Annotated in this window: 41 protein-coding genes (1 of these 41 running past the window's edge); 33 read left to right on the forward strand and 8 right to left on the reverse strand. The window is 50.1% G+C overall.

The genetic code is table 11. The features are described 5' to 3' along the window. The first annotated feature begins 440 nt into the window (after positions 1–440). The 7 genes from KJS57_RS16475 (at position 441) to ptsP (ending at position 9,284) form a co-directional block, all read left to right on the forward strand. Complete coding sequence (locus KJS57_RS16475; protein ID WP_213655634.1) at positions 441–1,604, forward strand: iron-containing alcohol dehydrogenase; 1,164 nt, start codon at positions 441–443, stop codon at positions 1,602–1,604. Positions 1,605–1,775: 171 nt separating this feature from the next. Then, positions 1,776–2,318: an NfeD family membrane protein gene (locus KJS57_RS16480; RefSeq protein WP_213655635.1), complete on the forward strand. Its 543-nt coding sequence runs from the start codon at positions 1,776–1,778 to the stop codon at positions 2,316–2,318. Further along, positions 2,319–3,860, forward strand: a complete 1,542-nt coding sequence (gene floT, locus KJS57_RS16485) for a flotillin lipid rafts scaffold protein FloT (protein WP_211020081.1) — start codon at positions 2,319–2,321, stop codon at positions 3,858–3,860. It begins immediately after the preceding gene. Positions 3,861–4,053: 193 nt separating this feature from the next. Continuing rightward, on the forward strand, positions 4,054–4,899 hold the full coding sequence (glcT, locus tag KJS57_RS16490; RefSeq protein WP_280520389.1) for a glucose PTS transporter transcription antiterminator GlcT: 846 nt from the start codon (positions 4,054–4,056) through the stop codon (positions 4,897–4,899). A gap of 228 nt (positions 4,900–5,127) precedes the next feature. Continuing rightward, the gene (gene ptsG / locus KJS57_RS16495) at positions 5,128–7,209 is read left to right on the forward strand and encodes a glucose-specific PTS transporter subunit IIBC (RefSeq protein WP_211020080.1); all 2,082 of its coding nucleotides are present in this window, start codon (positions 5,128–5,130) and stop codon (positions 7,207–7,209) included. A gap of 94 nt (positions 7,210–7,303) precedes the next feature. Beyond that, positions 7,304–7,579 (forward strand): HPr family phosphocarrier protein, encoded by a 276-nt coding sequence (locus KJS57_RS16500; protein WP_211020079.1) that lies wholly within the window; start codon positions 7,304–7,306, stop codon positions 7,577–7,579. Then, positions 7,572–9,284: a phosphoenolpyruvate--protein phosphotransferase gene (gene ptsP / locus KJS57_RS16505; RefSeq protein ID WP_213655636.1), complete on the forward strand. Its 1,713-nt coding sequence runs from the start codon at positions 7,572–7,574 to the stop codon at positions 9,282–9,284. Before KJS57_RS16500 ends, ptsP begins: the two co-directional genes overlap by 8 nt. Before the next feature lie 559 nt (positions 9,285–9,843). Here the strand turns inward: ptsP and KJS57_RS16510 are convergent. Next, positions 9,844–9,987, reverse strand: coding sequence for a hypothetical protein (locus tag KJS57_RS16510; protein WP_213655637.1), 144 nt, complete (start codon positions 9,985–9,987; stop codon positions 9,844–9,846). A 661-nt stretch (positions 9,988–10,648) separates the two neighbouring features. On the opposite strand from KJS57_RS16510, the gene KJS57_RS16515 reads away from it, so the two are divergent. The 5 genes from KJS57_RS16515 (at position 10,649) to KJS57_RS16535 (ending at position 14,089) form a co-directional block, all read left to right on the forward strand. Continuing rightward, entirely contained in the window at positions 10,649–11,305 is a 657-nt protein-coding gene (locus KJS57_RS16515) for a 50S ribosomal protein L25 (RefSeq protein ID WP_373316830.1), read from the forward strand. A 190-nt stretch (positions 11,306–11,495) separates the two neighbouring features. Then, on the forward strand, positions 11,496–12,215 hold the full coding sequence (locus tag KJS57_RS16520) for a DsbA family protein (protein ID WP_211020076.1): 720 nt from the start codon (positions 11,496–11,498) through the stop codon (positions 12,213–12,215). A gap of 20 nt (positions 12,216–12,235) precedes the next feature. Beyond that, on the forward strand, positions 12,236–12,688 hold the full coding sequence (locus KJS57_RS16525; RefSeq protein WP_211020075.1) for a disulfide oxidoreductase: 453 nt from the start codon (positions 12,236–12,238) through the stop codon (positions 12,686–12,688). Positions 12,689–12,860: 172 nt separating this feature from the next. After that, positions 12,861–13,361 (forward strand): LytA/YqiH family protein, encoded by a 501-nt coding sequence (locus KJS57_RS16530; RefSeq protein ID WP_211020272.1) that lies wholly within the window; start codon positions 12,861–12,863, stop codon positions 13,359–13,361. 146 nt (positions 13,362–13,507) lie between these two features. Continuing rightward, positions 13,508–14,089 (forward strand): spore coat protein, encoded by a 582-nt coding sequence (locus tag KJS57_RS16535; RefSeq protein ID WP_213655638.1) that lies wholly within the window; start codon positions 13,508–13,510, stop codon positions 14,087–14,089. A gap of 88 nt (positions 14,090–14,177) precedes the next feature. Here the strand turns inward: KJS57_RS16535 and KJS57_RS16540 are convergent, their stop codons facing one another. Then, the gene (locus tag KJS57_RS16540; protein WP_211020258.1) at positions 14,178–15,053 is read right to left on the reverse strand and encodes a helix-turn-helix domain-containing protein; all 876 of its coding nucleotides are present in this window, start codon (positions 15,051–15,053) and stop codon (positions 14,178–14,180) included. 133 nt (positions 15,054–15,186) lie between these two features. On the opposite strand from KJS57_RS16540, the gene KJS57_RS16545 reads away from it, so the two are divergent. From KJS57_RS16545 to KJS57_RS16570, 6 genes are all read left to right on the forward strand, one after another. Beyond that, positions 15,187–17,169, forward strand: a complete 1,983-nt coding sequence (locus KJS57_RS16545; protein ID WP_213655639.1) for a glycoside hydrolase family 127 protein — start codon at positions 15,187–15,189, stop codon at positions 17,167–17,169. Between the two features lie 201 nt (positions 17,170–17,370). Beyond that, positions 17,371–23,091, forward strand: a complete 5,721-nt coding sequence (locus tag KJS57_RS16550; RefSeq protein ID WP_213655640.1) for a WIAG-tail domain — start codon at positions 17,371–17,373, stop codon at positions 23,089–23,091. Between the two features lie 357 nt (positions 23,092–23,448). Continuing rightward, positions 23,449–25,656, forward strand: a complete 2,208-nt coding sequence (locus KJS57_RS16555; protein ID WP_244861595.1) for an FMN-binding protein — start codon at positions 23,449–23,451, stop codon at positions 25,654–25,656. Between the two features lie 147 nt (positions 25,657–25,803). After that, positions 25,804–28,302, forward strand: coding sequence for a transglutaminase domain-containing protein (locus KJS57_RS16560; RefSeq protein ID WP_213655642.1), 2,499 nt, complete (start codon positions 25,804–25,806; stop codon positions 28,300–28,302). 80 nt (positions 28,303–28,382) lie between these two features. Further along, positions 28,383–29,339 (forward strand): 3'-5' exoribonuclease YhaM family protein, encoded by a 957-nt coding sequence (locus KJS57_RS16565; protein WP_213655643.1) that lies wholly within the window; start codon positions 28,383–28,385, stop codon positions 29,337–29,339. A 156-nt stretch (positions 29,340–29,495) separates the two neighbouring features. Then, on the forward strand, positions 29,496–29,798 hold the full coding sequence (locus KJS57_RS16570) for a catalase-related domain-containing protein (protein ID WP_244861596.1): 303 nt from the start codon (positions 29,496–29,498) through the stop codon (positions 29,796–29,798). A gap of 102 nt (positions 29,799–29,900) precedes the next feature. Here KJS57_RS16570 and KJS57_RS16575 read toward each other — a convergent pair whose 3' ends face one another. Then, on the reverse strand, positions 29,901–30,242 hold the full coding sequence (locus tag KJS57_RS16575) for a cupin domain-containing protein (protein WP_211020068.1): 342 nt from the start codon (positions 30,240–30,242) through the stop codon (positions 29,901–29,903). 175 nt (positions 30,243–30,417) lie between these two features. Here KJS57_RS16575 and KJS57_RS16580 point away from each other — a divergent pair, with 175 nt between their 5' ends. Beyond that, positions 30,418–31,368, forward strand: coding sequence for a radical SAM protein (locus KJS57_RS16580; RefSeq protein ID WP_213655644.1), 951 nt, complete (start codon positions 30,418–30,420; stop codon positions 31,366–31,368). 6 nt (positions 31,369–31,374) lie between these two features. Here KJS57_RS16580 and KJS57_RS16585 read toward each other — a convergent pair whose 3' ends face one another. Beyond that, positions 31,375–32,160 (reverse strand): M15 family metallopeptidase, encoded by a 786-nt coding sequence (locus tag KJS57_RS16585; RefSeq protein WP_213655645.1) that lies wholly within the window; start codon positions 32,158–32,160, stop codon positions 31,375–31,377. A 301-nt stretch (positions 32,161–32,461) separates the two neighbouring features. On the opposite strand from KJS57_RS16585, the gene KJS57_RS16590 reads away from it, so the two are divergent. Together KJS57_RS16590 and KJS57_RS16595 are read left to right on the forward strand one after the other, a co-directional pair. Continuing rightward, positions 32,462–32,893, forward strand: a complete 432-nt coding sequence (locus KJS57_RS16590) for a MarR family winged helix-turn-helix transcriptional regulator (RefSeq protein WP_211020065.1) — start codon at positions 32,462–32,464, stop codon at positions 32,891–32,893. A 24-nt stretch (positions 32,894–32,917) separates the two neighbouring features. Continuing rightward, positions 32,918–34,534 (forward strand): DHA2 family efflux MFS transporter permease subunit, encoded by a 1,617-nt coding sequence (locus KJS57_RS16595; protein WP_211020064.1) that lies wholly within the window; start codon positions 32,918–32,920, stop codon positions 34,532–34,534. A 117-nt stretch (positions 34,535–34,651) separates the two neighbouring features. On the opposite strand, the gene KJS57_RS16600 is transcribed toward KJS57_RS16595, so the two are convergent. Next, complete coding sequence (locus KJS57_RS16600) at positions 34,652–35,275, reverse strand: acetate uptake transporter (RefSeq protein ID WP_213655646.1); 624 nt, start codon at positions 35,273–35,275, stop codon at positions 34,652–34,654. A 343-nt stretch (positions 35,276–35,618) separates the two neighbouring features. Between KJS57_RS16600 and KJS57_RS16605 the strand changes: the two genes are divergently transcribed. The 5 genes from KJS57_RS16605 to KJS57_RS16625 all read left to right on the forward strand — a co-directional run bounded on the left by KJS57_RS16605 (position 35,619) and on the right by KJS57_RS16625 (position 41,818). Continuing rightward, positions 35,619–36,608 (forward strand): formylglycine-generating enzyme family protein, encoded by a 990-nt coding sequence (locus tag KJS57_RS16605; RefSeq protein ID WP_213655647.1) that lies wholly within the window; start codon positions 35,619–35,621, stop codon positions 36,606–36,608. A gap of 70 nt (positions 36,609–36,678) precedes the next feature. Continuing rightward, positions 36,679–38,169 (forward strand): arylsulfatase, encoded by a 1,491-nt coding sequence (locus KJS57_RS16610; protein WP_213655648.1) that lies wholly within the window; start codon positions 36,679–36,681, stop codon positions 38,167–38,169. A 19-nt stretch (positions 38,170–38,188) separates the two neighbouring features. Beyond that, entirely contained in the window at positions 38,189–39,436 is a 1,248-nt protein-coding gene (locus tag KJS57_RS16615; RefSeq protein WP_213655649.1) for an anaerobic sulfatase maturase, read from the forward strand. 11 nt (positions 39,437–39,447) lie between these two features. Next, positions 39,448–40,281 (forward strand): helix-turn-helix domain-containing protein, encoded by an 834-nt coding sequence (locus KJS57_RS16620; RefSeq protein ID WP_213655650.1) that lies wholly within the window; start codon positions 39,448–39,450, stop codon positions 40,279–40,281. A gap of 136 nt (positions 40,282–40,417) precedes the next feature. Then, complete coding sequence (locus KJS57_RS16625) at positions 40,418–41,818, forward strand: sulfatase family protein (protein ID WP_213655651.1); 1,401 nt, start codon at positions 40,418–40,420, stop codon at positions 41,816–41,818. Positions 41,819–41,909: 91 nt separating this feature from the next. On the opposite strand, the gene KJS57_RS16630 is transcribed toward KJS57_RS16625, so the two are convergent. Further along, complete coding sequence (locus tag KJS57_RS16630; RefSeq protein ID WP_213655652.1) at positions 41,910–43,688, reverse strand: sensor histidine kinase; 1,779 nt, start codon at positions 43,686–43,688, stop codon at positions 41,910–41,912. Beyond that, positions 43,685–45,121: a helix-turn-helix domain-containing protein gene (locus KJS57_RS16635; protein ID WP_213655653.1), complete on the reverse strand. Its 1,437-nt coding sequence runs from the start codon at positions 45,119–45,121 to the stop codon at positions 43,685–43,687. Before KJS57_RS16635 ends, KJS57_RS16630 begins: the two co-directional genes overlap by 4 nt. Before the next feature lie 248 nt (positions 45,122–45,369). On the opposite strand from KJS57_RS16635, the gene KJS57_RS16640 reads away from it, so the two are divergent. The 7 genes from KJS57_RS16640 to KJS57_RS16670 all read left to right on the forward strand — a co-directional run bounded on the left by KJS57_RS16640 (position 45,370) and on the right by KJS57_RS16670 (position 56,724). Beyond that, complete coding sequence (locus KJS57_RS16640; RefSeq protein WP_244861597.1) at positions 45,370–46,311, forward strand: ABC transporter permease; 942 nt, start codon at positions 45,370–45,372, stop codon at positions 46,309–46,311. Positions 46,312–46,335: 24 nt separating this feature from the next. After that, on the forward strand, positions 46,336–47,235 hold the full coding sequence (locus KJS57_RS16645) for a carbohydrate ABC transporter permease (protein WP_213655654.1): 900 nt from the start codon (positions 46,336–46,338) through the stop codon (positions 47,233–47,235). A 52-nt stretch (positions 47,236–47,287) separates the two neighbouring features. After that, positions 47,288–48,922, forward strand: coding sequence for an extracellular solute-binding protein (locus tag KJS57_RS16650; protein ID WP_211020050.1), 1,635 nt, complete (start codon positions 47,288–47,290; stop codon positions 48,920–48,922). A 74-nt stretch (positions 48,923–48,996) separates the two neighbouring features. Then, complete coding sequence (locus tag KJS57_RS16655; protein ID WP_213655655.1) at positions 48,997–50,898, forward strand: beta-N-acetylhexosaminidase; 1,902 nt, start codon at positions 48,997–48,999, stop codon at positions 50,896–50,898. Between the two features lie 20 nt (positions 50,899–50,918). Next, positions 50,919–52,667: a glycoside hydrolase family 35 protein gene (locus KJS57_RS16660; protein WP_213655656.1), complete on the forward strand. Its 1,749-nt coding sequence runs from the start codon at positions 50,919–50,921 to the stop codon at positions 52,665–52,667. A gap of 205 nt (positions 52,668–52,872) precedes the next feature. Then, complete coding sequence (locus KJS57_RS16665; protein ID WP_213655657.1) at positions 52,873–54,393, forward strand: glycoside hydrolase family 43 protein; 1,521 nt, start codon at positions 52,873–52,875, stop codon at positions 54,391–54,393. 24 nt (positions 54,394–54,417) lie between these two features. Continuing rightward, positions 54,418–56,724, forward strand: coding sequence for a glycoside hydrolase family 95 protein (locus KJS57_RS16670; RefSeq protein WP_213655658.1), 2,307 nt, complete (start codon positions 54,418–54,420; stop codon positions 56,722–56,724). 153 nt (positions 56,725–56,877) lie between these two features. Here the strand turns inward: KJS57_RS16670 and KJS57_RS16675 are convergent, their stop codons facing one another. Next, positions 56,878–57,671: the 3' portion of a family 43 glycosylhydrolase gene (locus tag KJS57_RS16675; RefSeq protein WP_213655659.1), read on the reverse strand. 625 nt of this gene lie beyond the right edge of the window; the window shows 794 of its 1,419 coding nt (coding positions 626–1,419); the start codon falls outside the window, past its right edge; it ends in the stop codon at positions 56,878–56,880.

Here is a 57,671-nt window from a genome sequence, read left to right on the forward strand (position 1 = left end):
CGGCTACTCCCCTGCTCAATTTATAGAAAAGTTAGAGAAAAACGAAGTAACTGCATTTAAAATTGCCGTATAACTGCGTGTAACCAGGGTTTGATCCTAAAGTGTCCAATATTCGGGGGCCCGGCCGTTTCGTTGGAAAAAATCCAATGAGGGTGCAGTGACACAATAAGCTATATCGCCTAAACCGCCTAAACCGCCTAAACCGCTAATTTCATCTAAATCTCATTAATGCCAAACCCACCAAACCTACCTTAATCATCTAACTCATCTAATTCGCAATAAACGCCTAATTGGCTTAAACGCCTAAATCTCACTAAACACATTAGATTTCCCACTTAAGCCTTAATAGTTCCGGCGTGGCGTTTGTTTTCACGTCTTGAATGGCAGTATAATCAAAGATGGTATGTTCATCTTATTTCATGATCAGGAGGGAACGAAACATGGATCGTTTTCAATTTCATAATCCGACTAAGCTGATTTTTGGCAAAGATCAATTGCAGGCATTAAAACAAGAGGTTCCCCGCTATGGAAGCAAGGTATTGTTGGTCTATGGAGGCGGCAGCATTAAGCGCAGCGGGCTGTACGACAAAGTGACAGCAATCCTGAAAGAAATCGGAGCGGAAGTAACCGAGCTGTCCGGTGTGGAACCGAATCCGCGATTGTCTACCGTGCATCGTGGCGTGGAGCTGTGCAAAACAAAGGGCATCGAGCTGGTACTTGCCGTCGGGGGCGGAAGCGTGCTTGACTGTTCGAAGGCTATTGCTGTCGGGGCCAAGTATGACGGCGATATGTGGGATTTCGCTGAACGGAAAGCTGCGCCGAAAGACGCGCTTCCATTGGGTACGGTGCTGACCATGGCGGCAACCGGTTCGGAAATGAACGGTAACTCGGTTATTTCTAACGAAGTGACAAAGGAAAAGCTGGGCTGGGGCAGTAAATTCGCTTACCCTGCGTTTTCGATCCTTGAGCCGGAAAATACGGTTTCCTTGCCGAAAGATCAAACAGTGTACGGTATGGTCGATATCATGTCGCATGTGTTTGAGCATTATTTTCATAAGGACACCAACACTCTTGTCCAGGACGGGTTCTGTGAAGCCGTACTTCGTACGGTGATTGAAACGGCACCTAAACTGATTGAAGACTTGGAAAACACGGAATATCGCGAAACGATTCTCTATTGCGGAACGATGGCCTTGAACGGCGTTCTGAATATGGGACTGTCGGGAGACTGGGCAACCCACAATATCGAGCATGCGGTGTCGGCGGTATACGATATTCCGCATGGCGGCGGGCTCGCCATCCTGTTCCCGAACTGGATGAAGCATGTCATGCATCATGACATAGCCCGGTTCAAACGCTTGGCTATCAACGTGTTTAACGTGAATCCGGAAGGCAAGAGCGATCAGGCTATTGCCGAGGAGGGGATTGGAGCCCTTCGCGCGTTCTGGAATTCCATTGGTGCGCCGAGCCGTTTGGCTGATTATGAGATCGACGCCAGCAACTTGGAGATCATGGCCGACAAGGCGGTTCGTTTCGGATCCTTCGGCAATTTCGCACTGCTTAATAAGCAGGACGTAATGGAAATTTACCAAAGCTCGTTATAAGAGGTTGTTCCATCGAACCTTTTTGTATAAGCTTTATTCGTCATAAAACCTCTCTTTTGGTGAAAAGAGAGGTTTTTTTCTGTCCAAAGCAGGGAAATTATTGAAACAATGCAGAAGTAGTAACGTAACAATTATAAAGAGTTAAGGTTTGAGCAGAAAGGGGGGGACGGTTTGGAGATTTTGTTTTGGAGCTGTTTTGCAGGCGGCGCACTCTTTGCGTTAATCAGCGCCATATTAGGAGATGTTGTCGGAAGCTGGTTGGACGGGGTGTTTGACGCATTCTCGGTGGACTTCCTGAAGCCGGTCGTGACGGCATCCGCGATTACCACATTTGGAGGTGCGGGTATTTTGCTAACCCGCTATACCAGACTCGGTAATTTCGGTGTTGTTACTCTGGCGGTTTTGATCGCGCTTAGTTTTTCAGTGCTGATCTATTTTGCTTATGTGAAGCCGATGGAGAACAGCGAGAATTCAATCGGGTATTCCAGTACCGAACTTCCCGGTAAGCTCGGTGAAGTGACCGTACCGATTCCCTCAAAAGGTTTTGGGGAGGTTATGGTCAAATTCGTTGCTGGCAATACGTTACACACGGCCGCCAGTTGGGATCGGCGGAATATTCCCGCCGGAGCGCTGGTTGTGATCGTGGATTCCAAGGATGGCGTCGTTCATGTATCCGAGCTGTACGAAACCGAACAAAAAAAGGAGCTGGTGTAATTGTTTGAAGCAGTACCTGATTTCTTGCTTATCCCTATTGTTGTCATTGCCGTCATTATTGTGCTGGGTCTGGCGTTTTGGACGCGCTATAAAACCGTAAGTCCGGACGAAGCAATGATCGTAACGGGGTCCTTCCTGGGAAGCCGTAACATTTCCGATGATGAGTCAGGCCGGAAGATTAAGATCGTCCGTGGGGGCGGCGCCTTTATTTGGCCGATATTCCAGAAGGCCGAATTCATGTCCTTGCTGTCCCACAAACTGGACGTCATGACGCCAGAGGTATATACCGAGCAGGGTGTTCCGGTTTCTGCGGATGGCGTTGCGATCATAAAAGTAGGTAGCTCGGTGGAAGACGTGGCGACTGCGGCCGAACAATTCATGGGCAAGCCGATAGAATCTCTGAAAGGCGAAGCACAGGAAGTGTTGGAAGGCCACCTGCGTTCCATTCTCGGTTCGATGACGGTAGAGGAAGTGTACCGGAACCGTGACAAGTTTGCCCAAGAGGTTCAGGGCGTTGCGGCACGGGATCTTAAGAAGATGGGGCTGCAAATCGTCTCCTTCACGATTAAGGATGTGCGCGACAAGCATGGCTATCTGGAAGCGCTCGGGAAACCGCGAATTGCGGCGGTCAAGCGGGACGCTGAAATTGCCGAAGCGGAAGCTCTGAGGGATTCGCGGATTCAGAAAGCGCTGGCCGAGGAATCTGGACAGAAGGCGGAACTTTTGCGGGATACGAATATCGCGGAAGCCTCCAAGGAGAAGGAACTGAAGGTAGCCTCCTTTAAGAAGGAACAGGACACCGCCAAAGCGGAAGCCGATCAGGCTTACCATATTCAGGAGGCGCGGGCTAAGCAAACGATGGTCGAGGAACAGATGAAGGTCGAACTGGTCCGCAAAGAGCGCGAAATCGATTTGCAGGATAAAGAAATTATGGTTCGGCAGAAGCAATACGATGCGGAAGTGAAGAAGAAAGCCGATGCCGACCGGTATGCGGTGGAGCAGGCGGCTGAAGCGGATAAAGCGCGGAAAATGCGGGAAGCCGACGCCGTGCAATACTCTATCGAAACTCAGGCCAAAGCTTCCGCCGAACAAAAACGGCTCGAGGGTCTCGCGATTGCGGATGCCGAGCGGGCCAAAGGTACGGCGGATGCGGAAATCATCCGGCTTCGGGGTCTTGCGGAGGCGGAAGCGAAGGAAAAGTTGGCCGAAGCCTTCCAGAAATTCGGCGAGGCGGCTATCCTCGATATCGTCGTGAAAATGCTGCCTGAACTGGCCGGCAAAATCGCGACTCCGATCTCATCGATCGACAAGTTGACGGTAGTCGATACCGGAAAAGGAGAAGGGGCCGCCCGGGTCAGCAATTATGTGACAGAGCTGATGGCGACCGCTCCGGAAATGCTCAAGAACGTTTCGGGCATCGAACTGGATCAGCTTATCAAGGGTTTAACGAAAGGTAAAATTTCGCCCCCTGCAGCGGAGCCCGCTCCGGCAGCCAAAGCTTCCGTGCTGCTTGAAAGCGCCGCTTCGCAAGAAACCCCGTAAAGCTCGGCACTTTGTAAGAGAATAAATAATATACAAATGAAGCATCCCTTCGATCCGGAGGGATGCTTTTCTATAATCCTGGGGATGCTTTTGTATTATTTGAAGTAATGTCTGGCAAGGAGAAGGGACGTGGATTATAATAGGCATAAGCGTTCCGGAGAACAGAATAATGCAGTTAAAATGAGGTGCAATTGTGAACAGCCTTCAAGTGGCCAAAGTGTTGAATAACAACGTCATCATTGCCCATCATCCCGAGCACGGCGAAGTTGTCGTGATCGGTAAAGGCATTGGTTTTAACCGGAAAACAGGCGATTCCATTCCTCTCGAATCGGTAGAAAAGATGTTCATTCTGACCAACCAGCACGAACAGGAGCAGTACAAACAGCTCGTTCCGCAGGTAGATGAGCAATTGATCGAGATCATCGGCGAGATCATTATGTATATTTCACGCAAGACACAAACTGAACTGAATGAACATATACATATCGCGCTCACGGATCACCTCGCTTTTGCCATCAAGAGAGCTGAACAGGATATCGCTTTCCACAATCCGTTTTTGTATGAAACCAAGGAGATCTATCCTGTCGAATATGAATTGGCGGAGTATGCAATCAAGCTGATTCATAGAAAATTGGGGGTTGACCTGGGGGAAGATGAAATCGGATTCGTAGCCCTTCATATCAACAGTGCGATGACGAATCGGCATATCAGCGAAGTACGTGGGCATGCCCAACTGATTGCGGACCTTGTCGCCGCCATTGAGGAAGAGCTCAAGTTTACGATTTTGCGAAACTCGCTGGACTATTCCCGCCTTCTTACGCATTTGCGGTTTGCGATTGAACGCATCCGTCGAGGTGAGCAGGTCGGCGAAGTGGAGAAACTGGATACCCTGTTAAAGCAGGAATATCCCTTGCTGTATTCCCTTGCTGGGAAGCTAACGATGATCATGGAAAAGCGCTTGAACAAGCCCGTTTACCCGGCCGAGGTCAGTTATTTGACGATGCATTTGCACCGGGTAGCTCCTCCTCATATCCAATGACATAACTTGCGCTTGCTTGGCAGGTTTGTTATAATCTTTGCGATAAACAACAATATATATCACAATGTGTGACTGATTCGATCAGGCATGAGTTGATAAAAGCTTTTTGATTGTATCGCTGGTTTGCGGGGTATTATAACCGTAAATAAGGCGTACAGTTGGAAACTTTATTGGCTTATGCTTTTTTTGTTGTTTAGTACATCAAAGATTGCACGTAGGAGGATGTTTATGTTCAAGAGGTTATTCGGCGTCTTGCAAAGAGTCGGTAAAGCGCTAATGCTACCTGTAGCACTGCTGCCTGCTGCCGGTCTGCTTCTTGGGATCGGGAATATGCTGGTCAGCCCCGAGTTCCTTGATCTCGTACCCGTTCTGGATAATCATACTGTACACGCCATTGCCACTGTAATGATGAATGCAGGGCAAATCGTCTTTACGAACCTGGCTCTGTTATTCGCAGTCGGCGTAGCTGTCGGCTTGGCCGGAGGCGAGGGCGTGGCAGGACTCGCTGCGATTATCGGCTATCTCGTCATGAACGTGACGATGGGCTCGGTGATCGGCGTCGTACCGTCCATGATAGGTACCGACCCTGCGTATGCCAATGTACTGGGGATTCCGACGCTGGCTACCGGTGTTTTCGGCGGGATTATCGTCGGGATATTAGCGGCAAGTATGTACAACCGGTTCTTCAAAATCGAGTTGCCTTCCTATTTGGGCTTCTTTGCCGGTAAACGGTTCGTTCCAATTATGACCGCGGCAACCTCGGTTATTCTCGGCTTGATCATGGTGGTGATCTGGCCGCCGATTCAGACCGGACTTAATTCCGCTTCCCACTTTATGCTTGAGCAGAATCGGACCTTGTCCGCATTCATTTTCGGAGTCGTCGAGAGAGCGCTGATTCCGTTCGGTCTCCATCATATTTTCTATTCACCGTTCTGGTTCGAGTTCGGAGAATATGTGAACAGTGCGGGACAGCTGGTACGCGGCGATCAGCAAATTTTTATGGCCCAATTGCGCGACGGCGTTCCGTTTACCGCAGGTACGTTTATGACCGGGAAATTCCCGTTCATGATGTTCGGCCTGCCGGCTGCGGCACTCGCCATTTATCATGAGGCCAAACCCGAGCATAAAAAGTATGTGGCGGGCATTATGGGTTCCGCGGCACTGACTTCGTTTTTGACGGGGATCACGGAGCCGCTAGAGTTCTCGTTCTTGTTCGTAGCTCCGATACTTTTTGCGGTACACTGCGTCTTTGCGGGTTTGTCTTTTATGACCATGCACATTCTTGGAGTCAAAATCGGGATGACATTTTCCGGCGGATTGATCGATTATCTGATCTTTGGGGTTATACCGGGACGCACCCCTTGGTGGTATGTGATTATCGTCGGCTTGATTCTCGCCGTAATTTACTATTTTGGCTTCCGGTTCGTTATCCGAAAGTTCAATTTGAAAACGCCGGGGCGTGAAGATGCAGAGGCCGGCGACGAGGATAACTCGAAACAAGGCAAAAGCGTTACTCAAGACGAGCTTCCGCATAATATATTGACCGCGCTTGGGGGAGATGCGAACATCGCGCATCTGGATGCCTGCATTACCCGTTTGCGAGTCGAAGTGAAGGACAAAGGAAACGTCGATAAAGACCGCCTCAAGAAACTGGGCGCCTCCGGAGTTCTGGAAGTGGGTAACAATATTCAGGCTATATTCGGTACACGCTCGGATACGATCAAATCACAGATCGCTGATATTATGAGCGGAAAGACGCCTAGAATTGAGACACGGGCAGATGCCACGGTTGATGCTGCAGAGCAAAAGCCAGCCGTCGTGGAGCAGGAGGCTGCCAAAGACGGGGATGCGATCATCCAGGAGGATATCGTGATGCCGGTGAATGGCGAGCTTATGGATATCACCCAAGTACCGGATCCCGTATTTTCCGAAAAAATGACCGGCGACGGTTTTGCGGTTCTGCCGCATGACGGTACGATTTGCTCTCCGGTTTACGGTAAAGTATTTAATGTATTCCCGAGTAAGCACGCTGTTGGCATCATGTCCGATGGCGGCAAAGAAGTGCTCGTGCATATTGGAGTCAATACGGTGAAACTGAAGGGTCAAGGCTTTAATGTCCTGGTTAATGAAGGAGACCTGGTCTCTGCGGGGCAGCCGATCATGGAAGTGGACCTGGAATATGTGAAAGAGCATGCACCTTCCATCATTTCGCCAATCATTTTCTCCAATCTTCCGGAAGGCTCAGCGGTGACGTTGAAGAAATCCGGCACATTGAAAAAAGGCGAAGAGGATATTATATCGATCCGCTAAAGCATCATGGGTGAAGGCAGATATTGGATTTGGTTATTACAATCCCTTAAAATAAAAGGGAGAATTCTTAATAAGAAAGCGAGATGCATTTAAAATGGAAAAAAATTTCAGAATTACAGATGAAGACGGTATCCATGCACGCCCGGCAACAGCTTTGGTCAATACCGCTAATAAATTTAAAGATTCAGAAGCTTTTGCAGAGGCAAACGGTAAAAAAGTGACGCTTAAATCGATTTTGGGCGTTCTTTCCCTCGGTTTGGAAAAAGGGGACTCGATCAAGCTGATCGTGGAAGGCGATAGTGCGGCCGAGGCTCTTCAAGCGCTCACGGATGTGATGATTAACGAAGGGTTAGGCGAAGTGAATGCTTAAGATCGACGGCATTGCCGCATCGGCCGGGGTAGCGATTGCCCCCGCTTTTAAACTGGAGCATCCCGATTATACGGTGAAGAATAAAAATGCTGCCGACCCGGCTGCCGAGTTGGCCCGTTTGGATGAAGCTCTGGCAACCTCCCAGCAGGAGCTTGAAGCGATCAAAGAGCGCACGCTTCAGGAGCTGGGGGAGAAAAAAGCGGAGATCTTCGAATCTCATCTGTTGATTTTGAACGATCCGGAGCTTTTGACGCCGGTTCGCGATAAAATCTCGAGTGAAAATGCAACAGCTGAATATGCACTGGATGAAACATCCAAGCAATTCATCAGCATGTTCGAGAATATGAAGAGCGCGTACCTTCGGGAACGCGCGGCCGACATGCGTGACGTGACCAAACGGGTGCTGACGCACCTGCTTGGTCTCAACTATGTGAATCCCGCTGATATCAGTGAGGAAGTCATCGTCATTGCCGAAGATTTGACCCCTTCGGATACGGCTCAGTTAAACCGTAAATACGTTAAGGGCTTTACGACAAATATCGGGGGAAGAACATCCCATTCAGCCATTATGGCCCGTTCTTTGGAGATTCCTGCTGTAGTGGGAACGAAAGACGTATTATCCCAAGTAAATTCCGGTGACATGATCATTGTCGACGGACTTGACGGATCCGTTATAATCAATCCTTCGGCAGAGGTGATCGATGAGTACAAGAGCAAACGGGACAATCACCTTCGTCAGATCGAAGAGTGGAAGAAGCTTCGGGAAGTTCCGACCGTCTCGAAAGACGGTGTTCATGTCGAACTGGCGGCTAATATAGGTACGCCGAACGATGTGACCGGCGTTCTGGAGAACGGCGGCGAAGGCGTAGGCTTGTACCGTACTGAATTCCTTTATATGGGGCGGACGGAACTGCCTTCGGAAGAAGTCCAGTTTAACGCTTATAAGACGGTTCTGGAAAAGATGGAGGGCAAGCCCGTCGTCGTCAGAACGCTTGATATCGGCGGAGACAAGGAGCTTCCGTATCTCGATTTGCCGAAGGAGATGAATCCGTTCCTCGGATTCCGCGCGGTACGGCTTTGCCTGGACCGGAAGGATATTTTCCGGACCCAACTTCGTGCGCTGCTTCGGGCGAGTACCTATGGGAATCTGCGAATCATGTTCCCTATGATCGCTACCCTTGATGAGTTCCGGGAAGCCAAGGCGCTTCTGCTAGAAGAGCAGGAGAAGCTGGCCGCCGAGGGGATCGCGGTATCCGACTCCATTCAGCTCGGCATTATGGTCGAAATCCCTTCGACCGCCGTCCTTGCGGACCAGTTCGCCAAGGAAGTCGATTTCTTCAGCATCGGAACCAACGATCTCATTCAATATACGATGGCCGCCGACCGGATGAACGAACGAGTCTCCTATTTGTATCAGCCGTATAACCCTGCGATTCTTCGCTTGGTGAAGATGGTAATCGATGCAGCCCATAAAGAAGGCCGTTGGGCCGGAATGTGCGGGGAGATGGCAGGGGACGCTACGGCGATTCCGCTCCTGCTAGGCTTGGGTCTGGATGAATTCAGCATGAGCGCGACATCCATCCTTCCGGCCCGTTCGCAAATTTCCAAGCTCTCCAAAGCGGAGATGAAGGCTTTGGCGGAACAGGCACTGGAGCAGCAAACGGCTGAACAAGTCGTGAAGCTGGTTCGGGGGATCGGGCAATAAGCTGGTTTGGCTCTTTTCCAACATTTTGGGTTTTATTCTGGGTTTTTCCTATTCCGGTGCCATTGGGCACCGGTTTTTTAGTTGTTGGTGGTTTAAGCTGACTGAGCTGTCTAAGCAGACTGAGCTGTCTAAGCAGACTGAGCTGCCTAGGCGATTTGGGCAGATTGAGCTGCCTGAGTAACCGACCAGCCTGAGCTGCCTGAGCTGTCTAAGCAGACTGAGCTGTCTGCTTGACTACTTTGGCTCTGCGACTGAGCTGTCCCGCTGCCGACCTCGCCACGCTTTCGGGGCTTTCTGGTGCAAAATAGTCGCAGTTGCGTAATCTAACGGACATGAGAGACGTTAAACCTCCCGAAAACGAGGATTTACTTTTCTAACGGACACCAGAGCTCTTATTCGTGCCGAACATCAAAGAAGATGGACATATTCAGACGATTAAGGTCTCCTGTGTCCGTTAGATTGCTTAGGAGGCTAAAAACAGCTAGTTAAGGTCTTCTATGTCCGTTAGGGATACTCGCACCTTAGTGTACCCATTGCTACAATACTGGCGCTGCCTAAGCTACCTGCCTGAGTAACCGACCAGCCTGAGCTGCCTGAGCTGCCTGACCAGCCTGACCAGCCTGAGCTGCCTGAGCAACCGACCCAGCCACGTTTCGGGGCTTTCTGATGCAAAATAGTCGCAGTTGCGTAATCTAACGGACATGAGAGCCGTTAAACCTCCTGAAAACGAGGATTTACTTTTCTAACGGACACCAGAGCTCTTATTCGTGCGACACATCGAAGAAAATGAACAAATTCAGGCGAATAAGGTCTCCTGTGTCCGTTAGATTACTCAGGAGGCTAAAAACAGCTAGTTAAGGCCTCCTATGTCCGTTAGAGATACTGCGCACCTCAGTGTCCCCGTTACGCATCACTCAACATCGCCTCATTTCGCCCCTATTGCTCATCACCTAACACCAACTTCCACACTACTCATCACCCATCACCTCATCATTCTCATTACGCATCACCCAACATAACAACACCCACTCTGCTCTTCACTCATCACACTTCACACCCACTTCCCTCATTAACTCACCACTAATATCTCATCACGTCGCCGAAGCCCTCTCTCAAGCCAATCGATCACCTTGTCCACCATTCACCTAGAGCAATTATCGACCGGCCATCTAACTAACCTCATGCATGTAAATGTTCATTAATTGATAAGTCCCATCACAGCTCAAGCAGGTGTCTGTCGACCCCCATTCATTCTTTTTCTCATCAAAAAAGCGATGAAGCGCCGACATCTTTTTATGTCGGCGTCGTTAAAGAAGGCCTCGAATTGGGTAAGATAGTCATATGGCACAAATTCCAGGAGGTAGATGCATATGGCAACGAACCAAAGTTTGAGTGCTTCGCGAAGAGAAGAATTTACCCGGGCGTCGCTGCGGCAATTGAGAGAAGGCGGACGGATTCCGGCAGTTATATATGGAGCGCAAACGGAGAGTCTGCCGATTCACGTTGACGCTAAGGATTTGGCAAAAGTGTCGCGGACCGGCCGGTCGGAGTTTTTTGATCTTAAGGTAGAGGGCGGGGAAACTTACCCGGCACTGATCAAGGAGATCCAGCAGCGCAGAGGCGTTGTTGCGCATGTCGATTTCCAGAAGGTGTCCAAGAACAAACCGATCCGCGTAAAAGTACCGTTGCACTTAACCGGTACTGCCGAAGGCACAAAGGCGGGTGGAGTTTTGCAGGTTCAAGCTACAGAGCTGGAAGTCGAGGGATTGCCGGATGATCTGCCGGCAAATATCGAAGTCGATATTAGCTCGCTTGGAACCGGCGATAAGTTGACTGCGGCAGATGTAAGTTTGCCAAGCGGGATTACTCTCATCGGTGCTGAGGAAGAACTGCTGGCTTCCATCGTGCTGCCACGCGTGGTCGAGGAAGAAGTGGATACCGGAACAGGTGCCGAATCGGCGGAAACGGCTGGCGAGGAGACAGAAGGGGATATCGGTACAGCGGACGGAAACGACGCGTAGTTCCTCTTGGACCGTTAATAGCATATTAGGAATATGAAGAAAATGGCGGCATAAGGACTGGATCCTGACACCGCCATTTTTTTTGGATTTCCTCTCTTTTCCTCTTAACTTGACGAAAATTGATTTTGTAACTAGAATGGTTGCAGGATCTAGCAAAGTTACTATTTTATAAGAGGAAAGAAGGGGTTGCATGCCACCGAAAAAACAAGGAAACGCCTTGGCTCAGCGAAAATCGAATGCGGAAAAATTGTTGCAACAGCAGCGGAAAAGACGGTTGATTTGGTTCTCCACCGTGGGCGTTCTGCTCATTCTCATTGTTGTCGTCCTATCTTTGGATCCGAAGCCGGTCGTAAAAGCCGCCTCGTTTGATTACGACAATTTGCCAGTGCTTGGGCAAAGCGATGCTCCGGTCAAGATCGTGGAATTTGGGGATTTCAAATGTCCGGCTTGTAAAATAGCCAACGACACCATCAAACCGCAGCTGGTTAATGACTATATAGAGCAGGGGAAAGTGGCGTTCTATTTCATGAATCTTCCGTTTATCGGACCCGATTCAACGACGGCGGCGCTTGCCGTGCAGTCGGTGTATCATCAGAACAAGGACGCTTTTTGGACTTATTTTGACGCTATTTATGGCAACCAAGGCGAGGAGAAGGTCCAGTGGGCTACGGCTGAATATTTGGTCGGGCTCGCGAAGGAGATCAATCTTCCTGTCGACTATGATTTGCTTCAGAAAGATATCGAGGATAAAACGTATATAAACGAAGTTACCGAGCATTACAACAAAGCTGACAAGCTCAAAATTGACAGCACCCCTACATTCTTTATTAACGGCGTAGAGTTTACCGGCAATCTTGGAAACTATGATGAGTTCAAGCAAGCCATAGATAACGCGTCAAATAATAAATAATGTGGGGAGAGGATCGGCGGATGCGCTCTTTTTTCAGAAATTACGGTGTTTATCTAGCCTGGCTGGTCTCGTTAGTAGCTACCTTGGGCAGCCTTTATTTAAGCGAAGTGTTGCATTATGAACCCTGCAGATTGTGCTGGTTTCAGCGGATTTTCATGTACCCTCAAGTAGTTGTGCTTGGGATCGCAGCTTACCGTAATGACCGTTCGGCAGCCATCTATGCCATTCCTCTCAGTGTGATCGGCGGTTGCATCTCCATATACCATTATGCCGAGCAAAAGATTCCGGCGATGTCCAAGCTGCTTCCTTGCAAGGTAGGCATCCCGTGTAATTTCGACTACTTGAACTGGTGGGGATTTATCACCATTCCGTTTATGGCGCTGATCGCATTTGTGCTGATCATTTTGTTTATGTCCGCAGCGCGTAAGGGAGTGCAGGAAGATACTGCAGAGGAAACCTCGAACGAAGTATAGAATTAGAAGAAAACCGCCTGGTTAGGCGGTTTTTGTTTTAGGCTCAGCTTCATCGGTTAATCCATATTAACACTGAATGCCCTGATCTTTATAGCGGATTATGCAGGCTACATTAACGGAACCTGTAACTTTTCAGAGCAATCATTCGTTCGTTACTATGGAGGTGTTACTTATGACTAGACACAAAAAAATACTGACCTTTGCAGCGGTAGCAGTTCTAACACTTGCACTTACAGCTTGCGGGGGGAACGCCGGTAATGCCGAAAACAACGGTAACGCCGGTAACACCGGAAACTCCGGGAACGTGGAAAACTCCGGAAACGCAGGAAACGCCGGGAATTCCGGAAACAATGTAGATCCATCATCGCCAACTGATGAGAATGGTACGAATGCGGGCAACGCAGGTAACTCAAGCGCGGAGCAGCCTGATTCGGAGCAAACTTCCGATACGAAGCAAGGAAAAGGAACCTGGGTAGGACTCGAGGACAGCCACTCCGCCGAAATTATGATGAACGGGGTGCCGGAATCTTTTCAATTGAGTGAAAGTGTTCAGGGGACAGCGGACGGGTTGAACTCCGACGATGCCGTGGAATTTGAATATGTAGAGAAAGCTATAGAGGGCGAAGCATCTCTCAAGCAGAAGACGATTACCAAGCTCGGTAAAACAGGATAAGAATGGAATGAGAGTGAAAATGGGAATTCCGCGGATACGGGGTTCCTTTTTTTGCTTATGAAGGTTACCCGGGATAATAACTGCGGAGAGAGAGAAAATAAGTGGGAATGAAAATTAACCTAATATACCGAAAGGAAGAATGCACTTTGCTATTAGGCGCCCACGAAGCTCATGAATTGAACGAACTGCTGCTCAGTTGCACCAACTCTATTCAAAGTATGGCCTTGTTTTTGAATCAGGCACAGGATCCTGAACTGCGGGATATGATCTCCCGCCACTATGCCGTGCATATCCAAGATTACAACATGAAGGTAGAGTTTGCGTCAAAAATGCAAGGCTCCCGGGACCAGTTAAACGTGCCTCAGCTGAGCATGAATCCGGCTACGGCTCCTTCGCCAGCTCCGTCTCCGACGGCTTACACGCCGATTCAGCCGCAAGTTAAGCTGACCCAACTGGACGACCGCGGCATCGCGACTTCCTATTTGCTTACGCTGAAACGGGCTGGCCGAGAATATGCGTGGTCCACGTTCGAGTGCTCGACGGTTCAATTGCGGGTATTTTTGGAGGATGCGTTCCGTATGTGCTCTCACCAGGCGTTTGAAGTATGGAGCTACATAGCCCGTAAAGGATGGTATGCGGTCGCGACGGCTCCGGAACAGACAATGCAAACGCTGGGGCAAATGTATCGTGAGGTTCCGTTCCACCAGCCTATGAGCGTATACCGCTAGGCGGTCATATTGTCGTAAAGTTAAAAGCTGTTCCGATCCCGGAGTAACGAGCGGGGGGAACAGCTTTTTTGTGTAAAATGAATTGCTCCTACCTGGAATATTGTTTTCGGAATTGCTGAGGGGAACAGCCGTTTTTTAAGGTGAACCTGTTAGAGAAATAAGGGGCGTTCCTGAAGCCGACCTCCTTGGCAATTTCCGCCACCGGCCATTCCGTTTTGAGCAGCAGCAGCTTTGCCTGTTCCAGCCGGTAATGCAGCAAATAGTCATTCGGCGTCATGCCGTAGATCTGCTTCATGCACCGCGTAATATAGTTATAGTGAAAATGCAGTGCCTCCGAAAAGCTTTGGCTCGTCAACTCGGACCGATAGTTGTTTCTAATATAAGCCTCCGTTTGCTCGGCTAAGGTAACTACCGGTGAGGTGGTCTGCTCCAATTGACGCAGGTCCATCATGCGCAGCAGTTCCTCGAAGGATTGCTGCTGGGACCAATACGCGCTGGATTGGCGTTCTGCCGAGTATTGACGCAGCCGGTCCATCAACTGATAGGTCTGGGCAGGGTAAGGAAGAGTCCACATTTTAGGAAGCTGGATGGTGTAAGGCGACGTTTTGAAAGTCCGGGAGTGCTCTTCGGGCTGGAACGCGGCCGGGATTTCGGACGGGGTTTCCTGCCAGGAGCAAATTGTGTGAAAATGAAGCCAGTAAAAGGTACACCGGTCTTCGCAAGGCTTTACGGCGTAATGGTACCGGTCCGGCAGAAGCAGTAACGATTTCCCCGGTCCCAGCTCCCATTGACGGTCTTCCTCGCCGATATACATAGTGCCGCTCTCGATAAACAGCAAATCAAAAACGCCGATATTACTGCGGTTGGGATGCTGATCACCGGCATTATAAACGGCATATCCGCACTCCAGGAAATAAGGAGCCGGGGGAGCCGGGATATGGACGATTTCAGCAGCTTTGATCACGTTTGTCTTCACCATCACTTTGTGTGAAAAATTATAAATAATAGGTTGCTCTCATTTGTATTATTTATTAAATATATACGATAGAATGAATCTTGTCAGTATGATATTTCAAAAGAAGGAGGGCCTCTGAGTTATGTGCGGAACGGGAGCTGAACAAAGTATTCACTCTGCAAGAGTGCCTTTAAACCAAGTGAAGATTCAAGATGAATTCTGGGATTATTACATTAAACTGGTGCGCGAGGTGGTTGTCCCTTATCAATGGGATGCGCTGAACGACCGGGTGAGCGGTGCGGAACCAAGCGGAGCCGTACGCAACTTTAAAATAGCGGCGGGTCTGGAGCAAGGCGATTTTTACGGTATGGTGTTCCAGGACAGCGATATCGCCAAATGGCTTGAAGCGGTAGCTTACTTGCTAGAATCGCAGCCGGATCCGGCATTGGAGGAAATCGCGGACGGGTTGATCGACATTATCGAACAGGCCCAGCATGAGGACGGCTACCTAAACACGTATTTCACGCTCAAAGAACCCGGTCAAAGATGGACCAATTTGGCGGAATGTCATGAGTTGTATTGTGCGGGACATATGATCGAGGCGGCGGTGGCTTATTACCGGGCTACAGGAAAAAGAAAGCTGCTGGACGTTGTAAGCCGGTTCGCCGATCACATTGATTCCGTGTTCGGAACCGAGCCTGGGAAACTGGCAGGGTATGACGGACACCAGGAAATTGAGCTGGCGTTGGTCAAGCTGTATCAGGTGACCGGAAATGAACGATATTTGCGGCTCAGTCGTTATTTTCTGGATCAACGGGGGCAAAAGCCGAGTTTTTATCAAATTCAGTTGGATGAACGCGGCGGGAAAACCCATTGGCCGTCAGGCAATGAGGCGATCGATCTGGAATACAATCAGTCGCATCTGCCGGTGAGGGAGCAGGAGACGGCGATCGGCCATGCGGTCCGCCTGCTTTATATGCTGACGGGGATGGCGGACGTGGCGGCCGAAACGGGAGATGAATCCTTGCTGGCGGCCTGCCGCAAGCTGTGGGACAACATCGTTTCCCGGCAAATGTACATTACGGGCGGCGTAGGCTCCATGCCGCAGGGAGAAGCCTTCTCCTTCGATTACGATCTGCCGAACGACACGGTGTATGCGGAGACTTGCGCTTCGATCGGTTTGATCTTCTTTGCCCAACGGATGTTGAAGCTCGCTCCCGAGTCGCAATTTGCCGACGTGATGGAAAGAGCTCTGTACAACACGGTAGTCGGCGGCATGTCCAGAGACGGCAAGCATTTCTTCTACGTTAATCCACTGGAGGTCGATCCGAAGGCTTGCGGCGGAGCAAACCACAAATACGACCATGTCAAGCCGGTGCGCCAGGAATGGTTCGGCTGCGCATGCTGTCCGCCTAACGTGGCACGGCTACTGGCTTCTTTGGGAGAGTATATCTATACGGTACAAGGGGACACCATTTATACGCATCTCTATATTGGCGGAGAAGCGGCGCTTGAGCTTGGAGAGAGCAAGGTTACGTTGAAACAGGCTTCGAATTATCCGTGGGATGGCGAGATTAAGCTGGAAGTGTTCCCGGAACAGGCCGGTGAAAAGTTTACTTTGGCCGTACGGATTCCGGGCTGGTGCAAACAGGCATCGCTTCTGCTGAACGGCTCGGCGTATCCGCTAGGCGATAACACGGTAGTGAACGGTTATGCACGAATCGAGCGGGAGTGGCAGTCCGGTGATGTGCTGGAGCTTCGTCTGGAAATGCCGGTACTCCGCATGCACAGCCATCCTTCGGTCCGCGCCAATGCAGGGAAGGTTGCGCTGCAAAGAGGACCGCTCGTCTATTGCCTGGAACAGGCGGATAACGGGCCGGACTTGCACGAGGTCGTGCTGCCGCGGGATGCGGAGCTGAAGGCGGCGAAGGAAGAGGAGCTTCTTGGCGGCGTCGTAGCAATAAGCGCCGAGGGCCTGCGGCTGCGGGATGAAGAATGGAGCGGCGGTTTGTATAGTCCGGAGCCGGCGCTTGGGATGAAGCAGGCAACCGTCAAGTTTATTCCTTATTATGCCTGGGCCAATCGCGGTGAAGGCGAAATGACGGTGTGGGTAAGAGAGCAATAATACAGAAATGCAGGGATCGGTCCGTAGGCTGCGAGAGCAGCGGAGGGCCGGTCTTTTTTTTGAAATAATCAGAATTTCTCCCAGCGAATTTGTGGAATAAGGACAGTATCGCGAAGAAACCCCGTTGCTTTTTTGCGGTGCCTTAGAGAAGCTGTGACAAGGGCCCATTCCGCCGCATATGATGCCAAAGATGATTATCTTGTGGCAAAGGAGAGGACGGCTCTGAAAAAGCGAAACAGAACCACGAAACCGAGCAGACCCAAAAAGACGCTCTATTACGTGGATAATCCGGAAATAAACGAGTTGACCTTGCTGGAAAAAGGAAAGTCCGGGTTTACATCTGACCTGGAAAAGGAGTTAAAGCTCCATCACTCCCTTCCCGTTTTGGAAGTAATCGAGGATGAGTTCCTTGTAGGGGAATTCACGGACAAAACTTTGAAGGAAATTGTGAATGAAGCTGAAGACGAAGTTGAAATTGAAATTGATGTTACAAACGATGTTACAAGCGATCTTACAAACGATCTTACAAACGATGTTGAAATCGATGCTTTTGATGAACAATTGAGTAAAACCCCCGGGGAGCTTAATCCGTCGCAGCAGAAGCATTTGCAGGAACTGGAATCCATTCTTGAAGAGAAACAGTCTCCTGAATCCAACGGCGGCATAATTTATACGGCCGATCTGACGGACGCTGCCGTTACCGGGGATAAGATCGCACCTTATACGATCGATTCCGGCAAAATAAAGTTGGGGGCCATCGGATCGGCCTGGATCGCCGACCATGCGGTGCTCGGCAGCAAAATCGCAGACGGAGCTATCGTAGCCTCCAAAATAGCTCCCTTGTCCGTTCGGGGCGACCATCTGGTCGACGGAGCCGTGGAGGGTAGGAATGTCCGGGACCGCTCGATCGGCGGGAACAAACTGGAGGATGGCAGCATCACCAGCCATAAGCTGGCGGACGGAATTATTGACGGAAGCAAGCTCGCGGACGGAGCGATCCAGAGTCGTCATTTAAGCGAGTGGATCGTTACTACGGATCTGCTCCAGGATCAAGCCGTAACTTCAGACAAAATCCGGAGCTCGGCGATCCGGTCGATTCACCTGGAAAACGGAGCGGTGGACACGTCGAAATTAGGGGAGTTCTCCGTTACGTCAACTAAAGTCCGGGACGGAGCGATTACAGCGGCCAAACTGCAGGAAGGAGCAGTGGAGAGCAGGCATCTGGCTGAGAATGCCATCACCGTCCGCCACCTGGCTCCGGGGATGATCAGCAATGAACACCTGGCTATGTTAAGTGTTAGTGGCGAACAACTCCGCGATGGAATTATAAATTCCCATCATCTGGAGGACCAGATCATTCAGGCCCGTCACCTCGCCCCCGGCTCGGTGGAATCATTCCATATGAAGCCCGGGAGCATCGGTGAGGAACAGATTGGCAGCGGTGAAATTCATGGAAAGCATCTGGCGAATAAAAGCATCCTGTCCACAAAGCTGTCCGATCAATCCGTGGGCACCTCTAAGGTAGTGGATCAAGCTATTACTTCGTCCAAAATCGCCGATCAGAGTATTTTGCCGAACAAAATCGCCGATGAAGGGGTGCAGACCCGCCATCTTGCCAAATCTGCCGTTCAAGGGCCCCAGCTGGCACTAGAATCCGTAACCTCCTATCATTTGGTCCCAGGCTCGGTGGGGGGAGAACAAATTGCCGCAGAAGCGATTCAAGATCGGCATTTGGCAAGGGGATCCGTATCCAGGGAGAAAATTGCAGGGTCGTCAATTCTGGAGAGCCACATAGCGCCAGGAGCGGTCAGCGAAAGGCAGCTGCAAAACAGCAGTGTAACGAATACCAAAATCGCCGACGGCTCGATCACGGAAAGTAAGCTTGCTCCCGGCTCGGTGACCGGAACTGTCGTAGGTTCGGAGCAAATTTCCTCCAGGCATATCCTGCCGGGATCCGTCTCCCGTGTGCATTTGGCTGAGAACAGCATAGACAGCAGCCTCCTTCAGACAGGTTTGATCCGGGAGGAGCATCTCAGTAACGGCTCTATCTTTTCGTGGCATTTGCAAGACCATGCCGTTACTTCTCTGAAGCTGTCGCCGGAGAGCGTCACTACCGACAAATTAAATGATCTGGCGGTAACCGCGCCCAAGCTGGCCGAAGGGAGCATCAGCGGGCCCAAAATTGCGGAGGGTTCCCTGGAATCCCGGCATTTTTCGGTCGGCGCGGTCCAGTCCGAAAGTGTAGCCGACAACGCTGTGGAGAACCGGCATCTTGCTCCAGACTCGGTCGGAGCGGAACAAGTGAGGTTCGGCGCGATCCAGGAGCCGCACCTTGCTACCGAAGCTGTCTCGGAACGCTCGCTTCAGAATGAGGCGGTGTCCTCTGATAAATTGGCGGCAGGCTCGGTTCAATCCCGTCATTTGGGTGGGAACAGCGTGGAAGGGGTGCATCTTTCGACCGGGGCGGTGGATTCCCGTCATATATTGGCGGAAACGATAAATAGAGAGCACCTGTCTGACGCCTTGAAAAAGGAAGGATTATTGCCGTTAGATGGAATTGGCGGCGCAGATCTTCAACCGGCTTCGATCCAGCGTGCCCATTTACAGAAGGGAATCGTAGATGCCGATGTTCTGAAGGAAAAATCAATTGGCTCCGCTCATATTCAGCCGCAAGCCGTACAGAGCCAACATGTAGCCGATTCCGCGATTCGGGGTCAGCATCTGGCAGAAGCGACGTTGGATGCCCGCCATATAGCAGCGGGCAGTGTGAGTGGAAGCCTTATCGGCGATCAGGTCATTGAAAGCCGCCATATTGGGCTGAATGCTGTAACGCTTGAACATTTGTCACCGGAGCTCCAGAAGGACGGGTTGCTGCCGGAAGCAGGAATCGGGGGAGCGGATCTCCAACCCGGCTCAATTCGCCGCCAGCATTTTCAAAAGGGTGTAGTGGACGGCGAAGTGCTGCAAAGCGAATCGGTAGGCGCATTGCATCTTAAACTGCAGTCGGTGCAATGTTATCATCTTACGGATGAAGCGGTTCAAAGCCAGCATTTGGCGGCAGGCAATGTTCAGTCCCGGCATCTGGCCAGCGGCAGCGTTCAAGGAAGCCATATCGCAGAAGATGCGGTACAATCCGGCCATATCGGACAGAACGCGGTAACGTCCCGGCATCTGTCCGCCGACTTACGCCGGAACGGACTGCTGCCGGAAGAGGGAATCGGCGGAGCGGATCTGCAAGCGGAAGCTATCGGCCGCCAGCATTTACAAGCGAAAGCCGTAGATGCCGAGGTACTTGGCGATCAATCCGTGGGCGCCGAACATTTGCAGGCAAATGCGGTATCCAGCCGGCATTTGGCGCCAGGTGCAGTGCTCAGACAGCATATCGGTAAGGGGGAAATTCAGCCGCAACATCTGTCCGCAGGGTCCGTGGAAGGCTCGCATCTCACGGAAGCCGCAGTGCAGTCTCTTCATATCGCTCCGGGTGTCGTAACGACCCAGCACCTATCTTTCGAATTACAGCAAGAAGGACTGCTGCCGAAAGAGGGGATCAGCGGAGCTGATTTGCAAACGGAAGCTATTGGCCGTCAGCATTTACAAGCGGGAGCCGTAGATGCCGAAAAACTGAGTAATCAATCAGTTAGCGCCGAACATTTGCAGGCGAATGCGGTATCCAGCCGGCATTTAACGCCAGGCACCGTACTCGCACATCATATTGGCAAAGGAGCCATCCAGCCGCAACATCTGTCCGCAGAGGCCGTGGAAGGGTCGCATCTTGCGGAAGCCGCGGTGCAGTCTCTTCATATCGCGCCGAGCGCTGTAACGACCCAGCATCTGTCTTTCAAATTGCAGCGCGAAGGATTGTTGCCGGAAGAGGGGATCAGCGGAGCAGATATGCAAGCGCAAGCCATCGGCCGCCAGCATTTACAAGCGGGAGCCGTGGATGCTGTGGTACTGAGCGACGACTCCGTAAGCGCCGGACATTTGCAGGCAAATGCGGTATCCAGCCGGCATTTGGCGGCAGGAGCGGTGCTCGAACAACACATCGGCAAGGGAGCAATTCGGCCGGAACATCTGTCCGCAGAGGCCGTGGAAGCATCACATCTCACGGAAGCCGCAGTGCAGTCTCTTCATATCGCGCCGAGTTCTGTAACGACCCAGCATTTATCTTTCAAGTTGCAGCGCGAAGGATTGCTGCCGGAAGATGGGATCTGCGGAGCGGATTTGCAAGCGGAAGCCATCGGCCGTCAGCATTTACAAGCGGGTGCCGTAGATGCCGAGGTACTGAGCGAAGGCTCGGTGGGAGCCGAACATTTACAGGGAAATGTGGTATCCAGCCAGCATTTAGCGCTAGGAGCGGTGCTCGGGCAGCATATCGATAAAGGAGCAATTCAGCCGGAACATTTGTCCGCAGGGTCTGTGGAAGGCTCGCATCTTGCGGAAGCCGCGGTGCAGTCTCTTCATATCGCGCCGAGTACAGTAGCGACCGAGCATCTGTCTTTTGAATTGCAGCGTACAGGGTTGCTGCCGGAAGAAGGGATCAGCGGAGCGGATCTGCAAGCGCAAGCCATCGGCCGTCAGCATTTACAAGCGGGTGCCGTAGATGCCGAGGTACTGAGCGAAGGCTCGGTGGGGGCCGAACATTTGCAGGGAAATGCGGTATCAAGCCAGCATTTAGCGCTAGGCGCGGTGCTCGGGCAGCATATCGATAAAGGAGCAATTCAGCCGGAACATCTGTCCGCAGAGACCGTGCAAGGGTCGCATCTCGCGGAAGCCGCGGTGCAGTCTCTTCATATTGCTCCGGGTGTCGTAACGACCGAGCATCTATCTGCCGACTTGCAGCGGGAAGGACTGCTACCGGAAGAAGGGATCGGCGGAGCGAATCTGCAGCCAGGCTCCATCGGCCGGAAACATTTGCAGGCATCTTCCGTGGATGCCAAAGTTTTGGGCAATCAGTCCGTAGGACCGGATCATCTGCAATTGAACGCCGTATATGGTCAGCATTTAACGAAAGGTGCGGTGCTGGAGCATCATATAAGCAACGGAGCGGTTCAGCCTCAGCATTTGGCAAACAGCGTGATCGAGGCAAGGCATCTCGCGGAAGGCGCCGTGGGATCCGGTCAAATCGGATTGGATTCGGTGACTTCGGAGCATTTATCGGCGGATCTGCGGCAAGGCGGATTGCTGCCGGAGGGTGGGATCAGCGGATCCGACCTACAGCCGGAATCGATCGGCACGGGGCATCTGCAGCCGGGAGCCGTGAATTCCGAGGTGTTGAGCCATCGGTCCGTAGGACCGGATCATATACAAATGAATGCCATATCCGGCCAGCACATGGCGAGCGGAGCGGTGCTTGCCTCGCATTTGGGCAGCGGCGTGATTGGGTCGCAGCATTTAAGCGAGGGAGTCGTCGAGGGAGAACATCTTGCCGAGGCCGCCGTACAATCGCTCCATATTGAACCGGGCGCGGTGACAGCGTGGCACTTGTCATCCGACTTACAGCGTGACGGATTGCTGCCGGAAGAAGGGATTAGCGGGGATAGCCTGCAGCCGGGCTCCATCGGTGCCGAGCACTTGCAGCCGGGAGCCGTGAATGCTGTAGCGCTGGGTCATCAATCCGTTAAACCGGAACATCTGGCTATTACACCCGTACAAACTTTGGCCGATCAGCCGGCGATGCAGCAGTTCGGAATGTGCGCGTTCATGGTGATCAAGAATGAAATGTCCGTGGAAGTTACGGTGATGTTCGAACAGCCATTTTCAAACTCGCAATATGTGCTTGTCGCCATGACCAATCAACCGGCGTATTACGTTACTTTGAAGGAACAGACACCGGAAATGGCGGTGCTCGAAGTAACGAAGATTAAGGAAAGTCATATCAATTATGGCTTTATTACTTGGATAGCGATTGGAAATCTGGAGTAAACGGATTAAAAGATCTGAGAATGATCGGGCGGGCAAGGCAGCTTCCTTAGAGATAAGGGGCTGCCTTTTGCCTGTGTGAAAGCTTTTAAATTACATGTTTTAACAAGAAAAGTGATTTATGTTGCGCACCTTGTGATTTTAGGTACAGCTATGGACGAGGGATATTCAGTATCATAAATCGAAACCGCTTGGAGGAGCATATTACGATGCTTATGAATGTGAAATAATTCACTCGATTTTAAGTAAGGTGCTCGACAGACGGAGGAAGGCTTGAAAAGGAAGGGGCGAGCCAGTTCGGATTAATTGGCAACACAGAACGGTACATAATTTGAATTATTTAAAAGGAGAGGATTGCGTTTGAAGAAGATAGTTGCTTTAACAGTTTGCGCAACGATGGTGTTGTCTTCGCTGGTCATGACCGTTGACTTGTCTCCGATCAAGATCTCGAACATCGACGTTGTATCCGCCGCCTCGGAAGCCGAGACGACGCCGGCCAAGGAATCAACCCCTGCCAAGACGACAAAACCGGAAACCAAACCGACAACGAAGAAGGAAACCAAAACTACAACTAAGCCGACCACAACGAAGACGACCACAACCAAGCCGGCTGCCAGCAAAACGACTACTCCGGCGGTAAAGGATGCAGCCAAGACAGAGGCTAAAACCCCCGCGGCTGTAGAAACAGTTAAAAATCCATATCAAGACGGCGTTTATGTAACCTATGGGGATGCCTATTCGAAAGGAACGGAAGGTGCGAAGGTTACGATCAAGGACGGAAAGGTCGCCGATGTAGAGCTTCTGAGAACAAGTCCGAAGCTGATCGACCGGGATGTTCGGATCAATTACAGCGGGCTTTGGCAGGCTTATGAGCCGATGGAGACCAGCTTCCGAGGCAAGACACGGGAACAAGCGGCTGAGGTTGACGTCGTTTCCGGCGCAACGCGTTCCAGCAACGGTTGGAAGCTGGCGGTCGATCGCGCGTTTGCAAGAGCACAGGCAGAGAAGCCTGCGGGCGAGGTTTATTTTGCAGGAGAGCATATGGGTGTTGACCCTGCAGGTAAATATATGGTATTTGCCAAATACGATAAAACAAAACTGCTTGGCGTGAAAGTATTTCCTTTAAATGAGAAAGGGGAAGCGGTGGAAGAAGCCGCGATGACTCCCGAACAGGCAAAAACAGTGTACCTTATCGCAAGCGAACTGCTTTACCGGGGAACTAACGCCGTAGCCGCCAAAGGTCTGGAAGCAGACTTTAAAGCAGCGATCCAAGCTTTCTGGGACGCAGACCAAAACGCGAAGATTAACAACGTTTCAAAATATGTAGACGGATTTTATTCCGCTTACGGAGCCGCCCGGGACAAAGGGGTGGAGAGAGCGGACGTGTACATCCGCAACGGCAAGCTGGTTGACGTGAAGCTGTACAGATTGGGCTCCAATCTGATCGACCGCGGAGAAACCGCTTATGCCGAAGTGGTTAAGGCGAATGCGCCTATGGTTGCTAAGCTGCTTGCCAACGGTTCTTACATTGAGAATTACAGCGATACCGACGCCATTTCCGGTGCGACGGAAAGCAGCCACAGCTGGAACGAAGCCGTGGAAAGAGCCTTTGAAAAGGCACTTAAAACCCCTGACGGCCACAAGTATTTTGAAGGCACGTTTGCCGGCGTGGATAACCGGTCCCAAGCATTGGTGCTGGCCGATTTCCAAGGCGACAAAGTAACCAAAGTAACGATTCACCTGTTCGATAAAGATGGCAAGCTGATCAAAGAAGAGAACTTGACGGAAGAGCAAAAGACGACGATCGCCACTTTAAGCGAAGGCCTGATCAAGAAGGGAAATAATCTTGCTTTGATCCCAGGCCAAGAGGTAGTGTCCGCCGCAGCCAAAGCGGCATTTGCGGATGCGTTGCAAAATGCTTCCAAGGTTCAGGGCAATTATAAAGATGGCAAGTTCACCGCATATGGCGATGCGTATGATAAGGGAACTAACCGTGCGGACGTTACGCTCCGGAACGGAAACATTGTCGGTATCGACTTGTTCCGTGTGGGCGTCGATCTCCAGGATCGGGGCGCATCGGCGTACGCGGATGTAGTAAGAGCGATTCCGATCCTCGAGAGCAACTATCTCCTCGCCGTTACCCGGGAAAACGCAGCCGAAGTGGATGCCGTATCCGGCGCAACCAGCAGCAGCAAGGCATTCAGTGCAGCGGTGGATCGGGCGTACAAAAAGGCTGAGATTGCCGAATCCTATAAAACGGCTTACGCCAACGGAATCTTTGCCGGTACAAATGCCGACAAATCGGTGTATGTCATGGTTACGGTAGAGAAGAACGTACCGTTTAAAATGGAAGTATTCTATCTGGATGCGAACGGCAAAATCAAAGCTGCCGACAAATTGTCGGCGGATGAGTTGTTCGTGAAGCAGGAATTTGAAACGCCGACGACCGGGGTTATGCATAAATACGCATACCGTCCGGCCGCATTCGGAGATACCGATGCGGTTAAAGCGTTGTCGGGCAAAGTGGTCGATGCCGTCAAAGTGGCATTGGAAGCTGCAGGCAGATAAATCTGTTGTAAAGCAAAACCCCCGGGTGATTAGACCCGGGGGTTTTAGCATGAACCGTGCAGTATAGATGTTCTAATTATATACAGTATTTCCCTTCCTATGTATAATAACTCTGACAGCGCTAATGATCGGAGGAAGCGGAGCAAAATGATCAATTTAAGAAAAGTGATGCTTATCTTGGCCGTCTGTTTTTCTCTGACCGGTTGTCAGTGGGCCGACCGGATGGCCGAGGATATCGTCACCGATGCTGTCGGGGTGCTCAAGCCTTTTTTTGAAACGGAATATGAACTTGCGCCGGAAGATGGTACAGGAGGACAGGAGCAGCAGAGCGAACAGGAGCAGCAGAGCGAACAGGAGCAGCAGAGCGAACAGGAGCAGCAGCGCGAAGAGCGGGCGGAGCAGGCCGTTTCCCCGATTACGGGAAATTTAACGGTAGCGGATTTAAAGTCTCGATACAACGCTTCAATAACAGAGATCCAAGGTCCCGGGGCACTTAGCAAGGTATCGGCGGATGAAGTCTTTCGTATCCGGTTCGAATCCAAGTTCAGTAAAAATATCCCGCTTGGAGACATCATATCTGTCCATACCGATCCGGCCGCCCAGCCGCAAAGCAAAATAGATTCTCCGGTTAAGCTTGAAGATTATACCTATGGTCCGACTACCATTACCGTTTCTCCACCGTTATTCGGAGTCCTGAGTTCCTCATACACTTACGAGGCAGGAGAAAAGCAATGGGGAAACGCTTCAGCCTATTATATCCGGATCAATTATGACCTGGAATCATCTTCGCCTTTGAAGCTGGATAAGCCGCTAATTATTCCTTTTGAGGTGGATACCGGGGTGCCGGTACCTGAGCTTTCTTATAAAATCGGCAAAGATGGCCGGTTAAAATTAATGTGGAAACCGGTTCCCGGAGCCGAGAGTTACCACATATATAATGTTTTTGGAAACGAGAAGGATGGAAAGGAAAATCTGCCGAATGCCGGACCTGAACAAGGATATGAGGGCAACTACCCCATCCTTATAGGTATGGAATCGAAAACTGAGTTTGATGATTTTGGACAAAACGGGAACGGCGGATTTTTTGCATCGGACAATGAAGAGATTTATTCCCAAAACGGGATCGTGAATGGCGATTATTATGTGACTGCAATTATTGGGGATAAGGAATCCAGCTTCAGCAACCCCGTAAACACGCATGCTCTGTCCGCACAACTGCCCAAGAAGATACAGGATGATGATCTTGAGCGTTTGCTCAGCTTGGAACATGCGGAAGATCTGCCTGCGGCCATTCAGGTCGAGTATATTGACGGTGCTTTGACCAAGCGGGATATCTTGTACGATACATCAAGACTGAGAGCTCCGAGGGAGAAAGATTACGGGACTCGGGTTTATTACAGGATTTCGGGAACAGCTCTTAGAGGCATCTTGTACATCACGGACATTACCGAAAAGAAAATCGGAGAACTGAAAGACAGGCAGGCCAATCTGCCACCGGAGGAATTGGAAGCCTTCCGGAGTTCACCGGTAATCGGGAATTCCCGTGTCCCTGATATCAAGAGCTGGGAGGAACGACATGCCGATGATAAAAGGAAAGAAGCGGACAAAACAAACGACAAATGGGACCGGCAACGGGTTCCGGATTCGGACATTCTTAACGAAATGGAACTAAACGCGGATTCTGCGCTGGAAGAATACCTTGCCAGGTTCATGATTGACGGGCAGCGTAAAGTTCCGCTTAGAGCTTTCCCTGAGACCGAGGATACGGAATTACTTTACGATACGGTGAATAAAGTGTATTTTCAAAACCCGATGATCATGGGGGTTAAAAACTACAGGTACAGCCCTATTAGTGAAACTCTTCATATTACTTATCATGACTCTCAGAAAACAATGAAAAACAAGCAATTCAAAACGCTGAAGGCAGCCCGGCAAATTATTGCTTCGACTCTTAAAGCAGGAATGACCGAGGAAGAGAAGCGGCTGGCCCTATACAATTATCTGGACGAAAACGCGGTGTATGATGACGATGCATATGAAAATTCCGAATTGCACGACTTTGAATATGTGGATGATGAATTTATCGATGCATATACTGCCTATGGAGTCATGGTGGAGAAGCAAGGGGTCTGTATGAGCTATGCCTATGCATACAAAATGCTTGGAGACCTTGCAGATATCGACAATATCATCGTCACCGGGACGCTGGACGACGTTCCCCATGCCTGGAACAAGGTTAAGATCGGGGAAGAGTGGCTGAACGTCGACGCCACGAATGGAGCGACGAATGCCGGAGTGCCTTATTATCTCTACAATGCAAATGACGCGGAGGCCGCCAAGCTGAATTTTCATTTCGATAAGGATTATATGCTGGACAGCGAGCTCTCAAATTTCAAGGGAAAAAGTAACGCGAATGATTATTATGTCGTCCATGGGCTGGAGGTTAAGTCGCTTCAGGAGTTTAAGGCGAAGCTTGTAGAAGGACTTCAGGCAGGAGATGAATGGATATCGCTTCGTCTGGCTACGGATCTCGATGAAGACGAAGTGCTGGACGCCATTTCCGAAGTGTTCTATCAATATGCCCCCGAGCTGGCGGAGGACGCGGAATATTATGAGGTTGGCAATTATGTGGTGGTTTATCCGTAAGCCTTGTTCTCGCTAAATGACATGCCATCCTTCTTTCCCCGTAGTATAATGAAACTATCATTTTAGTGGGGGAATCTAGCGTGACTTTGATTAGACAACTGGTGAATCAAGATGAATTTGTTGGTTTTTATCTGCTTAAGGAGGTAGAGGTCAAACAGACCAATGCCACGCCGCCGAAGGATTATCTCGATATCGTGTTGGCCGACGGAACCGGAGAACTGCCGGCGAAGCTGTGGGATGCCTCCTCGGTCGATAAAGAAGCCTTTTTCCCGATGGGACTTGTGAAGGTGAAGGGGCTTGTTCAAACCTATCGTGACCGATTGCAGGTTAAGATCATGCAAATCCGCCCGGCGAAGCCGGAGGACGGGGTTAAACTGACGGATTTTATCCGCTCCGCTCCGATTTCATCTACGGAACTCATTCATACGATAAAGCAAGTTATTGCCGATATTTCAGATCAGGAAATCAAGGATATTGTTACATTTTGCGTCGGAAAAGTGGAGGAGAAGCTCGAACACGCTCCTGCGGCGAAGAGCCATCATCACGCGTACTTCGGCGGACTTGCCTACCATATGGTAAGGATGCTGGAGCTCGGCGAGTTCATATGCAAGCAACGGCCGTTCCTGAACGAAGACTTATTGAAGGCGGGCATTATTTTGCACGATATCGCCAAACCGGAGGAGATGGTGGCACAGCTCGGCATCGTGTCCGAGTATAGCGTCCAAGGCAAGCTGGTCGGACACATTTCGATGGCGTCCAACTGGATCACCGAAGCCGCCGTACGGCTGGGCATCGGAACGGAGTCGCCGAAGGTGTTGGGACTGCAGCATCTGGTGCTGTCGCATCACAATCTTGGCGAATGGGGCAGCCCGGTTCAGCCGCAGATGGCGGAAGCGGTGGCGCTTCATTTTATCGATGCGATGGACGCCAAGCTGCAAATGGTAGAGGATGCCTTGAATACGACGCCGGATACGGAGGACTGGACTCCTTTCATTCGAGGGTTGGAGAACAAGGCGATTTACCGGTTGAAATTTTAAGTAGCATACGTGCATAGGTTCATTTGCATGAACTTGCGGCAATTCATAGTAAACCCGCTTCCCCGCATGGGGAGGCGGGTTTTTCTCATGGAATGTTATGACGAATAAGGGCCAACCGTAAGCGGAGATCACGAACCGCATTATGATACAAGACTGGTGAGAGAGAAAATTGACCGTACTAACGACTTTGGACAAGCGGGGCAAACCTATCGGTCTTTCGATGATGTAGAACGGGATGAGTTGATTTCCAATCTGGTGAACAACCTGAAAATTTGCAAGCCCGAGATCCAGGAAACCTGGATCAGCCATTTCACGCAGGCGGACCCGGACTACGGCAAGCGGGTAAAAGACGGTTTGGAACGAATCAAGCGGGAAGGAAATTCTCATGTCAGCACGGCGGCCGCGGATGAGGCGTTGAAGAAGTCGGAGGATATGGGCCACGAATCGGATCGTTATTAGGACCGGCGTGCGTAACAGCGGGTAAGGAAACGGCAATGAAGCCATAAATAACGGCGGTATGGGGAAGCTCCCTATACCGCCGTTGTTCGTTCATATTAGCACTTAAATATTTTCGGCATAGCGTGGCTCCGGAATTTTGGTAAGTATGACATATAAGGAAGCGGGAGCCTCGCCATGATTAGCATACGAGAACGCTTCGTCGCCATGGAGATGGATGATGTCCCCTTTAAGAAGTTCGGACGGGACTTCATCCACCGTTACCGTCCCGTTCCCTTCGAGTGCAAGAATGTATACATCCGTTCCGGGATGTTTATGGGTCGGGAGCTCTTGTCCCGGCATGAAGTTTAAAACGAAAACGACGCTCTCCCCTTTTTTAAAAGCGATCCGTTTCGTGAATTTATCCTGTTGAAAATCTTGAAGTGTGCCAAGCGATTGTTTATCCACTGTAATCCCTCCTTGGTTTTATAGTACCCGTGAAAGACGTTCCGAACCTTGATCTAAATCAAGTTTTGCGCAAAAAGAGGATTATCTCATATTTTTATTTTACGGCCGCCATTATAATCGCAATTGTTGACACGCCCCCTCTTTGGGGCGGTAAATAGCCGGAGGGAGTGGAATAATGACATATAAGGCTTTGGAATTGGAGAAGCCGGATACGTATGAGTTGGAAGGACTGGAAGTTGGCGTAACCTCGAACTGCAATTTTCGGTGCGAGTATTGCTGTGCTTATAACCGTAACGACGGAAACAGCATCGATGCGAAACAAATCATTAATCTGCTTGAGGAATTGCCGGGTTTAAAAAGAGTGCGCTTATCCGGCGGAGAGGTAACCCTGAAATACGAAGACTGCGTGGAAGTAGTCGATTATTGCTCGTCGCGGGGAATTCATACGCAATTGAACACCAACGCAAGTCTTTTGAATGAGGGGCGAATTCGGAGATTGGCCGATTCGGGACTAACGAACATTCATATTTCTTTTAATTTCGTAACGGCGGAGCAATTTAGCGATTATTATCGTATTAAACCAAGCGTCTATCATAAAATAGTCAACAATATTAAGCTTTGCACGGCAGCCGGGCTGGATACCGTGCTTGAAACGCTGCTATTCAAAGAAACCGAGGGCCATATGGACGAGATCAGCGACCGTGTATATCAACTCGGAGTACGTACGCACGAGATCCAGAACAGCATCGTTATGGATCATACCGGCTGGAGATCGATCGCCGCGAGGGAAGCCTTAAAGAAAGCGGTAAATGATCTGATTGCCCGGAAGAAAGAGGATATGACGCTTTATTTTACTTGCATGGACCGTTTCATGGACGAGCTTGGATTTGCGGAGCAACCGGGCGTTTATTTTCCCCATTGCATTGAAGGCAAAAAACAGCTCCACCTGCACGGCAACGGAGACATCCTGATTTCGGAATTGTGTCATCCCGTCATTATCGGGAACATTTACAAAGGGAACTCGCTCAAACACTTATATCAGGAAATGCCCGACCCTTTAAGGGAGTTCCTTGACGAACAGCCTTGTCCCGCTTATGATGCGCTGTTTTCGCCGCAAAGAAGCTAAAGGTAATTATTCTACATTAAAGTTGAAGTAAGTGGAAGGGTACGGCTCATTTTTCAGCGTATAATGCCACCATTCCTTAGTGTAAGGCTTGAAGCCCTGATTCACCATGGCGGTTTTGAGAATGTACCGGTTCTTGCGCTGTTCTTTGGTAATCAGCTTGGTGCCATGACTGGAAATTTCACCGAGAAAATCAACCCGGCTCCCCATATCGACTTCTTCACCGGTTCTTTTGTAAACGAGCGTCAAATCGACCGTACTGCCCCGGGAATGTCCCGATTTGCTGGATAGATAGCCGAGCTTGAACAGGTTCTTCTTGTCCACATCGGGGTAGAAGGCATCCTTCATCAAGGTGTCGTCGCGATCCTTGGACCAGGAGATGAAGTGGTTTACGGCTTTTTGCGGACGGTAGGCGTCGATGATTTTGAAGCGGTAACCCTGCTTGTCCAGTTCATCGTTCGCTTTCTTTAATGCTTTGGCCGCTTTGGACGACAGGATGGCAAGCGGCGCTTCATAACCTTTGACCGGCCCCCCGATAAAGTTATTATCGCTAAAATACCGGATATCATACTGGGCGTCCGGAATGATCTCATCCAGATAGACAAAGCCCTTAGGCAGCTTGTTTTGTTTGGTTACGGACTCTTCGATTCCATAGGGATGAACCAATGCTTCGGAAGCGGCCGCGTTAGTGTTTTGGGCGATACCCCCGGCCGTCACAAGCGTCAGTATGGAAACGCTGAGGATGGTAAAATGCCGAAGTCGTGAGACGAAACGGTTTGGCGATTCAGGTGTCATGAGCTCACTCCTTTGATATGAAGTTAATCTTCCAGGTAATCTTCTATTCTATGATTATATAACACGGACTCTAATTTAATGAAAAGGCTTTCCCGAATTTATCTCATTCGGGAAAGCCTTTTCATTTGAAAATGCAATAAATACCTTACAGCTTGGCTCTTGACTAGTGCTTCCGATCCTTGTATATTAGTAAATGCTTTAATAATTTAGTTATAATTATTTCAGTAGTTTAACTAAAATTTTAACATAAATTCAGCAAGCGAGGTGCAATCGAAAAAAAGGAGTTATGGAGGGAAACAAGTTGGTACAAAGAGAAATGCTGCTTGAAGTAACCACGATGTTCGGAGCCTTGCTCAAAGGATTTTCGCAGAAGTGGAACAAGCTTGGCGCGGAATACAATCTAAGCTTTCCTCAATTTAAAATGCTGCATTTTCTGAACCGGACCGGACCTCAGAAGGTTTCACAATTGGCGGATACGTTAGGATTAACCTCAGCTGCTATCACAGGTATTACCGATCGCCTGCTGGCTGAAGGGTATGTCGAGAGAGAACGGGCAGTCAAGGACCGCAGGGTCGTTTTTATTACGATTACCGAAAAAGGAACGAATCTCCTCCAAGAGATTACCGAAAATCATGAGGAGGCGACCCAAACCATTTTTAATACGCTTGGGGATGAAGATATTAAGCATTTGAAGCGCATTTTTACGGCTATGCTTGACAACTTAGAAAAATAAAAACACAGAGGTGGAGATAGAAAAATGGAGCATTTGTCATTAAAACGCAAAGTGTCGATCATGATCGCCGTTATGGCAGCCATGTTCTTTGCGGCAATCAACCAGACGATTGTCAGTACCGCGATGCCGCGGATCATTGCTATCCTTGATGGCATGGATTATTATACCTGGACAATCAATATTTATTTGCTGACTTCGACGATCGCAACCGTACTTGTCGGTAAATTGTCCGATATGTTTGGACGTAAGCCTTTTATATTGCTAGGGATCCTGTTGTTTATGATAGGGGCGTTCCTTACAGGTACTTCTTCTGATGTATTCCAATTCATTACTTACCGCGGGATCCAAGGGATTGGCGCCGGTATTATTCAATCGACGGCTTTTACTGCCGTAGGCGACCTGTTTGCTCCGCGTGAACGCGGCAAATGGATGGGTCTTATGACCGCAATCTTCGGTTTCTCCAGTGTTCTGGGTCCAACGCTTGGCGGATATCTGGTCGACAATATGGATTGGCACTGGTTGTTCTGGATCTTCTTGCCGCTCGGTATCGTCGCTTTCATCATGATTCTGACGTTGTTCCCGAAAATGGAACGCAAGCCCGGCGAAAGTATCGATTATCTCGGTTCCCTGTTCATGACCACGACGATCGTTCCGCTGCTGCTGGCGTTTTCGTGGGCAGGTACGCAGTACGATTGGGGTTCCGTCCAAATTCTCGGACTTCTCGCTGCAACTGTAATATCCGCAATTATTTTTGTATTCGTAGAATTGAAAGCAAAAAATCCGATTTTGCCTATGCATCTGTTTAAGAACGGCGTAGTTACCGTTTCTAACTTAATCGGTTTTATTATGAACTTCGGCTTGATGGGCGCGATGATCTACATTTCGTTCTTCGTTCAAGGCGTAATGGGTATTTCGCCGACTTATGCCGGTTATGTAACGATGCCAATGAGTATTTTCATGGTCGTTACAAGTGCAATAACAGGTCAACTCATTGCAAAACAAGGCAAGTACAAACGTTTTGCCCTGATCGGTGTGCCAATCATGATTCTGGGTATGGCGGTAATGGTATTTATGAACAGCGTCTGGATGGCCGTCGTGGCTATGATCATCTTCGGGATCGGCCTTGGATTGGGTATGCCGGTATTTTCGCTGGCAACACAAAATGCGGTTCCGCATAAAGAGCTCGGGGTTGTAACAGCTTCCACGCAATTGTTCCGTAACCTCGGGGGTACGATCGGTATTGCCGTCATGGGTACGGTTATGTCCAACAGCCTGACCAGTAACCTGAAGAGCGCAATGACCTCGTCCAGCGCTCCGGACATGAGCAAAATAGATCCGGAAATGGCGAAGCAACTGACGGCATTTGCGAACCCGCAAACGCTGATGAATAAGCCGTTGATCGAACAAACGCAGGCTAGTCTTCCAGCCGATATCAAGCCTTTGTTCACGCAAATGATCGCGGGAATCCGCGATGCGCTCGGCGATACGCTGTCCCATGTATTCTTGACAGGTACGCTTGTCTTGGTCGTAGCTTTCATATTGGTCTTCTTCCTGAAGGAGCTCCCGCTTCGCACTACGAACCAAGCGGCGCCAGCTGAAGCTGCGCCTGAGAATGCCAAAGAAGGCATCCCGGCACATTAAGTTTCAGGAGCTAAGATGCTAAGGAATAAGCTCCGATTTATTTAAATGAAATAATAACAAAGCCGCCTAATTGCGCGTATCGGAGCGCTTAGGCGGCTTTGTTTATTGTATTGAGACTTAAGCCCGTGCTTTGAAAATGCCGAAGGGTCGGCCTACAGGCAAAAATACCCGGCCAAAGTGAACGTTCAGCACAGCTGCGCCGGCGCCGTAGAGCGAGAGCAGGCCGATGCCCATTTCCGCATAAGCCGCCAGACCATGAAACAGTTCAGGGGCGATCCCGAATGCATCAAAGGAAAGGCCAAGGAACAAAAGGTCGATTAAGACGAAAATGAAGAACAGGACTTTATGCGTCTCCATAGCACCGATGGTCATAAATAACGTAAATATGAGATATCCGGCAAACGCAAAGCCGAGCTGCTTGCCGTCCACGCCTGCCGCCAGCTCAGGGCCCAATACGCCAAGCTTGATTAGCCAGCTTGTACCCATAGCGAACCAGAAGAAAGCGTACGCGCCAAATGCGGTCATACCGAATGTGTTGTTATGTTTGGCATCTTGAATGCTGGCGAACAGCTGGGCGAACGCTCCGAGGAAAATCGCCCAAGGAATGGCGTAGCTCAAACCGTCCGTGATCCCTAGCTTTTGGGAAGAGGCGACCAACGTTACGATTGCCAGTCCAAACAGGCCGATTCCGCTAGGATCGGCCGTCATGATTTTTACGTGTGTAGATGATGCGTTTTGCATAGTTCAGTCAAAGCCTCCAGAAGATCATTTGCTTCTCATTCCGCCGATACCGGAATGAATACTGATGTATTGTAATGGATTTGGGAGGGTTCGTACAGTGTATAAAATTACAATTGCGCTTAAAGGCACTTATTCTCGTTGAATCAGAAACGAAAGGATGAGAGGGAATATTCCTGGAAAAGGGATTATTTAAAGCCGATTTATATGTAATTGAATCATTCCATAAAAACTTAATTTCATTTTGAGGAAAAGTGTTATAATGAAGTTGAAAATGAACTTCTGGAATTCATGGCGCGCCTTTTTTAACTTAGAGCAGGGATCATCACAGATTGGAGATTTGAATATGGCAGATAACTTTAAAGCTTGCTGCTCAGCCAGTCGTCATCAAGTCAAGGTCAATGGTTCCCTCGATGGATCGTCCCAAGTGAAGAAATCGGAGAAATCGATCCAAGCATCGACCGGGAAGAAAGACTTATCGGGTATGATTCTTATCGAGGGAGGTCCATTTCTGATGGGGACGGATGATAAGGAAGGCTTCCCGTCGGATGGAGAGGGACCGGTTCGGGAAGTGACAGTCTCTTCCTTCTATATAGAAGCGACAGCGGTTACAAATGAGCAGTTCGCGCTCTTTGTAGAAGATACCAACTACGTTTCGGAAGCGGAGCGTTTCGGCTGGTCTTACGTCTTCCATTCTTTCGTTTCCGAAGAAACAGGCAAGAAGGTTACCCAAGTGGCAACTCAAACCCCTTGGTGGTGGGTCGTAGAAGGAGCGGACTGGCGTCACCCGGAAGGCCCCGATTCTCATGTGAAGGAGCGGCTGGATCATCCGGTTGTTCATATGTCCTGGAATGATGCCGAAGCTTATTGCCGCTGGGCCGGCAAGCGTCTTCCGACAGAAGCGGAGTGGGAGTATGCTGCCCGGGGAGGACTTGTCCAGAAACGATATCCTTGGGGGGACGAATTAAAGCAAGGCGGAGAACACCAATGCAATATTTGGCAAGGGAAATTCCCCGACAAGAATCATGCCAGCGACGGTTATGCAGGCACGGCTCCTGTAAAATCCTACCGGCCTAACGGTTATGGCCTTTACAATATGTCGGGAAATGTATGGGAATGGTGCGAGGATTGGTTCGCGCCTGACTATCACCGGTCTTCCGATTCCGTAAATCCGCGAGGCCCGGCAAGCGGTGTGGCAAGGTCGATGCGCGGCGGATCCTATTTATGCCATAAATCTTATTGTAACCGCTATCGTATCGCGGCCCGAAGCAAGAATACGCCGGACAGCTCTTCAGGGAATATCGGGTTTCGGTGCGCGGCGGATGTTATAAAGTAAATCCGTTGAGGAAACTCACTGAAGCTATAACTTGTATCGTCTAGTATTTCATCAAGAGGAGGCTTTTGAAATGGAATCAGGAACGAGTTCTAAACGTCCAAACATTTTACTGATTACGGTAGACCAGATGCGCTTTGATTGTTTAAGTATACTAGGGCATCCCGTCGTGGAGACTCCTAACCTGGATGAATTGGCCCGAACCGGTGTGAGATTTGATCATGCTTATTCGGCGACTCCGACCTGTGTGCCTGCCCGGGCGGCTATATTCACAGGGATGAAGCAAACCTCTCACGGACGAGTCGGCTACCAGGAGAGGGTGCCGTGGAATTACCCGAACACATTGCCGGGTGAACTGGCTAAATCGGGTTATCATACGCAATGTGTCGGTAAAATGCATGTCTATCCGGCACGGAGTCTGCTCGGATTCCATAATGTTGTTTTGCATGACGGTTATCTGCACTATAATCGCGATAAACAGAATACTCCCGTTCAAGAACATTTCGATGAAGTGGATGATTACTTGCCGTGGCTGCGCGGACAAGTTCCGGGAGCAGACCTCTTGGACCTTGGACTGGATTGTAATGCTTCCACAGTTGCAAGGCCATGGGCTCTGCCGGAACACCTGCATCCTACCAATTGGACTGTAAGTCAATCGATCGATTTCTTGCGGCGCAGAGATCCGGGCAAACCGTTTTTCCTGTGGATGTCGTTCGTGCGCCCTCATTCTCCTCTTGATCCGCCGCAAGCCTATCTGGATATGTACAAGGATCTCGATATTCCCGATCCGGTGATTGGGGAATGGGCCATGAAGGAAGACCCGGAGGGGAACGGGTTTAATCCCGTGACTTCCAAGGGCATCGTTCCCAAGCGTCGCTTAAGAACAGCTATGGCTGCTTATTACGCGTTAATTACCCATATCGATCATCAAATCGGACGTTTTCTGCAAGCGTTGAGTGAATACGGCGAACGGAATAATACGATCATCATGTTTACTTCGGATCACGGGGAGCTGCTGGGCGACCATCATTTGTTTAGAAAGTCGTTGCCTTATGAAGGGAGCGCCCACATTCCATTTATCGTAAATGATGCGGGAGGACACCTGGATTTGGCTTCAGGATCCGCCGTGTCCGAGATCATTGAATTGCGCGATATTATGCCTTCTTTATTGAATGCGGCTTCGGCCGAGATCCCCGGTTCCGTCGATGGGGAGAGCATCTGGGATTTAGCGCGCGGCGATAAGGAACCCCGGGAAAAGTCTTGGCGTGAGTACCTGCACGGGGAACATACCCAAGGCATCATGTCCACGCAGTGGATTACGGATGGGCGCGAGAAATATATATGGTACTCTCAAACCGGGGAGGAACAGTTCTTCAATTTGACTCAGGATCCCGGCGAACTGCACAACCTGATTCACGATCCGTCGCTGCAGGAAAAAATTCAATATTGGCGTTCTATCCTGATTCATGAGCTTCAGGGCCGCGAAGAAGGATATGTGCAGGGCGGTTGTCTGGTTGTCGGACGCGAACCAGTTTCTGTTTTGTCTCATATTAAACAGGCATAACAATGGGGGATAGAACTCAATGAGCGCATGCATTCAAACATCCAGGCCGCAACATCTTCATGTCATGTGGAAGACCGTCTCCGAGGATTGCAATCTGGCCTGTGATTATTGTTACTACAGTACGGCCGGCGGGGTTCCTCATCAACCGGTTCGAGTGATGGAGCCGGTACTTCTGGATCGGTTTATCTCTCAGTACATGGAACGGTCCTCCGGACAGGCTACATTCTCCTGGCAGGGAGGAGAGCCCTTGTTGGCCGGTTATCCGTATTTTGAACAAGTGGTCTCCCTTCAGGCCAAGTATGCGCCGCCTCATACGCTGATAAGCAATGCGCTGCAAACAAATGGGACGCTTATAAATGAGACTTGGGCGCGATTTTTCAAACGTTACAACTTTCTGATCGGAATAAGCCTCGACGGACCCGAGCATATCCATAATGCCCACCGTGTAACGGGATCAGGGAAAGGCAGCTTTGACCTGGTTATGCGTGGGGTACGTCATTTGCAGCAGGCGGGTGTGGAATATAACATTTTGACGGTGATTCATGAAGATAACGTGACGAAGCCGGACGAAGTGATGGCCTTTTACAAAGAGCAGGGGTTTACATATATTCAGTTCATCCCTTGTATGGATTTTGTTTCTCAAAAGAGCGGGATGCCCGGAGTCTTCCGGATCACCCCGGAACAGTATGGGGAGTTTCTGTGCCGCACCTTTGACTTGTGGTACAACGAGGGGAATCCGGAAATATCCATTCGTATGTTTGAGAATATGGTACTTGCCATGCTGCATCGTCCGGCGGAGCTGTGCGTTCACAGCTCGCACTGTCCGAAGATGATGGTGCTTGAGACGAACGGGGATGCCTACCCTTGTGATTTCTTTATTGACGAAGAGCACAGGTTAGGAAATATCGGTCAAATCGACCTGGAATCATTGCTTGCCAGCCCTGCTTATGAACACTTTTTGCAAATGAAGCCGATGATGAATGAAGCATGCCGCAATTGCGAATATCTCAGCTTTTGCCATGGAGGATGCCCCCGTAATCGGAATTGGCTCGATGTCAATGACCGGTCCGAGGTGGATTATTTCTGCCAAAGCTATAGGATGTTCTACGCCCATGCGTACGACAGAATGACTTTACTTGCTAACCGGCTCAAAACGGAACAATTACAAGCCTACAGGAATAGCGGTCAGCCGCTCCCGCGCCGAAATGAACCTTGTCTTTGCGGAAGCGGGAAAAAGTTCAAGAACTGCTGTCAGCAGCTTGATTAGGAGGGAGTTCCATGTCCTCTAACATTCAAAGTCAGTTTGGAGTAAACGTCCTGGACGTTATCAAAATTCAATACAAGACGCGAATCATTTTTGATTATGTTCAGTCTTGTTATACCGTCTCTTATATACAAAAGGGAGAGGTGTTGACGACATCCTCCGAAGGGGAATATGTGGCTTCCGCCGGGGATGTCATGATTCATCGTCCCAATGAGCCTTTTAATGTCATTTCCAAAAGAGACGGCGTGCATTATTTGTTTAATATCAACGCTACTGTGGGTGCCGGGGATGACTTCTTCAAATTGTTTCCTTTAGGCAAGGTGATTCGAGTACGGGACCGCGACGTGTATGAGCGAAAGTTCGACGAACTGCGGAGCTTGTGGCTGCAAGAGGAAGACGATTTAAGAAACGTTCAGGTCGGTTCGCTCGTTTTTTATCTCCTTTATGAAATTGTCGAAAGCACCAAGCATGGAGGCCGTCGCGCCTCTAGAGATCCCGCCGTTACGGACCGATTTAACGAAGCGCTGCAATTCATGGAGGACCGGCTGGATCAGGAGATTACCAGAGAAGAGCTTGCCAAGCTTTATCATATGAATCCCGTCTACTTTAGTAGGGCGTTCCAGAAAATATACAAGCTGACGCCGATGCAAATGCTTCGTAAGCTTCGGCTGCAGCATGCCAAGCAGCTGCTCGAGAGTACGGATTATACGATGGAGCATATCTCCGGCAGATGCGGATTTTATGACGCTTCGCACTTCAGTAAAGCATTTCAGACCGTGTATGGCAAAGGACCGTCCGAGTATCGAAAAAGTATCAAATTTACAAAAACAAGCATCGCTTCTCCATAGCCGGATGTGCCGGATTCATTTACGCTTATTATCATGAGCGGATCGCATTTGATCAGCACGATGTCGATTCGTAATCTTTCCCATTATCTATTTTATCAGTTCATCTTAGTATAAATAGAAAGGCAGGGAATCAATCATGAGAATCTTGTATTTGGATTTGGACTCGCTTCGCCCGGATCATCTGGGGTGCTACGGCTACCACCGGAATACGTCCCCGAACATCGATGCCATTGCTAAGGAAGGGGTCACCTTTACCAATTATTACTGCTCGGATGCTCCATGTCTGCCATCCCGCTCCGCATTAATGTCGGGGCGTTTCGGCATTCATAACGGAATCGTAGGACATGGCGGTACCGCTGCCGATATGCGCAGGGAAGGGGCAAGCCGGGAATTCAATGACCGCCTGGGCATGGAGAGCCTTCCCGCTGTATTAAGGCAAGCGGACATGAAAACCGCGTCGATCAGCACGTTCTCCGAACGGCACTCCGCCTGGACGTTCAACGCCGGTTTTCACGAGGTGTTCAACGTGGGCGGAAGAGGGCATGAGACGGCGGAACAGGTGCTTCCCGTAGCGCTTAAATGGCTTGAGGATAACGGAAGCTCGGAGAATTGGTTTCTGCATCTGAATTTTTGGGATCCGCATACGCCTTATCGTACGCCCGAGGATTATGGCAATCCGTTCGCACAGGACCCCTTGCCCGCCTGGCTCACCGAAGAGGTATTCGAGCTTCACCGGAACAAGAAGGGGCAGCACAGCATTGAAGACATGAACGCGCTCGCCAAATCGCACTATCACCGTCATGCCCGTCACCATCGGAGCATAGATCAGCACGACGATTTGCGGGTTATTATCGACAACTATGATACCGGGGTTAAATATCTGGACGAGCATCTCGGGCAAATATTCTCCAAGCTGAGGCAGCTTGGGGTGATGGAAGATACGGCTATCATTATCAGTGCGGATCACGGAGAGAACCTGGGCGAGCTCGGGATTTATTCCGAACACGGCACGGCGGATGAAGGGACCTGCCGTATTCCGATGATTGTTTCCTGGCCGGGCGGCAGGAAGGGAGCCGTGGATGACGGCCTCCATTATCATCTGGATCTCCCGCCGACCTTAGCGAGTCTTCTGAAATTGGAAGCCGCTCCATCCTGGGACGGAGAAAGTTATGCCGAAGCTATTACGGAGGAAATCCCGTCCGCCGGGCGAGATTATCTTGTCATTTCACAATGCGCCCATGTGTGTCAGCGCAGCGTCCGATTCGGGGATTGGTTATATATGCGTACCTATCATGATGGACATCATGGATTTCCGAAAGAAATGTTGTTCAATTTGAAGCACGACCCTTATGAACAACATAATCTCGCTGAAGAACGCAGAGATATTTGCAAAGAGGCCGTGTATTTGTTAAATGAATGGCATGACGAGATGATGAGCTCCATGGACTGCGATATTGATCCGATGCGGACGGTACTGAAAGAGGGCGGACCTTATCATGCCAAGGAGTACGCGGACGCCTCCGGTCATAAAGCATAGCGGTTAAAATGATACATTTTATTTGGGCTTAAAAAGGGGGGTGTCCCATCTGTCATCGATAGATGACAGATGGGACACCCCCTACTTTCTGCTAAGCACCGTATTCTTGCGGTTCTATCAAAGTTCCGGGAAGCATCAACACGGTCTTCGTTCCGCTTCCCTCCCGGCTGTAGAGCCGGACACCGCAAGGATCTCCGTATTTAAGATGCAGGCGGTTATTCACGTTGAGAAGACCGATATGATCGCCTGATTCTATATTTTTCTGAGCCAGCAGCTTGGTTAGCTGTTCAAGCCTGTCGGCTGGAATTCCCACTCCATTATCTTCGACGGCGATCTCCAACAGTCCCTCTTCGCTGGTCTCCACCGAGATCAGCAAAACTCCGCTGCCCTGAGCTTCAAGTCCATGAGCCAGCGCATTTTCGATAATGGGTTGAAGAATCATTTTTGGTACGGAAATATGAAGCCATTCCTGCGGACAGAACAGCGTGTACGTGAACTTGTCCGGAAACCTTCCCTGGTAAATCTTCACGCAAGCTTCCGCGATTTTGAGTTCCTCACCAAGAGTTACTTCCTCTTTGCCTTTGATGCTGTATCTTAGCATGGTGCTTAATGCGGTGGTCATTTCAAAGATCTCCCGGTTTCCTTTTACAATGGCAACGCCTTTAATGGTATCCAAAGTGTTGCTTAAGAAATGCGGGTTGATCTGGCTCTGCAAATAAGAGTATTCGGCCCGCTGCTTTTCCAAATCGGACTGGTAGAGCTGGGTTGAAGCATCCACTAATTGGCCCGTCAAATCATGAATCCGTGTGGTCATATCGTTGAACTGCCGGGAGATGATTTCCATCTCGGCATAGCCTCTAAGATCAACCTTATTGTTGAGCACCTGCAGGCTTCCAGCCTTCAACTGATTCATATAACGCATCAGCCGGGACAGCGGCCGCAAGAGATTCATCACAAGCACGGAGTAAGGGATGGAGACGACCAACAGGGTTAAGGCCAACAGCCAAATGCTGAACTTCTTCAACTTCTCCAGTTCCTTCATTAAACTGTGAACCGGAACTGCGGTTACGATTCTTCCCGATATTTCAGGCAACTGAAAGGATTGAATGGCGTATTTCTTCCCGTTGATCGTTTCGACGGTTGACTTGCCGTCCTCGTAAGCGGCTCGGTTAAGAATCGGTTCCAACATAGCTTCCGGTTCGTTGCTATTGGAGTAAATTACGCCTTTATCATCTATCATAAAAAAGCTGGTTCCGGCCAGGCGGGGGTACTCCGAGAATTCAGTCTGAATCGCTCTCATATCCATAATAACGGCAAGATATCCGATCTTTTCCCCATATTTCGACGTATCCCCGGAAGCAAAGATATTCATCCCGAAGAGCAGCTTGCTCTTGTCGAGGATTTTATCAGGAGGGCTATAACCCCGATATTGAACGATCCCGTCATCTCCGGCTGTATCCATGAGATCTTCCACATATTTTGTTCTCCCCGCGATAGAAACTCGAGTGTTCGAACTTCCCGTCACAACAATATCCAGAATATCCGTATTCATATTTCGGGCGATGCTCAGCAACCCTTCTACCTTTTGAGATAAGTCATAGACCCGGAGCTTATCCTTCTCCAGGAGAAACTTCTGGACGGTCGAATCGTATCCCACGTTCATCATCATGGATGAAATGTTGGCATAGTTGGCGGAAATCCGCTCTTTGAGTAGCGAGACCAGCTCCGTATTGTATTGCGTATTCTGGTTAATAATCGTTTCGCTGGATAGTTGATAGACCCGCGAGATAATAACGGGAATGAGAGCTATAATAAACAATCCGAATAACAGAACCTGGGTACGGATAGATAGTCTCTTAATTGTTTTCATTGGTTTTTGTCCCTATATTGCGTCGGCGTCATTTTAAGATGCCGCTTGAAGATCCGCGTAAAATAGAAGTAATCATGAAATCCGCATTTTTCCCCGATTTGATAGATGGAGAGATCGGTCTCCACCAGCAGCTTGCAAGCGCATTCAATCCTTAGGCGGCTAATATGCTCAACAATAGTCTCACCGACTTCTTTCTTAAATAACTGGCACAGGTAATTGGGACTTAAGTAAAAATGATTAGCCAAATGCTGAATAGATATCTCTTGATTAAAATGGTCGCGAATATACAGCAAGATTTCTTTGACTTTCTTGTTTGAGATTTGCGAAGTATCCGCCTCGTACCTCTCCCTGAACGTATCAAGCGTCATCAGAACCAGATCATCGATCATCGCTTCGGCTGTGCCGTACCGGTAGTAGAGCTGCTCATATCCTTCAAAAAAGCGGCCGCTCACCCTGGCACCTTCCCGTGGAAATAAGTAAAGGATCGAGGTATAGAGCAGGTAAGCTTCTTTAATGGTGAAGATTCCCTCTCTGAATAACTTCTTTATCGATTCCATAGCCGCTATGAAGCCTAGCCGGTCTTTGTTTTGAAGCAGTTGAGAAATCTCCTTGAGCTTCTCGTCGATCGGATTCTCCACGGGTTGATTCCCCAAATAACATCCGGGCTTGCCTGTTGCAAACATGCTGAAGGCAGCCAGGGAGGCTGATTCCAAAGATGCGTCCAACTGGTGGATGTCCGATATTGGCGGGCCGATCCCGATGCCGCATTCTCGTGCAGCGTTCGCTTGCTCAAGGATCTGGAGGAAGGTGTCATATTGACTCTCTTCCAATAGATAGCCATATCGCCGGCGACTCATCGGAAAGACCAGGGAAGAGGTTGGTCCGACCTCGATGGGGGAACCGAGCCCTTGGATAACAATCGGGATGTGTGGCGTAGAGCGGGACAAGGGCATTCGCTTCTCATCCAACCATTGAGTGATTTGCTCGTGATCCCCTGAGCATACGGCTTCATACAGTTCATAGGTGTGATTAGAAACGGGGGGTTCCTTAACTGTTTTGGATTTGAGCTGTTGGGCTATCCGGTTGAGAATTCCTTCAATTTCTTCGATTTCAAAGGGTTTCAGGCAGTATCCGTAAGTGCCGTAATTCATCGCTTTTTGGGCATAAGCGAACTCGGCATGTCCGCTCAATACGATAAAAATAGTATCCGGCGCTACGGCTTTGCCGCGTTGTATAAGTTCCAGTCCATTCATGACGGGCATTTTGATATCCGTCAATACAAGAGTAGGGTGAAGCGATTGGATTAAGCCTAGAGCTTCTTGCCCGTTTTCGGCGTCGTCGATAACTTCAAAGCCGTATTTATTCCAATTCACCCCTGCTTTAATTCCTTCTACGATCCACTTCTCATCATCTGCAATAATCACGGAGTGCATAGGCAATCCCCCTGTCTCTCTGGTGTTCTTAGATTCATCCTAGCTATTGAAGGCCCTTGGGGGTATGGATTATTTTACGCTCACTATGTCGGATATTAAGGGTCACGGGAAGGCCTATTTAAGAAGTATAAAAAATCCACATGCATGGAGTTGGATTCTCTATACTCGACAAATTCCTCTCCCCCTATAATTTATCATATAAAGCGCTTACTCGCATTGCAATCTCAGACAGAAAGGTGGGGGGAAGATTGGCTGAACCTGTAACCGTCCGCACTCCCAAGCGCAGCTTGGGCAAAACGATTTTACAGTATAAGTATTTCTACCTCATGGTGCTGCCGATATTAATCTGGTATGCCCTCTTCAGCTATGCTCCTATGTACGGTGTTACGCTGGCATTCAAAACATTTCATTACGGCAAGGGGATTTTGGGAAGTCCCTGGGTCGGCTTGGAGAACTTTCAGACCTTGCTGACCGACCCCGAGTTTCGCAGAGCATTTTGGAATACCGTCATTATCAGTTTAATGAAGTTGTTAATTCATTTTCCGATGCCTATCATTCTGGCCATTGTGTTATATGAATTTTCGAAGACCAAGATCAGAAGATTCTTTCAGACGATTCTGACCTTCCCGCATTTCATTTCCTGGGTTGTACTCGCGGGGATTGTTATCAATATTTTAAGCAAGGACGGGATCTATAACCAGATCATTATGTTGTTCGGCGGAAACCCGAGCTCCCCGCTCGTGGATGAAGGCGCGTTTAGGCCGGTGCTGTACATCACCCATGTTTGGCGGGAGATCGGTTGGGACTCGATCATTTACTTGGCAGCGCTTTCTGGAATTAACCCGGAGTTGTTCGAAGCGGCCGAGGTGGATGGCGCGAACCGCTTCCGCAGGCTGTTGAACATTGCATGGCCTGGTCTTAAGAGCACAGTAGCCGTCTTGCTGATTCTACAAGTTGGACAACTGCTGACTCAAGGCTCCAGCTTCGATCAGATCTTTAACCTGTACAGCTCACCGGTATATTCAGTGGCCGACACGATCGATACGTATATCTATAGAACTTCATTCACCGTAGGCGGCGATTTCGGTTATATGACCGCTGTAGGTATGGTTAAATCCGTAATCAGCCTGGCGCTCTTATGGGCGGCCAATACCTTCGCTAAGAAGATGGGGGAAGAAGGCCTGTACTAATTTGCAAGTAAGGGGGAGACACAATTGACTGACACAATGGAAAAAAAGACAAAGAAGTGGAGTGCTTTTGATATTGGTGCCTTCGTGATTTTGGGGCTGCTAGCGCTCATTACCTTTTTTCCCTTCTATAACGTTCTAATTATCTCGGTTGCCAAGTTTGAAGCGATCAGCAAAAGCGACTTCTATATCTTCCCGCGATCGTTCGATCTATCGGCTTACAAATTGCTGCTTCAGGATATGAAGTTTTGGACTTCTATCTTAAATTCGGTCATCGTAACCGTGCTCGGAGTCTTGTTCAGCATGACGATCTCTGTGGCTGGAGCCTATGCCCTGTCCAAACGGGGAATGCCTGGCAGAAACGCGATGCTTAGTTTGATCTTGTTCACGATGTTTTTTAACGGGGGATTGATTCCGTTTTATCTGATCGTGAAGGATTTGGGCTTTGTAAATAATATCTTCGTTATGATTATACCTGCGGGCCTGAACACCTTTTACCTGATTATAATGAAAAATTATTTCAACACGATTCCCGAAAGTCTGGAAGAGTCGGCCAAGCTTGATGGAGCGAACGACCTGTATATCCTGCTCAAAATTATTATTCCGATCTCTGCTCCGTTTATGGCAACATTTGCCCTGTTCTATGCCGTAGAAAGATGGAATGAATGGTGGTATGCTTTGATCTTTATCAGCGATGCTTCAAAAACGCCGCTTCAAATTTATTTGCGGGAAACGCTCATTACTTCTAATTCCTTACTCGGTCTCATGGCACAAACCATGGCCGAACAGCAGCAGACTGCGAAGGTTTACACGCCTGCACTGCAAATGGCAGCTGTTGTGGTGTCTAGCATCCCTATCATTGCCGTCTATCCGTTTCTTCAGAAGCACTTTAATAAAGGGATTATGGTGGGCTCCATTAAAGGATAAGAACATTCAAATACAGAGTATTATCCTAAACAATTAAAGGGAGGTTTCAAGCATGCGTAGAAAGAAAATATTAACGCTGGCAATGTGTATTACCTTAATGGCTTCGCTGCTGGCAGCTTGCGGCGGAGGCAATAATGACAAAGGGCAAACGGCAGCGAATGGGGAAGGCTCAAGCTCTGCGAACTCTTCTTCCACAGATAATCCCTACAAAGACCCTATGACCATTTCAGTAGGTTACTGGGACGCGGATGTCGAAATTGCTAACATTGAAAAAGATAAGATCGTTCAACAAATACTGGAGAAATTCAATATTACCTTAAAACCGGTCAATACGACTTGGGATGACTATGCTCAGAAGATTCAAATGTGGGCTGCCTCCGACCAATTGCCTGACATCTTCGCGATCGACGCCGTCGGCACGCAATATCAGCGCAAATGGGTTGAGCAGGGCGTCGTCAAGGCGCTTCCGGATCTCTCTCCCTATCCAAATCTTGCAAAATATTTCGAAGCTCCGGACATTAGCGGCTTAAGCGTTGACGGCAAGCATTATACCGTTCCTCGCCGGATGTTCCCAAGCGTGGACTGGAGTGCGTTGGACCGTGTTGTGCTCTATCGTTGGGACCTCGCCCAAAAAGCCGGCATCACCAAAGAACCTGAGACATGGGAAGAGTTTGAAGCCATGCTGGATGCCATCGTCAAGGCGGATCCGGAAGGCAAGAATATTGCAGGTTTGACATCGACTACTACCAAAATGCTGGGCGGTTTCTTCTGGCTGTACGGTAACCCGGTTGCCACGAGCGATGGCAGCGGCAGCGATTTCAAATGGATCAAAGAGGATGACAAGTATATCCCGGCTATTTTCTCCAAGAAGACGCTTCCGGCGCTTCAAAATATGAAAGACATGTATAACAAAGGATTGATCGATCCCGATATCGCACTAGTGAAGCCTTCGGATTCCTATGACAACTTCGTAGCGGGTAAATCGGCAGCTCTCCTGAGCGGCGGCGGGTTTATCAATTACAATAAAGAAATTTATGAAAAACGTTGGAAGTCCGCTTACCCGGATCAAGATATCACTCAGAGCGTTAAGGTACTTAAGCCGCTCGTCGGTCCGGATGGAGAACGTTCACACGCTATTTTCAAAACCTACTGGTCGGAAAGCTACTTCAGCAACAAGGTCGACGATAAAAAGATGGCCCGGATTATGGCACTCTATGATTATGTATTATCCCCGGAAGGTAAAGATTTGTTGACCTACGGCATCGAAGGCGAGGATTACAAGATCGAGGACGGCAAAAAAGTAATGATCGAAACGCGTTCTTTGATCGAGAAGTATCCGGCCCGTTTATTCCTGAAGGAATTGGTAGCTTACGAAACCTCGGACAGATACAACATGGACGACCCGACGATCGCTAACGAAGCTATACGGAAAGAAGCCGTCGATTATATCGACTGGATTTTGAAAAATACAAAGGTTCCGGATTACAATATTCTATTAACTTACATCTCCACGCCTACAAAGGATAAATTCTCGGTGCTTGATCACGATGATTTGCTCAAAATCATGCTCTCCAAGGAATCGGTTGAGGACTCGTGGAATAGTATTCTGAAGGATTATAAGGCAAAAGGTCTCGATAAAATGATCGAGGAAGTAAATGAGAAGGCCAAAGAAGAAGGTATTGAGTAATCGGGTATGGAACCCGAACATACAGAGGGTGCGGCAGGGAATGGCCGCATCCTTCTACAATTTGGAGGGAAGCGATGATGATAACCGGAATTCACTTGAAGGGATTAAGTGTACAGCAGTTGTCGGCAGTCTCCGAAGTGGCGGGAATTCTGAGCATCCGAATGAATCAGGCAGGCATTCCAGTGGATTGCAAGAACCAAGGGAAAGGCATCCGTGTGTCATTTGGCTCGGGTCAGGCTGCTATTGAGTACGAGAAGGAACATCAGTTGATTCGGGGGATCAGCCGGTTTCTCGAGCACGTACGCCGAGGAGAAGAAACGTTTGAAATCAAGGAACAGCAGGCCTATGAACAGCTAGGCTTTATGGCGGACTGCTCGCGCAACGCTGTTCTAAACGATCAAGGATATAAGGAATTGATCCGCCGTTTATCGCTCATGGGTTATTCGTCGGTTCAACTGTATACGGAAGACACGTATGAGCTGAAGGAATATCCTTACTTCGGTTATATGAGAGGGAGATATACCGGCGGACAAATTCAGGAGATGGACAAGTACGCTGCACTTTTTGGCATAGAGCTGGTTCCTTGCATTCAGACGCTGGCCCATCTGGGTCAAACCTTGAAATGGCAGGCTCATGCACCGTTGGTGGATTGTCAGGATATTCTCCTGATCGACGAGCCCGGGACTTATGATTTGATCGATCGTATGTTTGCTTTCATGGCCGTAAATTTCCGCAGCCGCCGAATCAATATCGGTATGGATGAAGCACATATGATGGGACTGGGAAAATATCTCGACAAGCACGGTTACCATGATCGTTCAACGTTGATGCTTAAACACTTCGGCAAAGTGATGGAGATCGCCAGGAAATATGGTTTCCATACGATGATGTGGAGCGACATGTTTTTCCGTCTGGCAAGCTCGGGAGAGTATTATGATACGGAGAGTCCGATTCGCCCCGACATTATAGAGATGATTCCGGAAGATGTTACGTTGGTCTATTGGGATTACTACTCGGAAAAGCAGGAGATTTATGACGGAATGCTTCGTAAACATAAGCAGCTCAGCGACAACATCGGGTTTGCTGGCGGAGCCTGGAAGTGGATGGGCTTTGCTCCGAACAACGAATTCAGCCGCAAGGTCAGCCTGCTGGCACATGAGAGCTGCATCAAATATGGCGTTAAAGACGTGCTGGTGACAGCCTGGGGAGATAATGGCGCCGAGGCTTCCGTCTTCTCGGTACTTCCATCCCTTCAACTATGGGCAGAGTTATGCTACACGGGACGTTCGGAGGAAGATTATATGCGGGAGAGATTCACCACTTGCACAGAGGGCAATTACGATGACTTCATGACCCTTGACGCGGCTAATCTGGTTCCAGGCAACCCCGCACCCGGAGGAAATTCCATCAATCCGGCAAAGTATTTGTTGTATCAGGATATTATGTACGGGTTGTTCGACCGCCATGTTGTACCGGATGCATATACGGAGCATTACCGGTTGAGTGCGGAAAGACTTGAAGCGGCGTTATTGCGCAATCCGGCTTGGAAGCCCCTATTCTCCGTCCAGGCAAGCTTATGCCGATTGCTTGAGGTCAAGAGCGAAGCGGGAATACGCATCAGGGATGCATACCGCCGAGGAGATTCGGAGACACTGGCCCGTTTTGCCGATGTGACTTTGCCGCTGCTTTCCGATTTGACCGAAAGGTTTATGGACGAATACCGGATCCAATGGGAGAAGGAAAACAAGATATTCGGGCTTGATGTCTTTGATCTGCGGATGGGAGGCTTGCTTCAGAGAATCCAAACTGCCATTCGTCGAATCCATCGTTATGTAGAAGGGGATCTGGACCGGATTCCGGAATTGGAAGAGGAACTCCTGACCTTCGACGGTCTCGTTGATGAAGACGGTCCAAGAGCGATCAGCGCGAATTTATGGCATACGATCGCAACCCCTTCCGTGATCGCAGGGGTTTAGGGAGAAAGGAAGAAGAAACTATGAGTAATTTATCCATATCGGGCGACCAGTTTCTGTTGGACGGTCAGCCGTTCCGTCTTCTCTCCGGGGCTCTGCATTATTTCCGGATCGTTCCGGAATATTGGCGGGATCGTATGTTGAAGCTGAAGGCTTGCGGACTGAATACGGTAGAAACCTATATTCCTTGGAATTTGCATGAACCGGAGGAAGGCCGCTTTTATTTTGAAGGTCTGGCTGACATTGAAGCCTTCGTTCGACTAGCCGGGGAACTGGGCTTGCATGTGATCCTGCGGCCGAGTCCCTTCATTTGTGCCGAGTGGGAATTCGGCGGCTTGCCCGCATGGCTGCTAGCGGATGACAACATGCAGCTCCGCTGCGATTATAAACCTTATTTGTCCAAGGTTGACGCTTACTTTGACGAACTGCTTCCGCGTTTGCGGCCTCTGTTAAGCACCCAGGGCGGCCCCGTGCTCGCGCTTCAGGTTGAGAACGAATACGGGAGCTATGGAACCGACAAAGCTTACTTGAATTATTTGAAAGAAGGAATGATCGCCCGCGGCATGGATGTACTGCTGTTTACCTCGGACGGAGCCGAAGATCGCATGCTTCAGGGCGGGATGATCGACGGGGTGTTCGCCACGGTCAATTTCGGATCACGTGCCAAAGAATCCTTCGCCAAACTGCGTGAATATCAGCCGACGGGGCCGCTGGTATGCATGGAATTCTGGAACGGTTGGTTTGACCGCTGGATGAAGCCGCATCAGACCCGTCCCGCAGCTGAAGTGGAGGAAACGCTGGATGAGATGCTGGCTTTGGACGCTTCTGTCAATTTCTATATGTTCCATGGCGGAACGAACTTTGGATTTATGAATGGGGCCAATCTGTTCGATGAGTATGAGCCTCTAGTAACCAGCTATGATTATGATACGCTACTGGACGAATCCGGCAGGCCGACGGATAAATTTTACGCAGCCCGGAAAATTATCGAGAAATACGTAGATCTGCCGCCGCTGGAATTGCCTCCAGGGATTGAGTCGCGGGCTTATGGGAAGGTACGGATGACAGAATGTGCGCCATTGTTTACCCAGTTGGACGCATTGTCTCATCCTGTGCGCAGATCGTGCCCCGAACCGATGGAGAAGCTTGGGCAGGCGTATGGATTTATTTTATATTCAACGAAGATTACGGGACCAAGCAGCGGAAGGGAGCTTATCCTGCAAGAAGTACGCGATCGTGCGCTTATTTTCGCCAATGGAGCCTATATCGGTACGGTTGAACGTTGGAATCCGAAGGGGATACCTTTGGAAGTCCCGGCGGAGGGATTGCAGATCGATATTCTGGTGGAAAATATGGGGCGCATAAACTACGGCCCTCAGCTCCGTGATCCGAAAGGAATCACATGCGGGGTGAGGCTCGGCTATCAGTTCTTGCATGATTGGACTATTCGGTCCTTGCCGTTGACCGATCTTACTGGTTTGACGTTTGTTCCTGATGGTGATTGCGACGAACGCCTTGAGCCCGTCTTTTATCGGGGCAGTCTGCATGTTGACGAGCCGGCGGATACGTTCTTGCGATTGGATGGATGGGGCAAAGGGCAGGCCTTCATCAACGGCTTTAACCTAGGCCGTTACTGGGATAAGGGACCGACTAAGACGCTGTACGTGCCGGCTCCGCTTCTTCGCGAAGGCGGGAACGATATTATCGTGTTCGAACTCCATGGCGTAAAGGAGCCCGTCGTTTCTTTTGTAGATCAGCCGGACTTTGGATGAAGTCTTGATCGGCCCAAAATATCAAATAGCGCAGGCTTCCTGAAGAGGAGGGCTGCGCTTTTTGATATAAGTTGGAAAGAGGCTTGTTAGGGCAAGGCGAAAACGCTATGATAAGTTTTGTGTACGCTTTCAAAAATGGCAGGTAATCAAGGAATATCTTTTCAAATAGAGCATGTTTAAGACAACGAAGGAGGCAAGTGGAGCAATGGTCAAAACAACGATTACGAATCCGGTCATTTGGGCCGATGTACCGGACGTCAGCGTCATCCGCGTAGGAACGACGTTCTATATGGTGAGCACGAGCATGCATTCCATGCCAGGCTGCCCGATCATGAAGTCGGACAATTTAATGCATTGGGAGCTGGTGAACTATGTATTCGATACGCTCGAAGATCATGACGCACATCATTTGCTCGACGGAACAGGCATATACGGTAACGGTTCATGGGCTGCCAGCCTGCGCTACCATAAGGGGATGTACTATGTATGTTTCTCGTGCAATGATATGGACCGGTTCTATGTATACAGGACGAACGACATCGAGCACGGACGATGGGAGCGATCAGTACTAGGTGGACTCCATCATGATCCGGGCTTGCTGTTTGATGATGACGACCGCGTCTATGTATTTTACGGTAACGGCGATATCCGCATCGCGGAGTTGACGCCGGATGCAACGGCGTTGAAGCCGGGCGGTATTAACCGGTTACTGTTCGAGACGGAGCGTGAAGGGATCGGTTTACGAGCCGAGGGCTGTCATGCCTATAAGCTGAACGGATTTTATTATCTGTTCTTTATCGAATGGCCGAATACCGGCAATTGCCGCCGCAGACAGGTTGTCTACCGTTCAAGGGAACTGTTGGGACCGTACGAGCATCGCGTCGTGCTGGATGACGATATGGGCTACCACAACAAAGGGGTTGCGCAGGGAGGTATCGTCGATACGCCGGCGGGAGAATGGTACGCTGTTCTGTTTCAGGATCACGATGCTGTAGGCCGGATCCCCTGTGTCGTCCCTGTACATTGGGAGAATGACTGGCCGGTATTTGGAATCGACGGCAAAGTGCCGTCGTCCTTCGAGGCGGACCTGCCGGAGAGGCTGCCGAAGCCGCTTGTCATCAGCGACGACTTCGACTATGACGAGAATAAACTGGCGTTAAACTGGCAATGGAACCATAATCCCGACAACCTGTTATGGTCGGTGACGTCGCGTCAAGGGCACCTTCGGTTAATTACGGGGCGTCCGGCGCAAAGCGTTGAATATGCCCGGAACACATTGACGCAGCGTACGGAAGGACCGCGCTGCACGGCGATGACGACGGTTGACATTACCGGAATGAAGCCGGGTGATCGTGCCGGGCTGGTTGCCTTACAGCATGATTTTGGCACCGTCGGCGTGCAAATGGAGGAAGACGGCAGCCGGTACGTTGCAATGACTGCTGCTTCCGGAGACGGCGCTGAAACCACGGTCGAGCGTATTCGTTACGAAGGAGACATAATCTATCTTAAAATCAAGTTTGACTTCGAGGATAGTGCGGATACGGCCGAGTTTCACTATTCTTCGGACGGCCACCGGTGGGAAACCATCGGCCGCCCGCTGCAGCTTAAATATACGCTGGATCATTTTATGGGCTGCCGGATCGGCTTATACAACTATGCGACGAAGGAAGCGGGAGGGTTTGTGGACTTCGATTATTTCCGCTACGGTATGGATTCAGAACATTGATTAAGGAAGGAAGGCATGAATTAGATGACTGATTCATTGCAATTATGGTATCAACGGCCTGCGGAGAACTGGGACGAAGCCCTGCCGATCGGCAGCGGCCGACTCGGCGGCATGATCTTTGGCAGAACTGTGGAAGAGCGCCTTCAACTTAACGAAGATTCCATTTGGTCCGGAGGCCCGATGGACCGTAACAACCCAGACGCGCTGGAGCATCTGGCAGAGGTTCGGCGGCTGCTTGCGGACGGACGATTGTCTCAAGCGGAAAGGCTCGCTGCGATGGCGTTATCCGGAACGCCGGAATGCCAACGCCATTACGAGCCGCTCGGTGATCTATGGATTGAGATCGGACATGAGGAAACGGAAGTGTCGGACTATCGGCGAGAGCTTGATCTAAAGAACGGAACGGCTACCGTCAGCTACCAATGGCGCGGCGAACGGCATGAGCGCGAACATTTCGCCAGTTATCCGGACGGTGTCATCGCCGTCCGATTATCTGCCGACCACAGCAACGCCGTTTCGTTCAGGCTGCGCTTCACGCGCGGGCATCAGCGTTTTCTTGACAGCTTGCGGACCGAGCCGGACGGCCTGCTCGTTATGAAGGCGGGCCTCGGTGGGGCGGATGGAATTAATGTCTGTTCGATGATCGGCGTTCAAACAAAAGGGGGACACATCCGGTCAATCGGCGAGTTTCTTGTAGTAGAGGATGCGGATGAAGCCGTTATTTTTATCGCGGCTGCGACCACCTATAGGCATGATAATACGGAAGCGGTGTGCCGGGAGACGATTCGGTCGGCTCGTACCCGCGGATATGCCGAGTTGCGGGAAAGACATATTGCTGACAACAGCAGTCTCTTCGGACGGGTCGAGCTCCGGCTTGGGAATGGAGAAGGATCCGCTGCAGCCGCTTTGCCTACGGACGAACGGCTCGCCGCGGTGCGGGGAGGTTCTGAAGACAATGGTTTAACAGCGTTATATTTCCATTATGGCCGATACCTGCTGATCGCAAGCAGTCGGCCCGGCTCGCTCCCCGCCAATTTGCAAGGCATCTGGAACGAGCATTTCACGCCTCCGTGGGATTCGAAATATACGATCAATATCAACGCGCAGATGAACTACTGGCCGGCAGAGAGCTGCAACTTGTCCGAATGCCATGAACCGCTCTTTGATCTGCTTGAGCGGATGAGGCCAAACGGTCGTGAGACGGCACGCCGGATGTACGGTTGCCGCGGGTTTGTAGCACATCACAATACCGACTTGTGGGGCGATACGGCACCGCAGGACATTTACATGCCTGCTACGGTTTGGCCGATGGGTGCGGCTTGGCTTTGTCTTCACCTGTGGGAGCATTACGCCTACAATCTTGATCGGTCATTCCTCGAGAAAGCGTATGAGACGATGAAGGAATCCGCGGATTTCTTTATCGACTACATGACGGAGACGGCGGATGGGAAACTTGTCACCATGCCTTCCGTCTCGCCCGAGAACGTTTACCGCTTGCCGAACGGGGAGACGGGCACGTTGTGCATTGCGCCTTCGATGGATAGTCAGATTATCGATGAATTATTCGGGGCATGTATCGAAGCTTCGATGCTGCTCGGCATCGACGATGATTTCCGGGATCTGCTTGCCGAAGCAAGGTCGAGGCTGCCGGAACCGAAGATCGGACGTTATGGACAGCTACAGGAATGGTTGGAGGATTACGAGGAAGAAGAACCGGGACACAGACATATTTCGCATCTATTTGCCCTGCATCCCGGTTCCCGTATTACACCTTACGGAACGCCCGAATTGGCGACGGCGGCCCGGATAACGCTCGAGCGCCGGCTTGCTAGCGGCGGCGGTCACACAGGGTGGAGCCGTGCTTGGATCATCAATCTATGGGCGCGGCTGCGCGACAGCGATGAAGCATATGGGAACTTCATGGCGCTCTTACGCCACTCGACGCTTCCCAACCTGCTCGATAACCATCCGCCGTTCCAAATTGACGGTAATTTCGGAGGTACCGCAGGCATCGCGGAGATGCTGCTCCAGAGCCACGAAGGCGTCATTGATCTACTGCCATCGCTACCGAAGGCATGGGGGGACGGATCAGTCAAAGGGCTGCGTGCACGCGGCGGGTTCGAAGTCGATATGAAATGGGTTGAAGGCAAGCTGAGCCAGGCGGTAATACGTTCTGAACACAGAGGAATATGCCGGATTCGGAAAGACGATTCGCGAAGGCTTGTCGTTGAGACCGATGCGGGAACGAGGGTCGATGCCGGAACGGAAGGAAATGAAATCACCTTCAAGATTTCCGCTGGGACAGCATACAAGATAACGACTCATTCATGAGGCGGATGGCATCATGCTGAATAATTCAATTTACGATAAATGCAAACGGCAGTCGGATCTTAGTCCGGCTGCCGTCTTTTTAATATTATTTACAACCAAGTAAGAGGATCTGGGGTAAGCAGAAGACGAAGCCAAATGTGAAACGCTCGCTCGTTATTCCAGTGTGAACGAAGCCAGACTCGCGTTGCCGATTCCCTTATAAGTGAAATAGAGGGCGTGAACTCCGTCCGGAATGGCGATATCGGCTTCATACGTCGTCCATACATTCGTGAAATCCACCGGAATCGAGCCAAGCGGCGGACCGTCCCATGCCGTCTTGACCTCGAAGCTTCCTCGGGCATAGCCTCGGACTTCGATCTTCATGCTCCGCACATTTTCGCAATGAAAATACTTGAACCCCGCCGTTGCGGAATCCTGCATATTGGCGATATAACCGACTTCCTCGTCCCCGTCCTTCCCGTCCTGCGTGATCTTCGGGAATCGGCCGTCCATCCAGGCCCCATGCGAGCCCGTATACCGCTCATCCGCAGCCGCCGTAAACAGATGGCAGGCCAGGTAAGCCGGGTACTCGCCGCGCCCTTCCAGCGGGCCGCCATTCGGGCCGCTCGTTGTAATCTCCACTTGCGGTATGGTGCCGTCTTCAAGGATAGCGATCGGTTCGATACAGCCCTGCCGGCTGAAGCTCGTACCGTTGGTATGCCGGTGATAGAAGATGTACCATTGTCCGCCCGTCTCCACCATGCCGCCGTGATTGTTACCCCCATAGAACATGGGTTTGTCAGCGGGTTTATAGGTATCGATATGCAGATCATTGTTGCTGACGATAACGCCGCGGTACTCAAAACCGCTCGTTGGATGAAGACTGGTCGCATAGCACAATTCGTGCATGACGATCGAAGAATAAACGAAATAGTACGTATCTCCGTGCTTTCGGATGGAAGGCGCCT

It is taken from the genome of Paenibacillus vini, from assembly GCF_018403325.1.
Lineage (GTDB): Bacteria > Bacillota > Bacilli > Paenibacillales > Paenibacillaceae > Fontibacillus > Fontibacillus vini.

Excerpts from the sequence above, each read along its gene's own strand:
- KJS57_RS16610 (WP_213655648.1), top strand. The coding sequence starts at position 36,679 with ATGGAATCAGGAACGAGTTCTAAACGTCCAAACATTTTACTGATTACG.
- ptsG (WP_211020080.1), top strand. The coding sequence starts at position 5,128 with ATGTTCAAGAGGTTATTCGGCGTCTTGCAAAGAGTCGGTAAAGCGCTA.
- KJS57_RS16660 (WP_213655656.1), top strand. The coding sequence starts at position 50,919 with ATGAGTAATTTATCCATATCGGGCGACCAGTTTCTGTTGGACGGTCAG.
- KJS57_RS16625 (WP_213655651.1), top strand. The coding sequence starts at position 40,418 with ATGAGAATCTTGTATTTGGATTTGGACTCGCTTCGCCCGGATCATCTG.
- KJS57_RS16595 (WP_211020064.1), top strand. The coding sequence starts at position 32,918 with ATGGAGCATTTGTCATTAAAACGCAAAGTGTCGATCATGATCGCCGTT.
- KJS57_RS16585 (WP_213655645.1), bottom strand. The coding sequence starts at position 32,160 with ATGACACCTGAATCGCCAAACCGTTTCGTCTCACGACTTCGGCATTTT.
- KJS57_RS16545 (WP_213655639.1), top strand. The coding sequence starts at position 15,187 with ATGTGCGGAACGGGAGCTGAACAAAGTATTCACTCTGCAAGAGTGCCT.
- ptsP (WP_213655636.1), top strand. The coding sequence starts at position 7,572 with ATGCTTAAGATCGACGGCATTGCCGCATCGGCCGGGGTAGCGATTGCC.
- KJS57_RS16520 (WP_211020076.1), top strand. The coding sequence starts at position 11,496 with ATGCCACCGAAAAAACAAGGAAACGCCTTGGCTCAGCGAAAATCGAAT.
- KJS57_RS16600 (WP_213655646.1), bottom strand. The coding sequence starts at position 35,275 with ATGCAAAACGCATCATCTACACACGTAAAAATCATGACGGCCGATCCT.
- KJS57_RS16620 (WP_213655650.1), top strand. The coding sequence starts at position 39,448 with ATGTCCTCTAACATTCAAAGTCAGTTTGGAGTAAACGTCCTGGACGTT.
- KJS57_RS16475 (WP_213655634.1), top strand. The coding sequence starts at position 441 with ATGGATCGTTTTCAATTTCATAATCCGACTAAGCTGATTTTTGGCAAA.
- KJS57_RS16605 (WP_213655647.1), top strand. The coding sequence starts at position 35,619 with ATGGCAGATAACTTTAAAGCTTGCTGCTCAGCCAGTCGTCATCAAGTC.
- KJS57_RS16650 (WP_211020050.1), top strand. The coding sequence starts at position 47,288 with ATGCGTAGAAAGAAAATATTAACGCTGGCAATGTGTATTACCTTAATG.
- KJS57_RS16510 (WP_213655637.1), bottom strand. The coding sequence starts at position 9,987 with ATGTCCGTTAGATTACGCAACTGCGACTATTTTGCATCAGAAAGCCCC.
- KJS57_RS16665 (WP_213655657.1), top strand. The coding sequence starts at position 52,873 with ATGGTCAAAACAACGATTACGAATCCGGTCATTTGGGCCGATGTACCG.
- KJS57_RS16635 (WP_213655653.1), bottom strand. The coding sequence starts at position 45,121 with ATGCACTCCGTGATTATTGCAGATGATGAGAAGTGGATCGTAGAAGGA.
- KJS57_RS16655 (WP_213655655.1), top strand. The coding sequence starts at position 48,997 with ATGATGATAACCGGAATTCACTTGAAGGGATTAAGTGTACAGCAGTTG.
- KJS57_RS16530 (WP_211020272.1), top strand. The coding sequence starts at position 12,861 with ATGACTAGACACAAAAAAATACTGACCTTTGCAGCGGTAGCAGTTCTA.
- KJS57_RS16615 (WP_213655649.1), top strand. The coding sequence starts at position 38,189 with ATGAGCGCATGCATTCAAACATCCAGGCCGCAACATCTTCATGTCATG.
- KJS57_RS16630 (WP_213655652.1), bottom strand. The coding sequence starts at position 43,688 with ATGAAAACAATTAAGAGACTATCTATCCGTACCCAGGTTCTGTTATTC.
- KJS57_RS16670 (WP_213655658.1), top strand. The coding sequence starts at position 54,418 with ATGACTGATTCATTGCAATTATGGTATCAACGGCCTGCGGAGAACTGG.
- KJS57_RS16515 (WP_373316830.1), top strand. The coding sequence starts at position 10,649 with ATGCATATGGCAACGAACCAAAGTTTGAGTGCTTCGCGAAGAGAAGAA.
- KJS57_RS16580 (WP_213655644.1), top strand. The coding sequence starts at position 30,418 with ATGACATATAAGGCTTTGGAATTGGAGAAGCCGGATACGTATGAGTTG.
- KJS57_RS16525 (WP_211020075.1), top strand. The coding sequence starts at position 12,236 with ATGCGCTCTTTTTTCAGAAATTACGGTGTTTATCTAGCCTGGCTGGTC.
- KJS57_RS16500 (WP_211020079.1), top strand. The coding sequence starts at position 7,304 with ATGGAAAAAAATTTCAGAATTACAGATGAAGACGGTATCCATGCACGC.
- KJS57_RS16560 (WP_213655642.1), top strand. The coding sequence starts at position 25,804 with ATGATCAATTTAAGAAAAGTGATGCTTATCTTGGCCGTCTGTTTTTCT.